This window comes from Microcoleus sp. B4-C1 (genome assembly GCF_036705285.1).
Taxonomy (GTDB): domain Bacteria; phylum Cyanobacteriota; class Cyanobacteriia; order Cyanobacteriales; family Microcoleaceae; genus Microcoleus.
On record NZ_JAUBUC010000041.1, the window covers coordinates 1 to 57,671 of the forward strand.

The following is a 57,671-nucleotide window of genomic DNA, read 5'->3' on the forward strand; positions in this document are numbered from 1 at the left end:
CGTCCAAAAAGGACGGGCGGGACGCCCATCCCACAATAACAATTAAAATTGTAAGTTATTTAATTCGCGTTCCTAAAGCCGTTCCAAGAAATTTCGCAATAATTGCTTTCCCGCAGTCGTCAAAATACTTTCCGGGTGAAACTGCACACCTTCAATGTGCGGATATTCCCGGTGTCGCACGCCCATAATAGTTCCGTCTTCAACCCAAGCGGTAATTTCCAAAACTTCTGGACAACTCTGCTTTTCAATTACTAAACTGTGATAGCGAGTTGCAATCATCGGCGATTCCACGCCCTGAAAAACTCCGACTCCTGCGTGTTCTACCTGAGAAGTTTTGCCGTGCATCAACACGGGTGCAGAAACAATTTTGCCACCGAATACTTGACCGATACTTTGATGTCCGAGGCACACGCCTAAAATTGGTAGAGTCGGCCCCAATTCTTTGATTAATTCCAGAGAAATTCCCGCATCTTCCGGCCGTCCCGGGCCGGGAGAAATCACCACTGCTGCCGGCTGCAATTGCCTAATTTCTGCTAAGGAAATTTGGTCGTTGCGGTAGACTTGCACTTCGCTGGCTACGGGCAACTGGGCACCGAGTTCTCCTAGATACTGTACCAAATTGTATGTAAAACTGTCGTAGTTATCGATTACTATAATCACGGGTTAAGTTGGATTTTAGGTTTTAGATTTTAGATTTTAGGTTAACTCGCTCCCTGAAAGCAAGGGTTTTAAGATTTTAGATAGATGCCCAAGATAAAAATAGTTGCAATATAGACGAATAAAACTAAAAACCTCCCATTGGTCATCTAAAACCTAAAATTTGCTGAGGCCAATAATTTACTGACGGCCGATCGCAATTTGAACGACTGCCCACAAAGGAGGCAGCAGAAGTGCAGTACCGACGATGATCGCAGCCATTGCCGATACCAGAACTGCTCCGGCACCGCAGTCTTTGGCAATTTTGGCTAGTTCGTGGTAAGATTGCCCGACTGTCAAGTCTACCACCGATTCGATCGCCGTATTCAACAGTTCCATTGCTAAAACTATGCCAATGGTGACGCCGATCACAGATATTTCTACAGGTTTCAGTTGCAAAAATAGGCCGAGTCCGATCGCCAAAGTGCCAATAACTGTGTGAATCCGAAAATTGCGCTGAGTTTCAAAAGCATAACTCAGACCCCCCCAAGCGTATCTAAAACTCGTAGCTAAGCTAGATGCGATTTTCCAGGACAGCTCTCGGTTGTATTTCAAGGCTTTTTTAGGCTCCTGGACTGTCTGGCTAGAAGAGTCTTGAGGCATGGGCAGAAACTGTGCGATTTGTGATGAAATTGAGGGTCTATCTAGTGTCATAAAGAACCAACTTTAATTTACAGAGATGAATGAAAGCTAAACTTTTGAAATTAACTTCATCAAGTCTAGGTAACTTTTCTAAGTTTTTACTAAAGTTTTGGTTTAATTTCAGAAAGTTATATTGGGCTTGACATACTTTGTTAAGTAACCATCAACTTCAGTTATGCTGTTTGGATCGCAAGACCGATCGCCCGCAGCAAAGTTTCTTGTCGATCGAGCATTTGAGTCAGACTTTCTTCATCCGGGTGATCCCAGCCCAAAAGATGCAGAAAACCGTGGGCTGCCAGCCAAGCTAGTTCGGTCTTCAGGGGATGTCCTTGCTGCTGGGCTTGTCGGTTAGCTGTATCGATCGAGATGACGATATCACCCAAGTATAGGGGTTCAGATGACTGCATTTCCTCTAGCTGAGGACAGTCTACCTCTAAAGCTGCGAAAGCTAGTACATCGGTCGGTCGATCGAGCTGGCGGTACTGGAGGTTGAGGGCTTGCATCTCCGTATCGGCGGTTAAACGCAGACTGACTTCGTAGCCTGGGGCCACTGGCACATCCGCCGCCTGGTTTTCCAGCCAAACGCTAAACCAATTTTCCCAGGTTTCGGCTGCAATCTCCCCGCTGGCTGCACTCTCAGGGAGGTTGGAAGCGTCGGCTGACTGCTGGGCGATCCCGTAACAGTCCTCGACGTTCACCTCTATTAACATTTTTTTGCTCTCCTGTCAAGGGATATATTCAATTTTTTACAAATTCCAATGGCGCGATCGAACGGCAGGGGATTTTGCTGTTGCTGGCAAGATACAGTAATCTGTTAGAGATTGCAACAGTCAGGCAGAACAATCAGCTTAACTCCAGATTAAGAAAGATCAAAAACATCAGCAGAAATTAGAGGCTGATTGTTGGAATCCTCGATTAAGAATTGAAATAGCGATCGAGAAATGCCAAACCCACGAGTACGCCCAAAAGTCCGGCGGCTGTCAAGGCAAAATGAAACAAAGAAGTCGCCCGCTTGCGAACCATGTTCCGCATCGCCAGCTTGACATAACTCGGTGGAGGTGCATTGTTTGTCGGCGCTGTTGGAGTTTCGGCGGACTCTTCTGAGGCTGGAATTGCTGAGGGAGGTTGACTCATAACGGTTAGTTTAGAAGGTTAATAGAGGGGCTGTTGAGGACAGGCTCGTCCCGATGTTAACAAATATGTAACGTTTTGTGTAGGTGTTTTTAGGTTTCAGATGACCGCAGACTGGTTTCGGACAACAAAGCATCCGCCCAAACAGCATCGGATTCTGAAAGCGCAGGGACTAACTCAGCCATATAATCGATCGTAAAATCATATCCGGCGCGATCGTACAATGTATTCAATAACCCCTGTAAATCGACCATTGGTTCAGCATCGTCTCCGCGCAAAGGCAAAGGAAAAGCCGGAATTGCATCCGGTAGATTAAACAAATACAAATCAGCCGTGGGGCGACAATCTGCCCGACTCACCAAAAGCCGATAAGTTCCGTCAATATCGTTACCCAAAACTGGCAGAGGTTCGTAAATTCGCAGCAGGTCAATTTCCACTAAGTGCGATCGACTTGCCAACACCTTATCCCGCTTTTCCTCATACATTGTCCGCCCTTGTCCCGGACGTTTATTAGCAGGTGAAAGCACCTCAATCACCGTCACAACTTCCTTACTTGCTATATCTATAATCTCCAAATACCCTTCTCTCACCTCCTCAAACATCGGTAATCCGACTTTCAAAGGCGTAGCAGTTCGTGTCGCGACAGCTACATTAGATGCACTGGAATTTCTGGGAGTAGGGGGGCGCACAATTGAAACATCGGGAATCCCAACTAAAAGAGATTGTTCTCCCTTAATTTCATAAATACGCTTTTCGATCGCAACTCGATATTTTGGCACCAGTTGAGGAACCAATGACTCCTGAAGGATACTAATCAGTAAATGATGAACTTCGGGCCAAAACTCAGGGCTTTCTAAATAAGGATTCATTCCCGGAAATGGATTAGGCATTGATTTAACTCCTGTTGATTTACCTGCTTAGGACTTATGCACGGGTGGCCAGAAACCGGGTTTTTGCTCCAAGACTTCGTTACAGCCCGCAAAAACCGCAACAAACCCGGTTTCTTTGGTTGAGATGCGTCCAAGATTACTACTCCCTAAGCAGAGAAGCAGCCCAAGCAGTATCGGCTTCTGAAAGCGCAGGTACGGGTACGGCGGTGTAATCTATTCTAAAGTCATAGGCGGCGCGATCGTAAACCCCATTTAATAACGCTTGTAAATCTACAGTTGGTTCCGCATCGCCCGCGCGCAAAGGCAGGGGAAACGGAGGAATCATATCGGGTAAATTGAAAAGGTACAAATCTGCCAAAGGCCTTTGATTTCCCCGACTCACTAAAATTCGATAACTTGCCTCAATATCGTTATCAAAAACTAACATGGGTTGGTAACTTCGCAGCAAGTCAATCTCAACCAGATGAGTTCGACTACCAAACACCTTTTCTCGCTTTGCTTCATACATTTCTCGCCCTTTGCCAGGGCGCTTATTGGCTGGTGACAGCACTTCAATCACTGTCACAACTTCCCTAGTTGCTGTATCTCGCACCTCTAAATATGCTTCCCTAAATTCCACAGGTACTGGCAGTCTGACTTTCAAAGCTGTCACAGGCGGTGCGGCAACTGCCACATTAGAAGAAGTAGGGCTGGTTGGACTAGGAGAACGCTGCACCGTGACATCAGGAATCCCCACTAATAGGGAATTGTCCCCACTAATCTCATAAACTCTTTTTTCAATATCGACGATATATCTTGGCAGCAACTGCGGCACTAATGATTCAAAAATGCTACTAATTAGCAAGTGATGTACTTGGGGCCAAAAGTCAGGACTTTCTAAATAGGGATTCATCCCCGGAAATGGATTAGGCATGGATGTACCTTCCGTTTACTACTATCATTTTAGCAGCTCAATTAGAAAAACGCAGACAATATCAAACTATCATCTGCGTTAGTTGTGGAATGGGCGTCTCGCCCGTTTTCAAAAATGTGGAATGGGCGTCTCGCCCGTTCTCAAATCAGTAATTAACTCCCCTAAAAATCGCCGTAACTACTAATCGCCGCCTGCAACCTCCCAATCACTTCATCAACCGAAATCGCCCCCAACTCCCCAGAAGCCCGCGTCCGAATATTCAAACTATTCGCCTCAACTTCCTTCGCACCCACAACACCCATCACCGGAATTTTATCCTTCTCAGCATTGCGAATCAACTTGCCCAAACGCTCGCTATCCTCATCAGCTTCTGCGCGAATATTTAGCGCCTTCATCTTCGCCGCCACTTCCTTTGCAAACGGCAAAAACTCCGCGCTGACAGGCAACAATCGCACCTGAATTGGCGCCAACCACAGCGGAAAATCCCCCGCATACTGCTCGATCAAAATCCCGATCAAACGTTCCAAAGAACCGAAAGGAGCGCGGTGAATCATCACCGGGCGCTTGCGAGTGCCGTCTTCAGCAACGTATTCCAAATCAAAACGTTCGGGCAAGTTGTAATCTACCTGAACAGTTCCTAATTGCCATTCTCTATCCAAAACATCTTGGAAAATGAAATCGAGTTTCGGCCCGTAAAAAGCCGCCTCCCCAATTCCCTCAAAATAATTCATTCCCAAAGTTTCCACCGCGCGGCGGATTGCACCTTGAGCCTTTTCCCAAGCTTCATCGGAACCGATATATTTCTCTAAATTGTTCGGATCGCGGAAACTCAAACGCGCCTTAAAGTTTTTCAGTTGCAGACTCTTGAATACTGACAGAATTAAATCCACTACATTCAAAAATTCAGCATCCAATTGTTCCGGCGTGACAAATAAGTGGGAATCATCCACCGTAAAGCCACGCACCCGCGTTAAACCGCCCAATTCTCCCGATTGTTCGTAGCGGTAAACTGTGCCGAATTCCGCTAAGCGCATCGGCAATTCGCGATAGGAACGCAATTCGCTTTTGTAAATTTGAATGTGAAAAGGGCAGTTCATCGGTTTCATGACAAAACCCTGTTCGTTTGCTGCCGCTTCTTCATCCTCCGCCATTAGCGGAAACATATCTTCTTTGTATTTCTGCCAATGTCCAGAAATTTTGAACAAATCGACTCTGGCAATGTGCGGAGTCACTACTTGCAAATAACCGCGCTTGATTTGTTCTTGTTTCAAGTAATCTTCTAAAATACTTCTCAAAACAGTGCCTTTCGGCGTCCACAAAGGCAAACCCGGCCCAACTGGATCGGCAAAGATAAACAAGCCTAATTCTTTGCCTAATTTGCGGTGATCGCGCCTTAATGCTTCTTCTTTGCGGTGTTTGTATGCTGCTAATTGTTCGGGAGATTCCCAAGCAGTGCCGTAAATTCGCTGTAACTGAGCTTTGGTTTCGTCGCCGCGCCAGTAAGCGCCTGCTAGGCTTTCTAGCTCGATCGCCTTTGGATTCAACTCACTGGTATTTTCTAAGTGAGGCCCGGCGCACAAATCCCACCATTCCTCACCCACATGGTAAAGAGTAATCGGTTCGATCAAACCTTCTAAAATTTCTAATTTGTAAGGTTCATTAATCTCCTTAATTCTGCGTTCCGCTTCCTCGCGGCTGACTTCTTCCCGAATTACAGGCAATTTGCGGTTGATGATTTTGATCATCTCTTTTTTAATGGCTTTTAAATCCTGTTCCGTAAAAGGTTCGGGAGTGTCAAAGTCATAATAGAAACCGTTTTCAATCCAAGGGCCAATGGTCACTTGCGCCTTGGGAAATAACTTCTGCACCGCCATCGCCATAACGTGGGAGGTGGTGTGGCGAATTTTTTTTAGTGCCTCCGACTCACTCGTGCGGGGCAACTCAATTTTAACGGACTCTTCTGGAGGGGACATGGATTGTGAGCTAGACATCGGCTGAATTAGCAATTAATTTAGTTGCAGTTGCTTCTATCTTACTCAGATTGGGGCAGTAAGCGCCGACTTCAGGTTGGGGGACACTCCGGGAAATTACAGCAACAGCCCTGATGGTGGCAACGTTTAGTGCGTCCCGCACTGCGACTCTCAGAAACCGGATTTTTTACTATTTTGGTGGGCTGTCACCCGTCTTGCTATGAAAAAACCTGTTTTCTCAGCAACCGTGAGCTCGCGAACTAAGGATCGCGAATTAAATAACTTCCGTAGGTTGGGTTGAGGAACGAAACCCAACAATTCCCGCGTAGCGTTGGGTTTCGTTCCTCAACCCAACCTACAAAAAATGCAAGTTATTTAATTCTCATTCCTAATTTGGCAGAATTTGGGGATTTCGACTCAAAAATCGCTGCTGGCATAGTTTAATTTATTCACACCCACCTGCTAATTGTTGTTAAATTATTGAATTTTTGTTAAAAATATGTTACAATTTGTAAAGACCGTCTAAGACTATAATAGATAAATAACCCAATTTTGATCCATGCTTAATTCCAACTTGCCCGAGCCAGAATTGCTCAAAGCGTTACTGGAACCGCTGTTAGAGGATTTCACTTACTGGTTCGACCGATCGGCAAAGCTCTTAGAAACTGAGGAAATTCCCTTTCTGGGCGACGAAGATCAATCTGACTTGCTGGCGCGAGTCAAACAGGCTCAGCAAGAAGTAGGCGCAGCTAAAGCTCTATTTCAAGCAACCGGAGGTCAAGTTGGGATTGAAACAGCAGCACTGATGCCGTGGCACAGACTGCTCGCCGAATGCTGGCAAGTATCGGCACGCTTTCGCTCATGGCAGTCAGCTCCCCCTGGAAAATAAGGAAGCGAGTTCAAGTTAAATTTGCAGTCAAATCCCCAACCTTGGGAAATGTGGCGGCCCACTTGACAACCTCCACCAGATTTCCAGTTAATAAGTTATCAGAAAATTGGGTTTAAAACCCCGTCCTTTTAGGAAGGCTTTATTTCCAAAAAGTTCTAAAAGTTTCCCAAATAGTACCCTATACTACAAAGAGATACAGGTAGAATAACCGCGAGCATCGAATGGATAACCAACCCCAAAATGACTGGCTAGGAAACAATAATGTCTCGTGGGTGGGGAAAACCACAAAAACATAGCTAGGGTAGCAATCGCGCACCCATACCAGAAAACTCAAAATCTTAGTAGTTTAGATGTACCGTAGGGCATACGGGAACAAAGGGAATAATCCCTTAACGCTTGGGGAGACAAGCCCTCTGGGACTATTCAAATTAGGCTGGAAGCTTCGTTCAATTGGACGGGTTTTTGGTTTAAATATTGCCGAAGGGATGAATAGTTTAAAGGTATGTCAGTGAACCAAGAATCCCCGCGTTTACGGCCGGGAGTGTCAATACTTGCTGAAACACTTTTGTAAATTGCTGTGTGGCTGTTTAGCCCGGAGGAGAAGATAATGTTGCACCTGCTTTATATTTTAGCTTTTACCGTTCTTGCCTTTCTGGCGGTCGGTAACTTAATCCGCAGTCTAGTCACCGTTGGTATGGAGTCCCAGCGCCCTCAACAGTTCAGGGCAAATAATCCCTACCCATCCTATCCTCGCTCTCAACCGGTACCGCATCCAGAACTTTTAGATGAATACGGAAACATAGTCAATGAGCCGCTTTTAGTGATGCGTTCGCTGACTGTCCAAGACGCCCGCGAACAATTAGATGCTCTCTACAAATCATCTCCGGGCGGCAGCGACGAAGGGGGCGAACTAGCCTGATACAACCACAGCCGCAGCATTTATACTTAGGCGCGATGCCTCAAAAAAATATAGGACTTACACGCTAGGTGTCCGAAGCCCGGTTTATTCATAGATGGTGGGTAAAAACCGGGTTTCTTGGGATCAGTCGTCAAAATAATTGGTCGTTAGTTTTTAACTAATGGCTAATTATTTGCGCTTTTTTAAAGTTTAATTACCGATTAACAAGATCGATCGCCAAAAAGCGATAATTATGGCACTGATATCCAAGAGAGCGAGGATAGTTTGACACTCAAGTACAGGGAAACTAGGAATCGGGGCGGGCACGGCGGAGCGAATTTGGGCGAACACCGGGGTACCCCAGGAGAGCGAAACCAATTTTTTTGTACTTTACTTACCAAGTGCTGTAAATCTATCAGATACTGAAGAAGGAGCGCTCTAAACCTCCTATCGATCCTGTTTTGTCATCGGCAAAAATGCACGTTTAAGGCTAGATGATCGTCCCTATTTCGCTACTGGCAGAACTTCTGCAAGCTTTGCCCCAACTGCGGGCACAAATTTATTTCAAATCTTCCATGACAGCCTTGTCTCACGCGATGGAAGACTTAGTTTTGGCGGGTTCCGACGACGAACCGCTAGTCATTGCCAGCTTTCAGCGAGAGCGCTTCTACCGCCAGGAAGCTCACCGCTACCGGCGAATTGCCTCACGCTCCTCTCAGGTATACGTGCTGGCTGCACCGGAAACTGACTTTAAAAATTCTTCGGAGTGTCACGAAACTGTGGCGTTTGAACCGGAGGACGGATTGAGTAAAGAGTGGCATTTAGTGGTACTGGGGCAACACTACTCAACTTGCCTGATTTGTCAAGAAAAAATTGTGCCGATCGACAACCAGGACGATCGCGGGCCACTGTTAATGGATCAAGCTCGCAGATTTGAAGGAATTTGGACGTTCGATCGCGAGGTAAGCTCCAAAGCGGCCGCATTGTTGCTCGATAGAATTGTCAAATATCGCCCGGAATTGGCAGAAAAGATCGATCGAGCGCGAACTACTTACAAGCTCAAAACACCGAAAAAAACGAGGAAATCCGCCACTTCCAAAGCCACCAAACCCGACATAAGTACGAGAAAAAACTCAAAAATTCCTAATCCAAAATTGAGCGATGCTTTTACCGAACGCTTAGTAACCTACTTGCAAGCAGGCCAGCACAAACTGCTTAAAGCATACGCCGCGATCGCCGCTCAGGAACGCAAAGAACGCCTGGTAAACTTAATTACCACGGCAATGCGACAGTCTCTCAACCCACAAGAAATCGTCGAAGTTGCAGTCCAAGAACTCGGCACTGCCCTGTCGGCAAGCCGATGTTTGATTTATCGGTGCAAGGCTGCAGATGTGGCGGTCAAAATCGATCGCGAGTTTTTGGGGCAGGGCGCTAGTTCCATGCTGGATCAGACTTGGCTGTTGCAGGAAAATCAAATATGGAGCGACGCGGTGGCGCGGCAAGAGCGAGTTTACATCCAAGACACAGCACAACACCCACTGATTGTCAATACAAAATTCCTGGAAAAAATTGTAAAAAATTGGCAAATTGTCTCTTGGTTAATGGTGCCAGTGCTTTATCAGGGGCGGGTTTTGGGCATGGTGGAAATGCACCAGTGCCGCTCGACTTTGGCTTGGGAAGAAGACGAAATTGCTTTAGTAGAGGCGATCGCCACCCAACTCGGAGCAGCCTTAATTCAAGCAGAAACCTACGCTCATTTAGAAGAACTCAACCAACAATTAGAAGCATTAGACCGCACTCGCAGCAATCTAATTGCCATCACCGGACACGAACTCCGCACCCCTCTTTCTACGATTCAAGTGTGTTTGGAAAGTTTGAACTCCGAACCAGATATGCCTGCCCAATTGCGGCAAATCATGTTAGAAACAGCCCTCGGTGATGCCGATAGAATGCGGAAACTCGTGCAGGATTTCTTAACTCTTTCTCACTTAGAAAGCGGGCGAGTCCAATGGAATGTAGAATCGCTGACGCTGCAAGAATGCGTTGATTTGGCCCTTAGCAGCGTGCGATCAGGGGGCGGACTCGATCGACAGTTACCGGAAATTATCGCCGAGGTGTCGGCAGAATTGCCTTTAGTGCAAGCAGACGGAGAGTGGTTGGTGGAGGTGCTCTCCAAACTGCTAGACAACGCTTGCAAATTCACCACACCTCAAGGAAGCGTCACCATAAGAGCGAAATGCAACGGTTCTCAGATGGTGGAAGTGCTCGTAGCCGATACGGGGAGGGGAATCGAGGCGAACAGTTTAAAAGTAGTGTTCGATCGATTTTATCAAGAAGAAGGAGCTTTGCGCCGCAGCGCCGGCGGTACCGGTTTGGGATTGGCAATTTGCAAACAGATTGTTGCCGGCTGGGGCGGTAAAATTTGGGTAGATTCCGCAGGAAAAGACCGAGGAAGTGAATTTCACTTTACTATTCCGATTGTTTAGACTAAATTGATACAGCGTATTCAAGGTTTATGAGGTATACCCCAGAAACCGGGTTTCTTTACAGTTCTCGCATGATTACTGATTCTGTTGCTCGAAACCCGGTTTCTCCGTACTAAATTTACATGGAATATACTGTAAAAAACCGGGTTGGTGGGCGTCTGAGCGCGCAAGTAGCGATCGAGTGATATCAAATCCGGCTGCGCTGGCATGATATCAAATCTGCTGCTAACAAATTTGATATGAGGGGCTATTTACGCCGGACTTGATATCAAATACTAATCTACAGTCGTCTTGAGACGACTTGAGCTATGAGGCTCTTGTTTCAACACCTGTCGGACTTAACGACTAATATTAATGCCGATGGCATCGGAAGGATTTAACCACAGAGAACGCAGAGCTCGCAGAGAAAGAGAAGAGAGAGATGAATAATTCTGATGCAAAGGTCAAGGAGATCGGCCTCAATCCTCACCCTGTGAGATCAGCCTTAAAGGAGATGTGGCCACGCGGTGTTCACCTTTAATATCGAAAGTATCAAAACAGATTCAGGATGCGCTTGCCGTCTTAAACCCGGTTTGGCGACGGAATACCTAGGGATGCTGCCCAAAATTAATACCAGTTTACAATAAGAATCAAACTGTAGGTAAGCTGCAAACCCCCATAGTAATCAGTCATGCCAAATCTAAAATCTAAAATCTAAAATCTAAAATGGTATAACTCTCCTGTTCACAAGTCGCGAGATGGTAAAAGTCGCTCGAATCTGTTGAGGCACTGCCGACGCCAGTGTTGATTCGTGAAAAGTTTTGAATGCAAATGTTTCGCCCGGAAAAAGTTTTTTTCCATAAGAATACTCAAACCTAGAGGTTAGAAAAATCGATTATGTCACCTACAATCCAGATGAAATCTACTCAACCTATGGCCAAAAAGCCACAGCTACAATTAGGTTCTCAAGGTAAAGCGGTATTGGAACTCGAACAACTGCTAACCAAGTTGCAACTTTATCGGCATCCTGCTAAAGGAATTTTTAACAAAGCAGTTGAGTTTTCTGTGAAACTGTTTCAGTTTCGGGTTTTCTTGTCGCCGGACGGCATTGTCGGGCCGCTGACTTGGCAGGCGCTTTATACTGGAGCTCCAGTTAATATGCCGATACTCAAATTCGGCAGTTATGGGGAAGCAGTCGCTACTGTTCAGGAAGTTCTCAAAACTTCCCAGCATTATGGCGGTAAAGTTGACGGCGACTTTGCTACTTTGACGGACAAAGCTGTTCGCGCATTTCAAAAAAGCTTTGGGATTGAGGCCGACGGGATTGTCGATCGAGAAACTTGGACTGCTTTGAGCCAAATCCCGCGTGGCTATGACCCTAATTGGTTCTTGACTTAGGGTTGACGCGGTAAATTGTTCGATCGTGTGTGGGGATAAATTGGGAGAATATGCGATTATTCTGGTGCCCCACAAGCACCAGAATAATTGCTATTTTTTTTTGATGGTTTTTTCGGAATTCGTGCTGCCTAATTTTGTTTTATAACTTGGGTGGAAATTACCAATTATCAATTATTAATTACTAATTATCAATTATCAGAAGAGATCGATCGGCAAAAAACTGTTAACTTTCCTTACAATTTCGACAGCGGTGTCGCCTCATGATGATACGATGCCGTAAAAATCCTTTGGATATGTTTATGGCAGAAGAACTCACTGGACAACCCCCTCTTTTCGGCGGCAGCACCGGCGGCTTGCTGACCAAGGCGCTAGTTGAAGAGAAGTACGCGATCACTTGGACTAGCCCCAAGGAACAGGTGTTTGAAATGCCTACAGGCGGCGCTGCAATCATGCGTCAAGGCGACAACCTGCTGTATCTGCCCCGGAAGGAGCAGTGCATCGCTTTGGGCGGCCAGCAACTGCGGGCTAAATTCAAAATCTCGAACTACAAAATTTACCGCGTGTTTCCCGACGGTTCTACTGAGTACCTGCATCCCAAAGATGGCGTGTTCCCTGAGAAGGTGAACGAAGGTCGTCCCTACAACGGTAAGATTGACCGCAATATTGGCAGCAATCCCAATCCGATTAAGGTCAAGTTCACTGGTAAAAAAACCTACGAAGTTTAGGTTTTGAGCGAATTGCTGAGCTATTTTCGGGTAGTATGTCCTGAAAAGCTCAGCTTGCATTTTATAGTTTGTAGTAGCGCTTGGACGGCAGAAGCTTTTTCTTTATCGCCCAATCGCCACTGCAAACTTCAAATGCGATTAAAATTTAATAAAAATTAATAATTACATTAACCATGAATCTGGTAATCAGGCGAGCAACTCATCAGGATATCGATGTTTGCGCCCGCATTAATTATGAAGCTTTTAAATGTATTTCCGATCGCCATCAATTCCCTACAGATTTTCCGACGCTGGAGTTTTCAACTGAAATTATTGGTCTTCGGATCGAAAGTCCGTTGTTTTTTGGCATAGTAGCCGAGAGTGAGGGTGCGGTTGTCGGCTGCGGGTTTATGGACGAACGCAACCCGATTCGCGGTATCGGGCCCGTCAGTGTCGATCGAACTTTTCAAGGCCGCGGCGCGGGACGGGAAATCATGAAAGCTTTGCTGGAACGGGGACAGGACGCTGTGGGTATCCGTTTGGTTCAGGAATCTTTTAATATGGCGTCGCTGTCGCTGTACGCTTCTTTGGGTTTTGAGGTAAAGGAACCTTTCGTGTTAATGGAAGGGAAGTTTCGCAGCCAGCCTCCGCATGGATTTGAGGTGCGACCGCTGGCTAGTGAGGATGTTGGTGAATGTGCGGCTTTGTGCAAGAAATTATACAGGTGCGATCGAACTTCGGAGATTGAATACGCCCTGAATGACTTTTCTCCCTTCGTTGCTTGTCAACAAGGTCGGATTGTGGCTTATACTTGTGCGGTGTCGGCTTTGGGGCACAGCGTCGCGGAAACTGAGGCGGATATGCAGGCTTTGCTGTTGGGGGCGGTTGCGTACAGTTCCGAAGCACAGGTTTCTTTCCACTTGCCGATGCGTTACGCAAGTTTGTTTCGCTGGTGCTTGCAAGAGGGGCTGCGCGCCCTCAAGCCGATGGCGGTGATGGCGGTTGGCGAGTATCAGTCGCCGGAGGGATGTTGCTTTCCGTCTTTTGTTTATTGATTGTATAGCGAAGTTAGTATATGATATTCCCCGATTTCTCACAATTTTCGGAACTGGCGAAACAAGGCAATTTTGTACCCGTGTATCAAGAATGGGTTGCTGATTTGGATACGCCGGTGTCTGCGTGGTATCGGGTTTGTGCGGGTCAACCTTACAGTTTTCTGCTGGAGTCGGTGGAAGGTGGGGAAAAACTTGGGCGTTATAGTTTCTTAGGGTGCGATCCGTTGTGGATTTTGGAGGCAAAGGGATCTCGCACAACTCAAGTTTACCGTGACGGTTCCGAAAAAGTATTTACGGGCGATCCGTTTGTAGCTTTAACTGAATGTTTGGAGTCTTATCAACCGGTCAAATTGCCACAGTTACCGCCGGGAATTGGCGGGTTATTCGGTTTTTGGGGTTACGAGTTAATTAAGTGGATAGAACCGCGAGTTCCCGTGCATCCAGCCAGCGAGAATGATTTGCCGGATGGATTGTGGATGCAGGTTGATAATTTGCTGATTTTCGACCAGGTGAAGCGGAAAATTTGGGTCGTCGCCTATGCGGATTTGCGGGAGGTTGGGGTTGATTTGGCCGATGCTTATCAGCAAGCGTGCGATCGCGTTGGTAAGTTAGTTCAGAAGCTGCAATCGCCGCTTTCCCGGCAATCTACTCTGATAGAATGGACACCTCCCAATAACGGGCAAGATGCCCGTTCCACAACCGGAAATACAGAATTGGCTTACACTAGCAATATTACCCGTGAAAAGTATTGTGCCAATGTCTTAAAGGCTAAGGACTATATAAAAGCCGGAGATATTTTTCAAGTAGTTATTTCGCAGCGACTAGAGGCTGAATACAGTGGCGATTCTTTTGCACTTTACCGCTCTTTGCGTCTGATTAATCCTTCTCCGTACATGGCTTATTTTCATTTCGGAGATTGGCAGATTATCGGTTCGAGTCCCGAAATCATGGTGAAGGCAGAAAACACTGCTGATGGCAAAAAAATAGCAACTTTGCGACCAATCGCCGGCACTCGCCGCCGGGGTAAAACTCCTCAAGAAGATGATGCTTTGGCTGCTGAATTGCTGCAAGATCCGAAGGAAATTGCGGAACACGTCATGTTAGTTGATTTGGGCAGGAACGATTTAGGAAGAGTTTGCCGAAACGGTACTGTAAAAGTTGACGAATTAATGGAAATTGAGCGTTATTCTCACGTCATGCACATTGTGAGCAATGTGGTGGGAGAATTGGCCCAGGATAAGACAGCTTGGGATTTGTTGAAAGCTGGTTTTCCTGCGGGTACGGTTAGCGGTGCTCCGAAGATTCGGGCGATGGAGATTGTGCACGAGTTGGAAGGTTGTCGCCGGGGGCCGTATTCTGGGGTTTACGGGTATTATGATTTTGAGGGGCAATTGAATAGTGCGATCGCGATTCGGACTATGGTTGTTCGTTCTTTAGGTGGTGACAAACATTCGGTTTCTGTGCAAGCAGGTGCTGGTTTGGTAGCCGATTCTAACCCGGATATGGAGTACGAAGAAACGCTCAATAAAGCCAGGGGAATGTTGGAAGCAATTCGCTGTTTGAAATAGTGAGGCGGAGCCTCTGGATCTGTGTTACCAGGCAGAGCCTGGTAACAAGAAAATCCGGTTTCTTTGCGTAAGTCCTATTTACCTAAGCCCCTAATATTCGAGCGACCGAAACTGCAACATCAGGAAATGCCAGCGGATTAATATTACCCTGAGTCAGAGTTTCTCTCGATTGATATCCTTCATTGGTAGGCTCTCGAAATACTATTAATTCCCTAGTTCGCAAATTGACAACCCAATACTCAGAAATGCCGGCTTCCGCATAAATCTTGCTCTTGATTCCCAAGTCTTTGCTCAGAGTATGATCCGAGTATTCTATCAGCCAAAAGATGTTTTCTGGATAGGGATGATGTTCTCGGTAATCTTGTCCCAAACGTTGAATTACAGCGATATCGGGTTGTGGCTCGGAGTTGCTTGGCGGCAAGATAATCGGTTTACCTTGGCGGATTTTAGCCCGATCACCCAGCAAATAAATGAGGTACTCTCCAGCCTCATCGCTAGAGTAAGCATGAGATTCTCCTTCGGGAGCCATTTCGATTATTTCTCCACCTATTAATTCAACGTTTCGCCCTTCCAGAATGCCGGCTGCAATGATGCGGTGGTAGTCTGCAACCGTCCATTTTACAGTCGTGACGCTCACGGCGATTACTCCTATGTTTTTATTGTTATTTTAACGGCTGTCTTGCCCTGGATGTAAAATATCAGTTATCGACTTTTACCAAAGGCATAATTATGAATTTTTATATAGTTGACGTGTTTGCGGAGTCAAAATATGCTGGCAATCAACTAGCTGTATTTTGCGGTGCAGGAGTTGCTGAACTATCTGAGGCCCAAATGCTGCTGATAGCGAGGGAAATCAATTATTCAGAAACTACGTTTATTCGATCGCCCGATCCGCGAGATGGCGGCTATGACGTGCGGATATTCACGCCCAAGAAGGAATTGCCCTTTGCCGGTCATCCGACTTTGGGCACTGCGTTTGTGTTGCAGCAAGAGATTATTCGCGAAAAGGTCGATCGAGTAATTCTCAATCTAGCCGTCGGTCAAATTCCAGTTACTTTTAATTATCACAATGAATCGGCAGCTATTTTGTGGATGCGACAAAACCCGCCTAGTTTTGGTCAAGTTTTATCAGCCGAAAGTCTGGCAAATGTCTTGAATTTAGAACCCGATGAAATTGATTCCAACTTCCCAATTCAAGAAGTTTCGACCGGAGTGCCGTTTATAATTGTCCCATTAAAAACTCTCGCTTCGCTCAAAAAAGCTCAGGTCAACTTAGATAAATATTTTGAGCTAGTTGATACAAGGTCAGCGAAAGAAATTTTGATATTTTGCCCAGAAACTTACAGCGACGTTAATGATTTAAACGTGCGAGTTTTTGCCCATTCATTAGGAATTCCAGAAGATCCGGCGACTGGCAGCGCTAACGGCTGTTTGGCTGGATATTTGGTAGAATACGCTTATTATGGGTCAGCAAAGATTGATGTCAGAGTTGAGCAGGGTTATGAAATCGATCGACCTTCTTTGCTGTTGTTACAAGCAGCCCAAAATGAAGGGGAAATAGCAGTTTTGGTTGGTGGTAAGGTGGTGATGGTTGCTAAGGGAGAATTTGTGTAGAATATTTAAGAGAGAATTATTAACCGCAGATGCAGGCAGCTAGATTTAGATGCTTGTTTGGCGATCGAGATGTTACAATTTTGCTAATAGCGATCGCAGCACTTTGTCTGCTTCTCGCCGTCGCAGCGCGGGAAAATCAGCCATCTGCGGCCTGAAGCCATTCTGTCTGAGTTTAAACAAAGCGCTTTTTTCGGAAAACTTGCAATTGAGTGCGATCGATCTCAACGACTACTGGCCGTCGCTTGTTGAGGACGATCGCATTGTGTCTGTTTAGCAAAAGCAACTGAGCCAATATTGCCACAATCGCGCGTCTTTTGAGAAACTTGCCTTCAAAACGCGCCATTCGGACGATCGCCTCTTCGATTTTATAACAACAGTTGTTGCCTTTCGGGGAAATCACAAAAATCGTTCCCGGTATGTAATCACCTTCATTTGCCCAGAAAGCATACCTTTCGCCTAAAGTAAAGTAGTGAAAAACATTGTTAGCGGTGGAAGTTTTAGCTAACTTTTCCGAAACGCCCAAAGAATTAAAAACTACAGTGGATCTAATATAATCCGGGTATTTTGCTGCTATTTGCTGAGCAACTTTGCCCCCCAAACTTTCTCCGATGACATCTGGCGGATTTCCCCTGTAAAATTGCTGCTTGATCCAATCAATCGCACCCACTGTTTGCGCCGATTTTAACTGGCGTTCTAGTTTTGCCATAAATACATCGGGCGAATCTTCCAAAACGCGATCGAAAGGATACCAAGAACCGTATCCGCGAATCACTAAAACAGGTGGATGATTGCCAGAAATGGGGAAGCGACTTTCAGCATAAAAACCAGTGCGAGAGTCTTCAAACACTTTTTCTATGATATAATTTCCATCAATAACTTGCCCTTCTTCGTGCCGAATGTAAATTGAAGGATTATTGGGTTTAAAAGTATCGTGCAGTTGGGGTTTGGCAAACTTTTCATACAGGGAATCTAGCAAATGCCTTCCCGTTTGGCGATCGACAAAATCTGATTTTGTTATTTTCATCCCAAATCTCATTTCTAACTGATTGTGGGGGGAAAACCCGGTATTTTTGCAAAATACCTTTACCCAGATTTGGTAGGGGCGGGTTCACCAACCATATCTAGCGATTACGGACAATCTAGATAAACCCGCCCGCCACCACCGATAACCTACGTCAACCCGAAATTTGCATTGCATAGGAAAATGTACATGATGGTTTATGGTTCGGTTCGGGCGGGTTTTCGAGATTGTTTATTTCAGGCAATTATTGTTTGTGAACCCGCCCCTACAAGCACCCGGTAGATTCTGATTTACCGTTGGGCGAGGGCGGGTTTTAGAGATTGTCAATTATTGGCAAATATTGTAGGTAAAACCCGCCCCTACCAAATCACTTTTACAAAACTCGCAACGTGCTAGCAATACTATCGACTGCTTCCATCGCGCGAATTTCATCGAGTGCTTGTTGAAAATTACCTTCCGTAACATCGTGAGTCACGACGACAATTTCTGCTAAATCGCCGTGAATTCCCGTCTGCACAACTGATTCCAAACTAACTTTGTGGTTGCCGAAACAAGTGCCGAGTTTGCCAATTACCCCCGGAGTATCGCGCGTCAGAAAACGGGCGTAAAAGCGAGTAACAAGTTCCTGCATCGGAGCAATTTTGCAGTAGTGTTGGTGACTGCAACTCAGCAAAGGATGGGGAATCGGAACAGTTTCGGTTTTCAGGATGGCCGCGACATTCATGATGTCGGATACTACGGCGCTAGCTGTTGGGCCTGCACCGGCGCCACGCCCGTACAGCATCAATTGCCCGATCGGCTCTCCTTCGACTAAAATGGCATTGTAAACCCCGTTAACACTCGCCAGCGGATGAGTTTTCGGCACAAAACTCGGATGCACTCGAATGGACAGCAGTTCGCTTTCTCCCTCAGCTTGCTTGCCATTGTAGCGGGAGGTTTCTTGAGCAATAGCCAACAATTTAATCACAAATCCCAGCTTGTCGGCGTAGTCAATATCAGCCGCACTAACTTTTCTGATACCTTCGCAGTGAACATCTGCTAATTTGATGCGTCCGCCAAAAGCTAGCGAGGCTAAAATAGCAATTTTATCGGCCGCATCTAATCCATCTACATCTGCTGTGGGGTCAGCTTCAGCATAACCTAATTGCTGAGCGTCGGCGAGCACTTCGGCAAAGTCTGCGCCTTCTGTTTGCATCCGCGTCAGGATGTAATTAGTTGTGCCGTTGACGATGCCGGTGACAGTTTGAATGCGGTTTGCACCTAAAGATTGTTTGAGGCTTTGAATGACCGGAATGCCGCCGCCGACAGCAGCTTCTAGCATTACGTAAACGCCTTTTTTGTTGGCGGCCTCGAAGATTTCATTACCGTAGCGGGCGATAACTGCTTTGTTGGCAGTGACGACGTGCTTGCCGCTGGCAATAGCCTGTAAAATGAGCGATCGCGCCGGTTCCAATCCGCCAATCAGTTCTACTACAATATCAATTTCCGGGTCAGTTGCGATCGCTTCTAGGTCAGTTGTCAGCACATTTTCTGGCAATTGTAAAGACCGAGTTCGAGAAATATCGCGCACTCCCACCCGATAAATTTCCAATTCCTGCAACAGCGGATGGCGGCCATCTGGGGAGAGCAAAATCTCTGCTGTTCCCGCGCCAACTGTACCCAAACCTAACAAACCAATTTTGAAAGCCACGACTTTGACCCGTTGAAACTCACTTCATCTAGAATCATTGTATGATAACCGCGGCTTCACTGAATACCCAGAGACCCGACTTCTTAAAAAAGTCCGGGATCTACATGACTAATTAATCCAGATTTTACATGGCAATTTAAAGTTCTGTATCCATCTCTATCCCCATTTCTCGCAGCCGCTGCGCCAATCTTTCGGCCCGCTGGCGTTCTGCATTAACTTGCTGTTCTAGCTGCCGATTTTGCTGTTCTAGCTGCTGTCGCTGCGCTTGTTCTTCTCGAATTAAATCTTCTACTAGGGGCGGACATAGCACTTGATTCACCGATAAAATAAATTCAGCGAACTGTACAGACTGAACTTGCTGTTCCGGCAAAAATTCCTGGTGAGAGTAACTGCCTTCATTTTCTGGACGGCTACACACTCGTATTTTTAGTAAATTGGGGTCTACAATCCAATATTCAGGGATATCAATTAAGTCATATTCTGCGCGTTTACGGATGTAGTCGTCCCGCCAATTTTGACTGGTAACTTCTATAACTAACAGCGGTTTTTCTTCAAAGTCCAAGACTGCGGAACCAGGTTGTGCACAGACTTGTTCCCAAAGACTCTGAGTGCAAATCACAACATCAGGAACGCGTGCAGAGTTTTCCTCGGTGCGGACTGCGGTAGTGACAACTGCAACTAGCGGGAGGTTGTGTGCTGCAAAGAAGCGCCGGAACTGATAAACTAAAAATTCACAAATTTTGATATGTATAGCTGTCGGTGTTGGCATTTCAATGATATGTCCCCGATATAATTCATAACAAACACCTGATTCTCCCTGGTAGTCCAGATACTCTTTAAAGGTCAGTTTTTGGGTAGAAATTAGGGTCATGTCAGCGATCTCCCTTTCTCGGTGAGCTTATTTCATATTTTACACTACTGTTTAAAACAACTGTTTAAAAAAATGTAGGGCGAGCCAAGCCCACCCTACAAATCAGATTAAATCAGGTAACACATTAATAAGTTTCAACGTGCCAACGGTGCTCTTTCTTCAACTGTTTCTGATAGGCAGCCCAGTCAACGTCGTACTTACCAGCCGCAGCCGACATTCCCTCATCAATTCCACCTTCCATACCCTTCAAGCCGCAGATATAAGTGTGAGTATTCGGCTTTTGAACCAATTCCCACAATTGGTCTGCGTTCTCTTGAATCCGGTTTTGAATGTACATCTTGCCGCCGTCAACATTCTTTTGCTCGCGGCTGATGGCATAAGTCAAGCGGAAATTATCGGGGAACTCGCGCTGCAATTGCTCCAACTCTTCCTTATAAAGAATGTTGGGAGTGTAAGCAACTCCAAAGAACAACCAAGCTAAACCTCTGAATTTGTAATCGGGATTGTTTTCTTTAAACATCCGCCACAAATAAGCCCGGAAAGGAGCAATACCCGTACCGGTACCCATCATAATAATGGTGGCTTCCTCGTCGTCGGGCAACAGCATTTCCTTGCCTACGGGGCCGGTGATTTTGACATCATCCCCAGGTTGCAAACCGGTGAGAAAAGTCGAACAAACACCAAAGACTTGTTCACCGGTCTCTGGGCTTTTGTACTCTAGGCGGCGCACGCACAGCGAGACTGTTTTGTCGTCGAGGTTGTCGCCGTGACGGGTGGAGGCGATCGAGTAAAGCCGAATTTTGTGAGGTTTGCCGTTTTTATCCGTGCCATCGGGAATAATCCCGATACTTTGACCTTCGAGATAGTGCAAATTGCCTCCAGAAATGTCGAAGGTGACGTGGCGGACTGTGCCGTCGCCGCCTTCTCTGACTAATTCTTCTGTAGAAATGCACTTACCAATATAGGGATTGGCCGGCTTGTAGAGGTTAACAGGAACCTGAACTTTTTCCTTGGCTTGAGTCATGGGCTTAGTTTCTTCTCCAGATTTCTGACTCTGTAGCCCTGCTTCTGGTGCGACTTTGCCATTTGTTTCGGGAGCGCTGTTTGAGGGGCGGATGCTGACAATTCTTCCACCCATGCGAGCAATCCGGCGCATTTCCTGATTCATGCGATCGTAGGGCACGGAGATAAATACGCTACCACTACGGCGAATCGGGTTACTTATTTGGTCAGTTGCTTGGCTCTGACGCATACCCTCCACTTCGTAAACAAAGATGCGGCTGCCTGATTCTGAGTTGGCCGCCACACCAGATATGCTTGGGCTGTACATTGGTTGATTTTCCTTCACGATACAGAGTTATAAAGAAAGAGAATGTGACGTTAGACTCAATTTACTTTTTTCTTAAGGCCATCGGGACTAATTGGCCTCGCCAATTTTTGGGCCCCGCCACGTCGGCGGGAAGGTTGAAGTTGCGATCGCTCGCGTATCAAATCCCTACTAGCCGAACGCCGCGCTCACCGAGCCCGCTTTGCGTTCGGCTTTTGACCTATAGCTATTGTTGTCTGCGTACTGCCAATATTTTACCCGATCGGGGGATCTGCCCCGATAAGTCGTTTTGATTGCCGATCGGTGATGGAGTGTGGCATCGGGCAACAAATAGCTCCTATTGACCGAAAGCAGCCAGGTACAAGATCCTGGATTTATGACTCCCAGGCTGACTGACGGGTCAATTCTACAATCTAAAATCTAAAATCTAAAATCTAAAATCTATCGACGTTGAGCTTGTAGTGGGCGATCGCATTCTGGTAAGATCAACTACTAAAGTTAGTGTTAATAGATATTAGGATCTTATGCCCCAAGCAATCCCAAATGCCTTGTGCGATGGGATAGGGAGCTGCGTAGTTCAGCCCAGGCGGGTCAATCCGCTCGAAGTAAAAAAGAAAGGGGAGGGATTCACGCCTCCCATGTCATACATAAATGACTATACTTTTACAAGCTATTAATTACTTGCCTTGAAGATTGCTTGGGTCTTCCCGGGCAGGCAATCAACTCACTGCTGTATGCTGGTGAGAACTCGATGCTATCGCGGTAGCACAGCAGCACAAAGCCTGCTTGCCGCTACCTGCGGGCTGAAATTTTGTGGAATCTAGACTTGAGTTAGTTAGTAAACAGTGATTTTGTTAGAGGGAAACTATGACAAGTAAGCCGGATCGCGTGGTTTTAATTGGCGTTGCCGGAGATTCCGGATGCGGAAAATCTACTTTTTTACGCCGATTGACAGATTTGTTCGGGGAAGATTTCGTGACTGTAATCTGCCTCGACGACTATCACAGTCTCGATCGCAAGCAGCGCAAGGAAACAGGGATTACAGCCCTTGACCCCAGAGCGAACAATTTTGACCTGATGGCCGAGCAAATGAAGGCGCTCAAAGAAGGTCATGCGATCGACAAGCCGATCTACAACCACGAAACCGGTATGATCGACCCGCCCGAAAGGGTAGAGCCGAATCACGTGATTGTGATTGAGGGGCTGCATCCCCTGTACGACGAGCGAGTTCGATCGCTCCTCGACTTCAGCGTCTACCTCGACATCAGCGACGAGGTAAAAATTGCTTGGAAAATCCAGCGCGACATGGCGGAACGGGGCCACCGTTACGAAGACGTGCTGTTTGCGATCAATGCTCGCAAACCGGATTTTACCGCCTACATCGACCCGCAAAAGCAATATGCTGATGTGGTAATTCAAGTGTTGCCGACCAACTTGATCAAAGATGACAAAGAGCGGAAGGTTCTGCGCGTGCAGATGATCCAGCGCGAAGGCATCGCCAATTTTGAGCCTGCGTATTTGTTTGACGAAGGTTCAACAATTAACTGGGTTCCTTGCGGCCGCAAGCTGACTTGTTCCTATCCCGGAATTAAGATGTACTACGGGCCTGACGCTTTCTACGGTCACGAAGTCTCGATTTTGGAAGTAGATGGTCAATTCGAGAATCTCGAAGAAGTTATTTACATCGAAAGCCATTTGAGCAAGACTTCGGCGAAGTATGAAGGCGAGTTAACTCACCTGTTACTTCAGCACCGCGAATATCCTGGTTCTAACAATGGAACTGGTTTGTTCCAAGTGTTAGTCGGATTGAAGATGCGGGCGACTTACGAGAAGTTGACTGCAAAAGAAGCGAAAGTGGCTATGAGTGTTTAGAACACAGACATGAAAGATTTGGGAGGCGCAATTGCGCCTCTTTTTTTGTGGAGAAATGAACCGCAGAGGGCGCAGAGGGCGCAGAGTAGAGTTAGGGGAGGGTGTTTAGAAGTAGAGAGTGTAAGAAGGTTTTTCCGGCTTCATGGAGGTCGCTATCTAGGGAAAAAGTTAGACTGCGAACTCGGATATCGTCATTTTTTATATCTAGTGGCTGTTTGAGGTTTTGCGGGTAGACGAGAATTGCATTTTGGCACTTTAACGCATTTGCGTAAGCAACTATTTGATGAATGTCATTATTGGCTACTTTATCGGGAGCTTTGTATTTTGTATCGAGGACGTATTGGACTTTTTTTGTTGCAATATCGCACAGCAGTAAGTCAATCCGATCGAAATAGTTTTGGTCATGGGTGACTCGGTGTTGTTGTTTGACAAAAAAGCCTTTTGGTGTATTTGCTTTGAGCCATTCAGCGACAAATTGTTCATATAAATTAGCCATGTCTATGAGAAAAGGGAGCATTTCGCGATCGCCAGTTTCGTGACTCGGCCCAGTGTTATCTAAAAAGAATCGACATAAGGCGTGTAAAAGTTGATAATCTTCATTCAAACGGTGATAATTTCTCTCAATACAAGCTTCTGATTTAAAATGTTTTAATGTAACAAATCCTTGGAGTGCGTGAAAGGCTTTTCGTACAGTGGATGAAACAGATTCACGGCACAAACCGCTGCGGCCAATGATGAAGAGTGTCCAAGCGAGTATTTGATTATCTTCGATGTCGCCTGTTTGTTCGCTATAGTGGCATTTTAGTTTAACATCCCAAGGTTTTTGCAGGGCTGACCGCAAATCGACGCGGCCGCGAATGTAGGCGAGTCTTTCTGTTTTGGGTAAGTAATCGCGATATAATCCTTTGCGACAGCGTTCTAGAATTTTTTGGGCAAGAATGTTAGCTAATTCCTCGTAAATTTCTTCTAAAGATTGGCACTGAATCGATCCTTGAAGAAATTTTATCTGGTAGCCATAGTCAAGCATTCCGAAGAGGTTGTTTATGGGAACCTTTGGGCGGATGGCGATGTGAAATTCTGGAGTGATGGGAATGTTGCCAACTTTGCCTTTAGATTTTAAGCGCCATTTATATTTAGTTTTAGGGTTGGGAAATTCTATATCTATTTGCTTGGCATAAGTCTGGTGTATTTTTTCTCCTACTAATTCGGGTATTGAGTCTTGTTCAAAAGTTGCTAATTGATATTCTGTAAGTTCGATAATTCGGCGGGATTCTGGTTTCATAGATGCTGTAACGCCGTGTTTTCGGTAATGAGTGTAGCGTTAGATTATCAATTGCTCAATTTATCTTTAATTTTATCCCACATAAAATCATCCATTTTTTTCTGATTATCAAAGAAGTATTCTTCGAGGTATGGCTCAATTTCCCTTTGCCAAATATCTTGGATGTCTTCAGCTAAGGTTTTTGTCAAAAAGAAGGAGATGCCTAATTCATAGTGTTTGTTGTTAATTTCTTTATTTACTTTCCTAAGAATACTAATTAATTTATCAACGGCAAAACCTGTTGCCTCTCTCTTATGATAGTTTTGCAGCAGTTCATAGTTAGGATAAAGGGGGATGAATGCGAAGCGGCGGCGGAGGGCTTGATCGACTAAGGCAATAGAACGGTCTGCGGTGTTCATTGTGCCGATAATGCGGACATTTGTAGGGACTCTAAACTTTTGACCGCTGGCTAGTGTAATAAAGCGTTTTGTGTCCTGTCGGTCATCTAGGAGATACATTAACTCGCCAAAGACTTGAGATAAATTTGCGCGATTAATTTCATCAAGAATGAGAACACAAGTGTCTTCACAGACTTCGGCTTTTTCGCAGAATTCTAGGAACCTACCGGGAACTATTGGATAAGTTAATTGCCCATCTTGACTTTGGGGACGGATGCCTTGAATAAAGTCTTCATAAGTATAAGCTGGATGAAATTGGATAATGTCTGAGAAACCGTCACCGCCACCGACTAAGTGTTGGGCGAGTTTTTCTGCTATGAAGGTTTTTCCGGTTCCGGGTGGGCCTTGGATTATGGCTTGGCCTTTGCGGTTAATGGTGTGTATCCATTGGGTTAGTTGGGTTGTTTGAAAACCAGTAATTTGAGAAATTGCTTCTAGTTGGTACACGGGATTAAATTCCTTTTCATATACTGAAAAATATTGACTTATAAGAGCAAGGGAATCATCATTATTATCCTCGCCATAAGATATTAACAATAATGGAAATAGTTTTTTAAAGGTTTGTGCTATTTTGTGAATTAACTGTTTAGCAGAATATCCTAATAAATCTTCGGATTTATTAAGTGATAGGGCTACGAGAATATTATCATAAGAAACCATTCCAGATTCAATAGAATCGATAGTAATCTCTTTCAAGATACTTTCTAATAGTTCATAAATAGATTTCTCAGGTTTCATTGTGCGCTCAAACTCCTCCCAACCATTATAATAATAAGCTTCCCCGCCATATTTTAAACGACACTGATGCCTATTGGGAAGGTTATAACGTTTAAAATAATTGAGGAAATCAACATCACTTTTATAAGTATGGTAATTTTCTACCACACTAGCAAAATATTTATCTGCTGCCCAAAAGCCAAAAATTAATCGGGATTCTTGAAGTAGTAATATTAACTTAGAACTGTTATCGCTATCGTTGAAACACAAAGTTAAACCGTAAGCTGGTGCTATCTCATATTTTGTTTCAATGTCAAAAGCCCATATCTCATCCTTGATATTTAGATGTTTTGTCATACAATCAGGCAACTGCTCTTCTACCTGGCTTAAAATATACTTTAATGGCTCTTCTACATATTTTAAGCAATCTTTTTTGTGTGCCATGTAAAAATCTGGGACTTGGCCTGCATAAAATTGTGCCAATAGGTTAAATGTGTTCTCTGAAAAAGGACATTCAGGATGTACAAAAACTTTTTCCATTTTTTCTGTATGTTTAAGGTGACTCAATTGTTGTTCTTAAATTATTGTAGCCGATCGCCCTTCCCGACACCAGATATCTGAGATGCGATCGCACCCCCCATCCTTACCCACATCAATAGCCCTCCCAAACCAGTAACACAGGCAAAACCGCTAACAACACTTCCCGGAAAATTTAAACTTGCGCCGAGTGACTCAGATTTACCAAATTGTGTCTATACTAGATAATTGAATCCGGCGATCGCGACTAATAACGGGTACATTAAGATACAAAGCAGTAGCAGCAATAATGCGATCTGGTAAATCGGGAATTTGCGATCGGTCAACTTGCCTTAAAGTCAAAGCTATATTGCGATCGAAAGGAATTTCAACCAATAAGGCATCATCGCTCTCAACTTCTCTCAATAATAGATCGAGAGTAGTTGAATTAATCCGCCCTCTCTCGCTCAGATAGACAATTTCTGCTAATGTAATTGATGAAAAAGCCACCTGATTTCCCTCGGCAGCTATCTCTTCTATTGTCGTTCTAGCAGTCACCGAAAGTCGCGAATCGGCAAAGATATACCAGATCACAGCATGAGTATCAGCTACCGCACGCAGCATTAGAAATCCTCCCTTGGGAAATTCGCCCATTCTTCGCTGCGAACTTCATCTATATCAGCGACAGAGGGTGCAATTCCCAAGTCAGCACATAAACCCCACAATGATTTGCGGGGAGCGGGCCGAACAACTAATTCTCGTTCTATTTCAGGAACTATCCACTTAATCAATCGTAACTTTTCGGCTAGAGACAAGTGCTTAACAAGATTTAAAACCGCCTCAAAAGTCATGTTTTTTATGTTTAAATTGGTGATTGATGTAATTGTAGCATTTGGGCTGCCAAGGACAGCATCAGCAGGTTTGGGTTGAGAAGATTCGTTTACCACGGTTCCCGGAAAATTTAAACTTGTGTCGAAACTATCTAAACGTGCTATATTCAACTCCGTAAACCCTGAACTGCGCTTTCAGGTAATGCAAATTTACAAACGAGTCAACTGAATGCTCCCTACTTTCAAGAAATTAGCTTCAATTGCAATCATCTTTGCCGCCCTAAAACTTTTACTGAACTATCCGCCTTTCAGAGAAATAGAAAATTATATAGCAAATAGAGACCCAGCAAGTGCTACATTAGACGCTGGAACTCTACAGCAAAAACCCAGCACCCCGCCTCCGGTAGTTCCCAAAAAATCACCGGAGCAAAAGTTTGATGTAGTAGTATATGGTGATGAAGTACCGGGGATATGTGCGGCGATATGGGCTAAGAAAACTTTAGGCGCAAAGGGCAAAGTTGCGATCGTGCGATCGAACTACGGAAGAGCTCCTTTGGGCGGCTTACTCACCCGCGGCGGTTTAGCTTACATCGATTTAGATAAAATCCCCAATTGGCGCCGCCAACCCTACGCCCAATGTTTTAAAGAATTCTTAGATAAAGCGAATGCGCGGGAATCTTGCTTAGACCCAAAAAGGGCAGATCAAGCTCTCAGACAAATGCTTTCAGCAGCAAAAGTCAGAGTTATTTCCAACTCAACTCTTACTCCCCACGTCGTAGATAAAAAAATCGAATATGCCGAAGTAAAAGGCAGCACCTTAAGAATTAAAGCCAACTCTTTTATTGACGTAACTCAAGACGCGGAATTAGCCAGAAAAGCCGGATTATCTTATTATACAGGATATCAATCTCAAAATATAAAATCCAAAAATGAAACTTTAGCAGTCTCTGTAGTTCCGACAATTACAGGTATAACGATGTCGGAATTCAGAAAAATAGAAGATGAAATTCTCTACAACAAACCTTTGGTAAAAAAAATCAAAGAAAGCATTACAAAATCTAAAGATCCGGCTAGTACAAAATTCTGGATGAGGAATTTCTGGAGTACGATTTATCAGCCATATACAGACGGCTACGACATCAGAAGTGTAGCCATAGGAGCAGCGTATCACATAGATAGAAATCTGCCCTTTAGTCAAAATAAAGGATTCTTTTTTGATAAAGGCAATGTCTGCGTTTATAACAAAAATGTGCTGTCCTGGAACGGGTTTCTGTTTAAATACCAAGTTGACGAAATCATGAAGATGGAAGCTAACGGCAGAAAACCGACTCCTGAGATGATTAAAGAAATGTCACATCTCCAACACTGGCTACAAAAGAAGTCTGGTAAAGATGTCAGAGTATTTATTCCAGACGAGATTTATATCAGGCAAAGTTTGAACGTTCGCGATGTGGTAGATCCGCTGACGGGGCAGGAGATTATCAAAGGGGGAACAGCAGCGTCCAAGTCGATCGGCAGTTTTTCCTACGATTTCGATATGCGGGGCGGAGTCAAGCATTTATCTACGAGAATTCCGCTGCTGCCAGTGTATAATTTCGGCATAGAAAGCGCTTTGGCTAGCAAAGTAAATAATTTAGCCATTGTCGGGCGATCGTCCGGTTATGTCGGTATGGCTGTATCCGTCGGGCGAATCGCGACGGTGAATATTTATCAAGGACAAGGTGTGGGCGTGGCGGCTGGTTTGGCTAGCAAGTTCGGCGTGCCGCTGAATTCGATTACTTCGGCTGAAACGAAAAAAACTCTGGAAACTTTAACGGGGAAAAAGACGTATTTGTCGGGGAGAGATACGAGTTATGGGGTGGATTATAAGGAGGTGAAATAATCGAGATATAGCTGTCGCCCGTGTTGCTATACGATGTTAAACCCGCCTACAAACTATAAACTTTTGTTTGAGTTGGAAAACAAAAAACGCAATTCCTGGAGTTTGATAGCTGTTATTCATTGCGATCCTTAATTATTGCAATTTGTTTTACCAGTAGGACTAAGGCAGAAAGAAAACCGGTTTCTCTGCAAAATCGTGGCTTTCTCAGAGAAAAGGCGGGTTGTGGAGTAGGGATTTCTGTCCAATAAGATATTAAAAGGATTTTACCACTGAAGATGTCGAAACCTCTTCAATTCCTTCCCACATTTGAGCAACCGAAATGGTTTGCCCAGTCATGGCTTCGTGCCAAGCTTGCCGAAAATCTTGTAGAAGCGCTGCTTTAGATTGGCCCTCTCCGTCAATTTCTGAGGGTTCTGGAATACTAAAAGAATTAGCAGGAGGCATCTCTTGGATTTCTGCTGAGAAAACCTCTGGCAGATTATTTTGCGAAATGATTACCCCCTGACGTTGCTTTTGGCTTAGAAACTCTATAAAACTCGCAACTAATGCCAGATGTTCTGGAGAGAGTCGATCGAGCCATCGATCGATTTGATGTCGAAGTGCTGCTACATTCATAATGCCATCAAACCTTTTAATTTTACCTTCATTTTAACTTGACACTCCCCGCCTTGAATATCGCTCTTCCCTCTGCCTCTGACGCGGATGCGGTTCAAACCTCTTCTCTTCCCCCCGCTGTGGCACAATCTTATATATAAAACCTGCACCCTCTCGCCAATGACCGCAAACCTACCACCCCAATACGACCCCCAAGCCACCGAAGCCAAATGGCAAAAATACTGGGAAGACAACCAAACCTTCAAAGCTGACCCCGAAGCCGGCGGCGAACCTTACTGCGTCGTCATCCCGCCGCCCAACGTCACCGGCAGTCTCCACATGGGACACGCTTTTGAAGAGACGCTGATTGATGTCCTCGTCCGCTATCACCGCATGACTGGACGCAATACCCTGTGGTTGCCGGGAACGGATCATGCTAGCATCGCAGTTCAAACTATTCTCGAAAAGCAACTCAAAGCAGAAGGCAAAACTCGCCACGATTTAGGCCGAGAAAAATTCTTGGAACGGGCCTGGGAGTGGAAAGCGGAATCGGGCAATACTATTACTAATCAATTACGCAGTTTGGGCGTGTCTGTTGATTGGTCGCGTGAACGCTTTACGATGGATGAAGGCTTATCCGCTGCGGTTTTAGAAGCGTTTGTCCGTCTGTACGATGAGGGGCTGATTTATCGCGGCAATTACTTGGTGAATTGGTGTCCGGCGAGTCAGTCTGCTGTGTCGGATTTGGAGGTAGACCAGCAGGAACTTGAAGGCCATTTGTGGCATTTCCGCTATCCTTTGACGGACGGTTCTGGTTATTTGGAGGTGGCGACGACTCGGCCGGAAACGATGTTGGGCGATACTGGGGTGGCGGTGAATCCACAGGACGATCGCTACAAGCATCTTATCGGTAAAACTGTCACTTTGCCGATCGCACATCGCGAAATCCCGATCGTTGCTGATGAGTTTGTCGATCCGACTTTTGGAACTGGTTGTGTCAAGGTGACTCCCGCCCACGACCCGAATGACTTCGAGATGGGTAAACGTCACAATTTGCCGTTTATTAACATCATGAATAAGGACGGCAGTTTAAATGAAAATGCCGGAGAGTTCCAAGGACAAGACCGATTTGTTGCCCGGAAAAATGTGGTGCAGCGGTTAGAAACTGACGGGGTTTTGGTTAAAATAGAAGATTATAAGCATACTGTTCCCTACAGCGAACGCGGCAAAGTTGCGGTCGAACCTTTGATATCTACGCAATGGTTTGTGAAGATAGATCCTCTTTCTCAACGCGCTTTAGAAGCATTAGACCAAAATAACTCACCAGTCTTTGTTCCTGAAAGATGGACAAAGGTTTATCGCGATTGGTTGGTGAAGCTAAAGGATTGGTGTATCTCCCGACAATTGTGGTGGGGACACCAAATCCCGGCGTGGTATGCTGTTAGCGAAACCCAAGGAGAAATTACTGATACAACACCTTTTATAGTTGCGAAAACTGAAGCTGAAGCTAAGGAAAAAGCTACGGCTAAATTTGGTAATGACGTGCAGCTAGCAAGAGATCCAGATGTATTGGATACTTGGTTTTCGTCTGGGTTGTGGCCTTTCTCAACTTTGGGATGGCCGGACGAAACTAAAGATTTGGAGTTTTACTATCCCACAACTACTTTGGTTACGGGTTTTGATATCATCTTTTTCTGGGTGGCTAGAATGACGATGATGGCCGGACATTTTACTGAAAAGATGCCTTTTGATACTGTTTACATTCACGGTTTGGTGTTGGATGAAAACGGTCAGAAAATGTCTAAGAGTAAAAATAACGGTATCGACCCGCTGCTGTTGATTGGTAAGTACGGTACTGATGCTTTGCGCTACACTTTGGTTAAGGAAGTGGTAGGGGCCGGTCAAAATATTCGCATGGAGTACGATCGCAAAACTGATGAATCGAAATCGGTGGAAGCTTCCCGGAATTTCACGAATAAGTTGTGGAATGCGGCCAGGTTTGTGATGATGAATTTGGAGGGACAGACTCCGCAGCAGTTGGGAATTCCTCACCCCCCCCAACCCCCCCTTACTAAGGGGGGGAGAGAAGAAGATTCCCTTGTTGAGGGGGGGAGAGAAGAAGATTCCCTTGTTGAGGGGAAGAGAGAAGAAGGGTTGGAATTGTGCGATCGCTGGATTCTTTCTCGCTACAATCAAGTTGTGCAGCAAAGCCGCAATTGTTTGGAAAATTACGGTTTGGGGGAAGCAGCGAAGGGACTTTATGAGTTTATTTGGGGCGATTTCTGTGACTGGTATATTGAGTTGGTCAAGTCTCGCTTGCAACAGGATGCTGAACCAAATTCTAAGAAAGTGGCACAGCAAACTTTTGCTTTTGTGTTGGAAGGGATTTTGAAACTACTACATCCTTTTATGCCGCACATTACTGAGGAGATTTGGCACACTCTGACTCAAACAGGTGACGATCAATGTTTGGCTTTGCAAGCTTATCCAGAAGCTGATATCTCGCTAATAGATGCTGATTTGGAACAGCAGTTTGAGTTGTTGTTCGGTACAATTCGCACTATTCGCAATTTGCGGGCCGATGCTGATATCAAACCCAGTGTGAAGGTGACGGCGATTTTGCAAAGCGAAAGCGAGAAAGAACGCCAAATCATCTCAGATGGAGGCGTTTACATTCAAGATTTGGCAAAAGTCGAAAATCTGACAGTTACTGCTAGTTTGGATGCAGAACCCCCCCTTAATCCCCCCCTTGGTAAGGGGGGGCAAGGGGGGTCAATTGCTGGTGTTGTTGGTACTGTGCAAGTATTGATTCCTCTGGCTGGGGTGGTGGATTTGGCGGCTTTGCGTGCTAAATTAGAGAAGAAGTTGAGCAAGGTGGAAGCTGAAATTAAGCATACTGCGGCGCGCTTGACTAATCAGAAGTTTGTGGATAAGGCTACTCCTGATGTTGTTCAGGGGGCGAGGGATGCTTTGGCGGAAGCGGAAAAACAAGCGGAGATTTTGCGCGATCGGCTAAAGGTGTTTTAATAGTTGACAGTTGACAGTTGACAGTAGTCGCGCATTCGGTGAGAAACCGGGTTTCTCTGAAATTTTGTGTTTAGTCACGAGAAATCTCGAAAGAAACCCGGTTGATGAGGTTATTACCATTCTTGTTTATGGTGAAGCCTTGCTTCATCAAAAACCTCCCAAAATCCTGTAGGGGCGGGTTCACCAACATCTATGAAATTCACAAAAAATATCATAAACCCGCCCCATCACCGCCATTATTTATATCAACATTTTACCAATAAATTCATCGTACATTTGTATTGTTGGTGGGTGGGGGCGGGTTTATAACATTATTCATTTTTACCGTAAATGGTTGGCGAACCCGCCCCTACAAATTTGGTTTCAATAATATAACAACTTGTCCTAATATTACCAATTACGAATCCGCAACTATCAATTACCAATCACTAATTACCCTAATGTTATATTTAGCCAAAGTACAAAATCAGGAAATTATAGGCGAGATAAGTCTGCAATTGCTGGCTTGTCAAAATGCTGATGGTACTTGGGCGATTATTGGTGAACAAAATGTGTTGACATTAGCGACAGATTTTGTTAACAACCCAAATAACTCCGCCGCAAATTTCTTAAATGAAGGTGTTTTAGTATTAGCAGACATTGGCGAAAATAGCCAGATTTTGGATATTCAAGCAGCTACAAACTGGGTACTACAATTAGTAGAGAAATATTTAACAACAGGCTTTACTCCCGATTTTTTGCATGAAGAAGCCCAGAAAGCAGAAGATTGGCGGCAATCTCTCACTTTGCAGAGTCAAGAATTGTCTCGCCGCTTGATTGAAGTTGAAGCCCGCCGGGAACAAATTCAAAATTTAGAAGCAAAACTCCAGCAGGAAAAGCAATTGCTTGAAAGTTCGATCGCCCAATTGAAAATTCCGCCCGCTACTCCACTAATTTGACTTAGAATTTGACTTAAATTAACACACCAAACGTAGGGACACGCCACTACCGCGTCCCCACAAACCTAATATGCAATTTGCTGGACATCCTAATAATTTGTAACTTGACACATACCCGTTACCCGTTGCCGAATCGCCAGCAATACGGCCCGCGGCTAAAGCACTTTTGACTTCAGCCAAGCGGCGGGGAGACACCGCAGTTTCTGAGAATTGCTAACATAAGCCCGCTTCTGAAACACATCATATTGATTGCGTTCGATCGCATTTAAGATTCTGCTGTAGAGCATTGTAGCAGCCCAAACTGTCCAGCGGATATCGGGACTGAGCACTTTAATTCCCGGTTCGGCGCTGGCGTATAATTTGCGAGCTCGCTGAATTTGAAACCGCATCAATTCCCGCCAGCGGTTGTCAATTACACCGTTGAATAAATCTTCTTCCGTGTAGTTAAACAAGGCTAAGTCTTCTAAGGGAATGTAAATGCGGCCGCGGCGGGCGTCTTCTCCGACATCGCGCAGAATATTAGTCAACTGCTTGGCAATACCGAGGGAGATGGCTTCTTCTTTGGGAATTTTATTCCCCCAGTGCCAATTCCAGTTAGCAGCGGAGCTCGATTCGCCTACACCCATGACAGACATCGACATCAGCCCTACAGTACCCGCTACTCGATAACAGTAAAGATTGAGCTCTTCAAAAGTTTCGTAGCGGCTGCGGTACAAGTCCATTTGCTGGCCCGCAATCATCTCTCGAAACGGCCCAATGTCGATCGGGAAACGAGACAGCGTATCCACCAACGCTACGTCGTAGTCGTCGTGAGGATGGCCGGCAAACACCGATTCTAGGCGTTTTTCCCACAGATTGAGGGTTTCAGGGGTCGTTGCATCAGAACCCGGCCCGTCTACGAGTTCGTCGGTGCGGCGGCACCAGACGTAAATCGCCCAAATCGCCCGACGCTTCGCTTCGGGCATGAGTTGAGTGCCTAAATAAAAATTTTTGGCATAACTCGCCGTGACTTGGCGGCACAGTTCGTAAGAGTCATCCACAGAGGCCAGAGTTCTCATGCACTGGAGTTTTGACAGTTGCAGCATCCGAGAATAAGAAATTTAAAGATTAGAATTGACATTCCCCCGTTTAGAAAACGGGAGATTTTTTACGTCTTTATGAAAAATTCTTAATTTTTCATTTGTTATTGGCCGTTGAAATAGCCTGCGCTGTCAGCTTACCAGAAAGCACGGCACCTTCCATACTCGCAAGATAACGCTGCATCGTATAATCCCCCGTTAGATAGAAATTGCTAATGGGAGTTGTTTGTGTGGGACGGCACTGCTGGCGTCCGGGGGTGGCTTTGTAGACGGAACGAGGGGTTTTGACTACGTGATATTTGAGCAGTTTGGCGGGTTCTGGGATTTGATCGGGAAAGAGTTTTTCTAACTCGACCATTGTGGCTGCGACGATATCTTCGTCTGATTTGCCTATCCAGTCTTTGGCCGGTGCTAAAACCAGTTCCAGCATTGATTTGTCTGGGTTGGCATATTCGCGGCAGGTGTTGCTCATGTCGGCGTAGACGCTCAGCAGGGGCGATCGCGAGAACAGCAAATGGTCGATGTCAGTTAATTTGCGATCGAACCACAAGTGTACATTAATGACGGGTACTCCCTCCAAACCTTCGAGCTGTTTGAAATAATCCATTTCGCCCCAAGGTTTCGGCATCATCAGCTTTAGCGGGTCAACCGGCATCGCGGAAACGTAAATATCGGCCGTCAGAATTTCTGACTCTGCCCCTTTTATGCCCCGAATCTGGAAGCCGCGCACCGTGTTGTCATCGTTGAGCAAAAACTCGCCGATGGGTGCATTCAGCCGGACTTCACCGCCGCGCTCAGTTATGTAGTCTACCATCGGCTGACACAACCTTTCTGTGGGGGAACCGTCTAAAAAGGCCATTTTCGAGCCATTTTTCTCTTGCAGGAAGCGGTTGAGGGCTGTCAGCAGTATGGTTGCAGATATTTCGTGGGGGTCAATGAAATTGAGCGCCTTGGACATGGCGATAAATACTTCTTTTTCGACTCTGGGGGGGACGTTTTGCTTTTTCAGCCAGTCGGAAAACGAGTATTTGTCCATTGCTTCGACATAGTTTTGGCCCTGAAGCATCGCCGGAATCAAACCGATGCCAAAGCGGATTTTTTCGGGCCAGGTGAGCATATCGTTGTTGCTCAAGATGGCTGCGACGCCGTTGAAGGGGGCGGGAAGGTCGGGAAAGTCAAAGCGGGAATAGGTTCCGGGGGTTTCCGGCTGATTGAAAATCATGCTGTGCTGTTTCCATTGCAGCCGGTCTTCAATGTCAAGTTCTTTGAAGAGTTGGAGCATATTCGGGTATGCACCGAAAAAGATGTGGAGGCCGGTTTCGTACCAGTCGCCATCTGCATCTTTCCAGGCGGCTACTTTGCCGCCGAGTACGTCCCGACTTTCTAGGAGGATGGGGGTGTGGCCCGCGTCGGTAAGATATTTAGCGCAGGAAAGTCCTGCTAAGCCTGCTCCGGCGATCGCAACTCGCATTTGATACTACTTGGCCTCTGTGTTCGCTTCGGTTTAATTATACTTTACAACTCGTTACATTTTTTTGGGAATTGGGGAAGGTGGATGCGGCGATCCCTCTCTCAGTCCCACAGTCCGCCAGGGAATGAATTCCCTGTCTCATAGCGCAAGTCCTCTGAAAGAGGACTGAAGAATACATTAGTCCTCTTTCAGAGGACTTTTGCTTTGAGGCAGGGGTTTAAACCCTTGCCGGACTTGCCGGACTGCGGGTCTGACCTTAAGTGCCCTAGTGCCCTATGCCCTAGGAAACGCAATTAACAGAAATTTAGCAATAATTGCTATCATCAATTATGAGGCAAATTTCAATAAATTAGTTAAATTTATGGTACAAACAATTCAAGCTAGAAATGTCGCACTGAACGACTTGGAAACCCAATTCAAAATTGAGTGGATTGAGGATGATGACCAATTCTTTCGCGAGTGGCAAGATGATTTGCCAGAAATCACTGATTATGAAAAACAGCGATTAGACAGAGTGAAAGCAAGTTACAGGAATTTGCTTGCTCGTCCACCAATGCTAGAAAATACAGTCAAAATGGTAGTGCTGTCTCCGCTGTTGGATTTAGCTGACTTTTATCTTGCTCCTTTTCACGTTACTTCCGAAAAGTCTGTAGAAATTATTGACGAAGATGAAGGAATGATTGTCAGGGGACAGTTGGATGTGTTGGCTTTGTTTCAGGAGTTTTGGGTAGTAGTTATCGAGTCCAAGCAAGCGGCGTTTTCTTTGGAAGTAGGGATTCCGCAGTTGCTGGCTTATATGTTAGCTAATGTGACGGGCGATCGACCTACTTACGGACTGTTAATGAATGGGGCAGATTTTCTATTTGTCAAGTTAGTTAAGCGGGAAACAGCACAGTATGCTTTTTCTCGGAAGTTTTACCTTTTCAATCCGGGAAACGATTTGTACAGTGTGCTGAGTATTTTGAAGCGCCTTGGTCAGTTGAATGTTGGCAATACAGTTTAGCAAGCGATCGCGCTCTTCTGTGAGGGCTATCGCTCATAGACGCGGTTGTACTTCGTTTAAATAAAAAATGAACAATCAAACTAATTAGAAGAGGGAACAGGCGCTGGCGGTAATTTTTTGTTAGGTACAGGTGCGGTAGAAGGAACAGGCGCTGGCGGTAATTTTTTGTTAGGTACAGGTGAGGTTGAGGGAACAGGTGCTGGCGGTAATTTTTGGCTTGGTACAGGTATGGAAGTTGGTTGGGGTTGGGGCTGAGGCAAACCGGGAACACGGATATATCTCCAATTACCAGTAAATAATAGGTACATAACACCCGCAAGCACGACACCACTAACAACAGCAGCAGTAATTTTCCAAACACTGTAGGGACGTTCGCCTTGAACTTCAGCGGTGCGAGCATTAACCATTACTTGATATCGTTGGTTTTGATAGCGATAGGCGCACAGCCACACAGGTAGCAAAATATGCTTAAAAGTGATAGCATTGTAATCAGTAGAAATGCTGTGAACCCGCTGCTCGTCGCCACCAATATTCCTACAAACATCCGAGTGAATAGTACCGGCCATGACATTTTTAGCAGATTCAAATCCTTGAGTGAGAGAAACTTGCGATCGCTGCGCTTCAAACCCAGCTAAATAAGATGAATTGTAAGGGCGCAGCGACTCCTTGAGATGCCAAGGTTCTAACGCATCTAGGCGGGGGCGATCGATCGAAGTTGTAGCAGGAATCAGAATATCATCAAAAGAGCGATCGACTCTGCCAGAAGCTGGCCACCACCTGGTATGTTGCACTTGGCGAGTTTTAGTTTCAGTTTCACCCTGCGAGTTTGTTTCTGTATAAGTTTCAGTCACATAGTAGTGTTCTCCGCGAGAACCCTGATAGTAACTAACGGTATAAGTGTCGTAAGTCCAAAACGGCAAATAAACCCCTTGAATTTTCTCCTGTTGCGCTAGGGATTTCAAAGCAGAAGGAGCAAACCAGCGGTTGCTTAGCCACTTTTGAATGCTTTCTCTAGCCTGTTTATCAGTAACTTCAAAAGGAACAATTCCCTCTGGATGCACGCTAGGGCTAGCCTTTGCAGGTTGCGTCACAATTGGAGAAGCACAAAATGGGCATTGGCCCGCTACTTTTGGCGGTTCAAAAGTAACACTTGCTCCGCAATCATTGCATTTTACTTCTAAGGCTGTTGTTGATAAAGTTGTCAGCGTCGTGCGATCGACTTGGAGATATTGTTCGTAAGAGTTCTCCTTTACCTCTTGGGCCGTTTGGGGAATTGCATCTTCCCAGCCGCAGTAAGCACACTTGAGTTTTCCTGCTTGGGGGTTGAACTCTAAATAAGCCCCGCAGCTAGGACAGGGAAAACGTTTAACAGCAGGTTCAGAAGTATTCATAATGGTTAATTGGTGATGTAATTGGTAATCGGTAATCTGGAAAGCATCCCAATTACCAATTACCAATTAACTAAATATGCAAACAAAAATTTAGGCTGCTGCTGGCGGGGGAGGCGGCGGTACTGTCGCCAACAAAGATGCTAATTCCGGCACTTGCGATGCTAACTTCCAGCCGTCAAAACCCGCACGCCACACCATTACCTGATGTGTCAAACCATTTTGCAGAAGTTGATGCAATTCAAAAGGGCCTAATTGTTGACCGTTGTGGGCAATATACCACTGAGTTTGTGTTGGTGGGGGAGGTGGCGGCGGAGTCTGCGATGCTGGCGGCTGCATCATATTTGTCATTTGTTGACCTAGTGCCATTCCCATGCCAAATTCTAATGCTTGATTGCCGCCGCTGGGGTTATTTGCTGATGCTTCTATGGCGTTAGCAGCTTGATATTGGGTATATTGCTGCATATTTCCCAGAAGTCCGATCGAGGCTCGTTTGTCGAGTGCTGCTTCAACTTCTGGAGGCATCGAGATATTTTCAATTAATAGCTGAGTTAACTCTAACCCAAATTGCTGGATACTTGGCTCTATGGCAACTCGCACCTGTTCGCCCATGTGGGTGTAGTTGGCTGCAAAGTCTAGCAGGGGAACGCGGGAATTCCCAACCCAATTGGCAAAGGCACTGACTATTGTATTGCGTAGTTGTTCGCTGATTTCATCTACTTGAAATAGTCCGTCAGTGCTGATTAGTTGTTTTAAGAGTTTTTCGGGATGGGAAACTTTAATGTTGTATGTGCCAAAAGCCCGCATTCTCACTGGGCCGAGTTCTGGATCGCGGATAATTACAGGGTTAGAGGTACCCCATCTCAGGTTGGTAAATATTTTGGTGTTAAAAAAGTAGACTTCTGCTTTGAAGGGAGAGTTGAAACCGTAGGGCCAACCTTTTAAAGTGCTGAGAATGGGTAAGTTGCGGGTGTAAAGTTCGTACATTCCCGGATCGAAGACATCGGCCACTTGGCCTTCGCTGACAAAGACTGCTATTTGTCCTGGTCGTACAGTTAGTTTAGCACCTTGTTTAATTTCGTTTTGGTGGCGCTCGAATCGATAGGCAATGGTGTCGCTGGTATTGTCCAACCATTCGATGATATCGACAAATTCGCCGCGAATCTTGTCAAAGAGTCCCATAGATTTATTTTGGGTTGTTGTTTGATTTTAGCTTCAAGAGGAGCGATCGGTGTTCCCGATCGCCATTGTAAAGTTTTTACGTGCGATCGCGATCGCTGGGGATGGGGGCGATCGCCCTTGCAGAAAATTCACAATTCCGGTTCAATTCCAGCCGATCGCAATTGAGCGCGCAATTGCTCTAATTGGTCTTCGGCGCGATCGGCTCTTTCAGCCCCGGTTAACAACAGATTCCCTTGACTATCCCACCAGCGCAGCCAAGGTAATTCCACATTTTGATACACTCCTTGCCAAATTCCCAATTCCACTCCTAACGGTGCAATCGGATAATGACCGCGCTCATTGGCAGCAACTAATTGATACCTATCTTCGATCAGGTGATAGACTTCAACACTAGCCTTGGTTACTTCATAAATTCCGTAAAATGCCGGATGGATGACATTTTCATAAATCCAGAATTTACCCGGCTTAGTTTCCTGTTGACCCGATCGCAACAAAGGCGTTCTGTCCCGTTCTTCTGCACCATTGCCCGATACAAACTCTAACACAATTAACGGTGCTACAAATTCTTGCCACATCACATACGATCGGCGCAATTGACCGTCAATTGTTGGCGGGACATTGGGAACGTAAAACCAGTCCGGTGCTTCTGCGCCCTTTTCTAGCGGATCTGTCAATCGCCAATAAATGCCACTGTCTTGACCGATACAATAGTTATCATCTGGATGAATGCTTTGGAAGACGGGAGTAATTGAATCTGTTAGCAGGATGCTTTGGGGATGTTCTTGGAAATTCTTCACAAAAGTGCCGTCGGATTCTGGTAATTGAGTGTGATCCGGCCAGCCTGTGGGGTTGTTTTCTACATCGAGGGTGAATTTCATGATTTTATTTTGATTGCAGGCATTATAGGAGCGAGATTGTGATTGTAGGCGAACTCGATACATCTAATACCAAATTCATAAAATAGCGCTACATATCTACCCCCCCCAACCCCCCCTTATTAAGGGGGGGAGTAAAACTTTCTATGTAGCATAACTTTATGAAATTGGTATAACTCATGCCTCTATCTCCCAATCTTCCAGATGCAAACCCTCAACACGGCTGAACTCGCGGGTATTGTGAGTTACAAGAATTAGGTTGTTGGCGAGAGCAATAGAGGAAATCAAAAGGTCATTAGGGCCAATGGGTGTTCCAGATGCAGCTAATTGAGCGCGAATTTGACCGTAAATTAGGGCAGACTGGTCATCAAAAGGAAAACTTACAAACTCATTGAAAAAACGTTCTAGTCGAGCTAGATTGCTATCTTGACGAGAACTTTTAAAAGCACCCCAGTAAAGTTCTGCTTTAACTACAGAGCATATTGCTACATCACCTGACCGCATCATTGCTAGTCGGCGAGATACCGATGAGTTGCGGTCGGGATTTAACAAACGGATGCAAGTATTGGTGTCTAAAAGATAAATCACAGCAATTCTTCCCGAATTTCATATTCCAACTGCTCAGGACGAACAAGCGGTTCTCCTTCCCAACTTCCTATTACTGTCTCAAAAAAACCGGGAGACCAGCCTAAATCTTCCGGTTTTTTAGCCTCAGTTGCTGGTGTTATGGGCTGGAAAACTACAATAACTTCCAAATCTGTATCTTTGATACCACCGGGGATTTGCAAATGCAACATTCCGTCGGAACCAACGCGCGATCGCACTTTAATACTTTGCATAACTCTGGGCTCCTTAAGTTTGTACTGAAATTTAATCTTGTTCAGGCGTCCGCTTTGTAATAATCACTCCAACTCCGCCAACAGATCAAGCACATCTTCATAATCATAAGGCGGACGCTTCCTGATAGCTAAGACAGCGATTTGTTTAAATTCATCATCAACAGCGTAAAGGATTCTCCACAAATCAACTCTAATTCGCCTGGGTTCCCAACTTGCGTTTGTAGAAAAGCGAAGCATAATGCTGTTGTCAGGACGTGCTTCTTCACCCAGCGCCTCAATTATTTTCTTAATTCGCTGGCGAATGACTCCTGGTAAGTTTCGCCTCTCATCGTGAGCAGATGCCAATAGCCGAATTCGATACATTTAATAACCTCAATCTTCATCCCATTCATCTTTAACGGCTTCCCAATCAAGCCAACCCGCTTTTTCGGGACTGCCACCGCATTTTTGCAATTGGGCCATCGCCGTTTTGAAAATCTGTTCGTCTTCCCGATCTTCGATCCAGTCGATCAAAGCTTCCCAAGCCGATATGCTCAACTGTGCGGCTTTCTTTTTACCGTTAGCATCAACCACAAATTGAACGGATTTTAATATTTCTTTGATACTGGTCATTATAATTAATTCCTTAAGTTGTTATCTATTCTAATCAATTTGCTTCTCAGTTGCTGCGCCAAACCCTATCGAAAAAAGGTCGATCGCACCCAGCCAACCCCAGCAACCTGAACCGCAGGTGAGGCAATCCCCCTGCAGCCCCCGCTTCTCGACGCGGTACAATAAGTGCAATCATACTTAACGCTTATATTGAAAAAGTTACACACAACGCCACAGGAGACAACAGACGCATGGGTAAAGTAGTTGGCATTGACCTCGGAACAACAAACTCAGTAGTAGCCGTCATGGAAGGCGGCAAACCGGTTGTGATTGCCAATGCAGAAGGGATGCGGACAACTCCCTCGGTAGTCGCTTTCACAAAGGAAGGAGAACGCCTTGTCGGACAGATGGCCCGACGCCAGACTGTTCTCAACCCGCAAAACACCTTTTACGCCGTCAAGCGGTACATCGGACGCAAATATACCGAACTGACTCCAGAATCAAAGCGCGTCCCTTACACAACTCGCCGCGACGAAAACGGGAACATCAAAATCAAGTGTCCCCGCCTGAAAAAAGATTTTGCCCCAGAGGAAATTTCGGCGATGGTTTTGCGGAAACTGGCCGATGAAGCCAGCCGCTATCTGGGACAAGAGGTGACGGGGGCTGTAATTACTGTTCCCGCTTATTTCAACGACTCGCAGCGACAGGCGACGCGGGATGCGGGACGAATTGCCGGACTTGAAGTCAAACGGATTTTAAATGAGCCGACGGCGGCTTCTTTGGCTTACGGTTTGGAGAGGCGAGAAAGTCAAACTATTTTAGTGTTTGATTTGGGCGGCGGTACTTTTGATGTATCTATCTTAGACGTGGGAGACGGAGTATTTGAAGTTAAAGCAACTAGCGGCGATACTCAATTGGGCGGCAATGATTTTGACTCCAAAATTGTTGACTGGTTGGCAGAACAATTCTTAGAAAAAGAAGGAATTGATTTGCGACGCAACCGCCAAGCTTTGCAGCGCCTGATCGAAGCGGCAGAAAAAGCCAAGATTGAGCTGTCGGGAGTCGGTGTCACCGAGATTAATTTGCCGTTTATCGATGCGAACGAAGACGGGCCTTTGCATCTGGAAACGCGACTAACTCGCGGTCAATTTGAGGGGCTGTGCACAGATTTGGTGCAGCGGTTGCGGCGGCCGGTCAAACAAGCTTTGGCTGATGCAAGTTTGAGTCCTTCTCGCATTGATGAAGTTGTGCTAGTCGGCGGTTCGACTCGCATTCCTTTGGTGCAGGAAGTTGTTCGCAACTTGATTGATAAAGAACCCAATCAAAATGTGAATCCCGATGAAGTTGTGGCGGTGGGTGCGGCAATTCAGGCGGGGATTTTGGGTGGCGATGTCCGCGATGTGCTGCTGTTGGATGTGACGCCGCTGTCGCTGGGTTTGGAAACGATCGGCGGGGTGATGAAAAAACTGATTCCTCGGAATACTACTATTCCCGTCAGGCGATCGGACATTTTTTCGACTGCTGAAAATAACCAAACTGTGGTAGAAATTCACGTCATCCAAGGGGAACGGGAATTAGGCAGAGATAATAAGTCTTTGGGACGGTTTAAACTAACTGGAATTCCGCCGGCACCGCGAGGGATTCCGCAGGTGCAAGTAGCTTTTGATATTGATGCTAACGGGATGCTGTTGGTAACTGCTTTGGACAAAACTACGGGCAGGGAACAAAGCATTACTGTGCAAGGTGCTTCCACGCTGAGTCAGCAGGAAGTGAATCAAATGATTCGCGATGCGGAACAGTTTGCTCAAGCTGATAAGTTGCAGCGGGAAAGGGTAGAAAAACGCAATCGCGCTGAAGCTTTAGCTTATCAAGCTGAGCGGCAGTTGCGAGAGGTGGCGCTCGATCGCGGAATGCAGTTTGCTCAAAGAAGTCGCCAGCGAATTGAAACTTTAATTCGGGAATTGCGAGACAGTTTGGAACGCAATGATGAGCGGGGAGTTGACCAAGTTGGTTCGGATTTGCAGGATGCTCTTTACGATTTGAGCCGGGAAGTTTCGGCGTTTGCGATGGATGACGATGATGATGATTTCTTTGAGTCTGTGAAGCGGACTTTTACGGGCGACGGTACCAAGCGGCGCAGCGATGATAACAGCTATTATACCAATGCTAAACCGTACAGGCGATCGACTGTCGATCCAATTCCCGATCGCCCCTACGATCGCACCGGCGATCGTATGAACGATCGCATGGGCGATCGTATGGGCGATCGTATGGGCGATCGTAGAAGCAGTGCTAATCGCCCCACTCGCCCTTATCAAAATCAAAGCGACGATTGGGATGATGACGACGATTGGCTCTAATTAGTGGTTAGTCATTAGTCCCTAGTCATTAATCCCTAGTTTGAAGCAGGGAAGGAGGATGACTAATGACTAATGACTAATAATTAATAACTCATGACTAATAACTAATGACTAATGACTAACTATGCAGAATTTTCGCAATTACTATCTAATTTTGGGAGTGCCCAAAGATGCCACGGCTGATGAGATAAAAAAAGCCTATCGACGGCTAGCCAGACAGTTGCACCCTGACGTAAATCCAGGGGATCAATCTGCTGAAGATAAGTTTAAGGATATTAATGAAGCTTATGATATTCTTTCCGATATCGAGAAGCGCGCTCAATACGATCAGTTTAGTAAATTCTGGAAACAAAAGGGATTTCAAGGAAAGCAAGGGGTGCGACTTCCCAATTTCAAAACTTGGGGAAACACTAAAACTACCCGGAAAAAACCGACCGAAGATGTCGATTTTAGTGATTACTCGGATTTTAATAAATTTCTCGACCAAGTGCTCGGAAGACGCCGGGAAGTGAGGATGGCGACAGCGAATGATACACAGGGAGTAGCCTCCTCTGAACCGTGGAGTACGGCTTCTAAGAAAACGAGTTATGTTGCTAATTCTCGCCCACCTAGAAGGGATTTTGACGATCGCGAAATGCGACGAGAAACAGTCGATCGCGAAATGCGACGAGAAACAGTCGATCGCGAAATGCGACGGGAAGCAGTCGATCGCGAAATGCGACGGGATGTGGACGATCGGGAAATTCGACGGGAAGCAGTCGATCGCGAACCCAGAAGAGACATTGAGGCCAGACTAACTCTGCCTTTGGAAAGGGCTTATTCGGGCGGTACCGAGCGAATTCGTTTGGAAGATGGGCGAGCGATCGAGGTGAATCTGCCTGCTGCTATGGTATCAGGCCAGCGGATTCGCTTGCGAAATCAAGGTATGGGCGGGGGAGATTTATATTTAAAAATCACGGTTTCTCCCCATCCCTTTTTTCGCTTGGAAATGTCGGATATTTGCTGCGAATTGCCACTGACTCCCAGCGAAGCGGTGTTGGGTGGAGATATTGAAGTACCGACGCTAGACGGCTTGGTAAAGATGAAATTGCCGCCGGGAGTAACATCTGGAAAGCGGTTGCGGCTGGCTAACAAAGGCTATCCGACTGGAAATGGCGATCGGGGCGATCAATTGGTAGAAATTCAGGTGTTAATTCCCAAAGAAATTAGTGAAGAGGAACGAGAATTGTACGAGAAGTTGCGACAGGTTGAGTCTTTAAAACCCCGTCAAGATTTGTCAGTATAAATTTTTAGGGTGCGCGATTCACACCGGAGACCTTGTTGGTATAATGTAATAGGGTGAGCTTCCGGCACCTGAAGCCTTAACTATTACAAATTTACCATTACCAATATGTTCACATTCATCAATCCTAAAACTGATTTTGCTTTCAAAAAAATATTCGGTTCTGAAAATAGCAAAGACATTCTCAAGAGTTTTTTGAATGCCTTGCTGTATGACAGTCAGCCCACCATCGAAAGTTTGCAAATCCTCGATCCTCATTCACTACCGCTAATTCGAGGTCTTAAGGATACTTACGTCGATATTAGAGCTCAGTTAAATGACGGCACAAATGTAATTATCGAGATGCAGGTTTTGAACGTAGAGGCTTTTGAAAAGCGGATTTTGTACAATGCAGCCAAAGCTTATTCAACGCAATTAGAAACAGCAGAACAATATGTAATGTTGAATCCAGTGATTGCCTTGACCATCACTGATTTTGAGATGTTTGAGGATTTTAGGAAAGTAATTTCGCGGTTTGTCCTGAAAGAAAGAGAGTTCTTGAGCGATTATCCTATTTTCGATTTTGAATTGGTTTTTGTTGAGTTACCCAAGTTCCAAAAAAGTTTGAACGAGTTAGAAACATTAACCGATAAGTGGATTTATTTTCTCAAAACTGCTAGGGACTTAAACGCAGTACCTGCAACAATGGAAGAGGTGCCAGAGATTAGTCAAGCATTTGCAATAGCGACTAAAGCTAATTTGAGCTATGACGAATTAAGCGAGTTGCAAAAACAGGAAATTTACATCCAAGACCGTCGGGGAGCAATCACTAAAGCCGTCAGCATAGCAACAGAAAAAGGCAGACAAGAAGGAATTAAGGAAGGACAAATAGCACTGATTGTTCGTCTGTTGGAACGCCGTGTAGGTGCTGTCACTCCCGAAGTTCAAAGTCTAATTGGGGAATTGTCGATCGACCAATTGGAAAACTTAGGAGAAGCCTTGTTAAATTTTAACGAAATATCAGATTTAACAGCTTGGCTGCAAACACAAGATTTACCTGCAGAATAGCCGTTAGCGCAGCCCTCGAAGAGGATCGCACTTTCAGCAATCGTCGCTCACATAAGTAAAATTACTGTTGTGATTATTCCTGAACTAGCAGAGAATTAACAATAAGGTAATTTTCCCACAATCAGGAGCAGTCTGCCGCCATGACTCAAATGCCCCCTCAATGCACCAGTCTGCAAGAGCAAGTTGATTCTTTAGTGCAACTGCTGCGTCAGGAATCGTCTTTGCGACAACAAGATATCACGGCGGTACAAGCTTCTCTGAAAAAGGCAATTTCTCCTGAGTTTGAAATTGTGTTTGCTGGCGCTTTCAGTGCGGGAAAATCTATGTTAATTAATGCTTTGCTGGAGCGGGAATTGCTCTACAGTGCAGAAGGACACGCGACAGGTACGGAATGTTATATCGCCTTTGCTGAGCCGGAAAAAGAGCGCGTTGTTCTCACTTTTTTGAGCGAGTTTGAGATTAGCCAGCAAGCTTCTGTGCTGTGCCATCAGTTAGGTTTAGCTACTGAACTTAATATTAATCAAACAGATGTAGTGTCCCTGTTGTCTCAGGGATGTAACATAATTATTGAAACGGAAGGCGGCGAAAATAAATCCGAGGTAGCCAAAAAAGCTAAGGCTTTGATGCTGCTGTTAGAAGGGTTTGAGGCAAATCGCGATCGCATCCAAACTCTCGAAAACGCTACCTACTCGATGGAACAGTTTAACTTTTCCAATCTGAAGGAAGCTGCTAGTTATGCCCGTCGCGGTAGTAACAGTGCTGTACTCAAGCGAGTTGAATATTACTGTTATCATCCGCTGCTGCAAGATGGCAATATTATTATCGATACGCCGGGAATTGATGCACCGGTGCAACGGGATGCAGAATTGACTTATGATAAGATTGAAAGCCCCGATACTTCGGCGGTTGTCTGCGTTTTGAAAGCGGCTTCGTCTGGGGAAATGACGACGGAGGAAACCGAGTTGATGGAAAAAACACGGGGAAATCCGGGAATTCGCGATCGACTGTTTTACATTTTCAACCGCATCGACGAAACTTGGTACAACACGCAACTGCGACAGCGCTTAGAAAATTTGATTAATTCTGACTTTCGCGATACTGCGAGAGTTTACAAAACTAGCGGATTGTTGGGATTTTACGGGAGTTTGATTCGAGGGACAACAGGGCGCGATCGATTTGGTTTAAATACAATCTTTGCCACCAGTCAACCGCGAGTTTCTGTAGATGATAAATTAGATTCAGAATTTATCGGTATTAGTGAAGAAACTCCGCAATTTGTTAGTGAATTTAATCGCTACTGTGCGAATTCCGGCAAACTGTCTCCCAGCAAATTTCGCATTTCAGTGAACAGCTACGAAACACCCAATGAAAACTACGTGCGGATTCTTGCAGAACAAGGACAACCATTAATTGGTCAATTAATTCAAGATAGCGGCATCGAAGATTTTCGCACAGCCATCACCCGCTACCTCACCGAAGAAAAACGCCCGCAACTGTTCAAAAATTTAGCTGACGATTTAGAAGATTTGTGCATTCAACTGCGGAAACATTACCAAACAATTCAGCGGAATTTGGACAGCCAGCCCCGCGAAATTGAGGCGATGAAAGCACAGGAACTTTTGCGGTTAAATCAAGAATTGCAGCAAGTTGGGGAGGAATTTCGCGAACATATCGCCGAAGAAGTCAATGACATGATTATGAACAGATGCGATATTTTCGATATAGACTTTCGGCAATTGCAATCTCGGATGATCCGGCGCTTGGATGAGTTGTTAGATGGATTTTCTGTTGAGGCGGCTTACGGACGCACTTTGCGGAATCATCCCCGCAATGCTACAGCACCTTTAATTGCTGTTTTAGTTGAAGCACTTTATTATTTAGCGAATCAGTTGGAAGATATTTTAGTAGAGGCTACTAAGTCACTGGTTGATAATTATTTCCAGTATTTGAAAGATAGCGTTCGCAAGTCTGAATACTATCGATTACTTTATCGGTTGTTGGGGAACGACGGGGGAATTGAACAGCAGTTAGAGGAGTTATCAAAGCGGGTTTCGGATGCTTTGGTAAATGCGGCGGGCGTTGAGTGCGATCGCTACGTGCGAGAAAGTCCCCGTTTTTACGACGAAGGCACATTTTCGATTTATCAATTCCGGGAAACATTGCAGCAAACTTCTCAAGGTTTCGACTGCGAAAACATGGTAGACGCGCAACCAGCAATTCGGCAATTATTGCGGCTGGATTTTGAGCCTAAAGTATCTAGAACTATTCGGCAAACTTTCCGCCAAACTGTCAACCAAACCCTGAAAGAGCATTTGTTGCCGCTGGCCCAAAAGCAAGCTGATGATATTTTGCAGAAATACAGTCAAGCCCGCGATTATTTGGAGCAAACTTTGGCACAGGAGGCGGAGGAAAAGATTGCTGGGAATCTGCGGCGGCAAGCTGAAAACGAGCAGAAAATTCAAGAGTACGATCGGGCAGTTTCTGGGATTAATAGTTGTTTGCAGGCGATGAAGTTGCACGAGCATTTGTTGCCTGTAATTGGACAAAATGATGGTGTTTCGGTGGAATATGAGGCGAAAGATATTGATTGAAATTACGGCGATTGGAAATCGCGCCTACACAGACAAAACCCGCCTACGCGGGTTGAAAACATTCTTAGTCCGCGCAGGCGGACATTGTTTGTGTAGACGCGAATTCTATTCGCCGGGGCTATTGTCAAAAGAGAGATGCTACTCTAAAATAGTTAGGATGACAGTTAAAAAAACTTAGAGATTAATATGGAAGATAAATTTGATTTTCACAACTGCGGTAATGAGGACGCTTTATCTTTCGGTAACGCAATGCTTAAAGTAGAAAAACTCAAGGAAACAGTAAATGGAGTTTTGCCTGAATATGGGTTAGGAGAGAAACTCACTCAGTTGTTGAATCAACAAAAACTATACATTTATGTAGGTTTAAATACTGACCAACAACCTAATGCTTATGAGAACTGGTTTGGTCAAGGTATAGATTGTGAAATTCTCAGAGTGGGTGCTCAGGGCTGGAAGAAAGGAAAGATGAAGCTCAAACTCAATGTCACCATAGAGTTTTGCCCAGACGAACCAGAATTTGAAGAAACACCAGAAAACAACGAGTCAGAAACTAGCAAACCAGAATCCCCCCTCGATGATTTGCGTCGCCAACTTCTCAATCAAGAAAACTCACCCAGCTAATCCATCAAACATCCGCGTTAATTCGCCTTCATCTGCGGTTAAAAATCATCATGTCTAAAACCCCAAGAATTCCCATTCCCCCAGAAGTCAGAAAATACGTATTTACTCGCAATAAATACCAATGCCAAAGCTGCGGCCAAACCAAACTAGAAACCCAACTGACGATCGATCATATCATCCCCCTAGCGCGCGGCGGCAGCAACGACATCAGCAACTTGCAAACCCTCTGCGGCACCTGCAACCAAAAGAAAACCGACAAACTAGACCCGCGCTTCAGGCGACACTTTGACCTGTGATATTTAACAGTATAATAAAATCAGCAATTTAAGGTTGAAATTGCTAACCTCTGTTCGATCGCACTTTTAATCCCTAGCTTGGATAACTGCAATGGTGACAAATTGCACCATTGTCAAGAACAGGCAAGATGCCTGTTCCACAAGAAAATTTATCTCTTGTGGAACAGGCATCTTGCCTGTTCCTAAGCAAGTAATTGAGAATGGTGGAACATCTCAGTTACATCCGTTACATCCGCTACAAAATCCGCTGCCGAACTTCCTACCATCGATAATACCGATAAGGATCGTCCCCCTTCTCAAAATCCGTTCTGTAATCCCAGTGATAAAACTCCCCACTCGAACCGTTAAACACAGATCCATCCGCCTTAAAACTAGCCCCTAAATTAGCCAAAATCTGAGCATTTGCCCTGGTTTGCCGCCAGCGAGTAAAACGCAAATAAGTCTTAGTATCAGCATTCAAACTGTCAGGTTCAATCTGAGAAAAAATCGCCACACCCTTGCCAACTTTTACCCGACTTAACAAACCGTCCGCACCAATTTGTCCCCCAGACTTAATCAACCAAGTATCATAAAAAGAGCGCGATCGCAAATCTGAAGCGCTAACCCCCTTCACCTCATCCCAACTCGGAACCGCCAGCGAACCTCCGAAATCCTGCGCTTGCTGCAAACCCACGCCCAAACCCGCAGCAGGCACTTGACGCGGCAAGAAAAACGCCTTCCCGCCAGCATTCAAATAACCGCGCAAATCTGCATCTTTCAGATTCGCTTCTCTCCCCACAATCGCCAAACCAACATCATTAGAAAGCGAACTAGCGCGCTGATAAATTACCCCCAAACTGTCCAACTTTTGGGCATCTCCATCTCCCCCAATTAAAACCACTTGATCCGGCTTTCCAACCACCGGAGAATTCATCCCGTAACTCACAATTTGTTGCACTAACTGCGCCGCCCCAGCATCTACAGAATAATGGTCTTCCAAATCCAACTCGTTTAAAATCAGCCGCCCTTTTCCGTAATCCAATTCCATCAGCGGCGAATAAGCTAAATCAAACTCAGATTCCAAAATGGGGCGCCAACCGCTGCGGTGCGGTTTCTCAATAGAAGCGCTACTGACACCGCCGCGATTTCCCCAACGCCAGCCGTACCAAGGTTTATTTGCCGGACTCAAATTAGGGCCAGTTTGAATCGTATCTGGATAAGCTTCCAGCAGCGTGCTTTCCCCCGCCCAATCCCGCAAATCTTCACTGTCTAAACCGCTAATTGCGGGATGGTTGCTGTCAACTGGATAAGCGCGGCGGCTGACGTGGGCAGCAACTCGGAAACCTGTATTTTCCAGCCATTCCCTGCGTTGAGGAAACACAATTGCTTTGCCGCCGTTTCGCACAAAACTTTCTAAACTTCCCGGCCAATTTTCCCCGCTAGAAAATGCTTCCCTACCGATAATTAATAACGATGAAACTTGCGAACCATTCCACGGTACAAGCTGATGACCTAACTGTTTTAACATGGCCGATGTTTTGCCTGCTGGGTCGAAGATTGTCAGCGTATCCTTGCTTTTGGCTTGCTTGGGAAAAACGCGGAAAGCAAATGTATCAGAATGCGATCGATCGCCCACTCGCGCAGTCAAGCGAATTTCGCCGTCAGCCTTGCTAGAAATGGTATTTGGCAATTTTACGTCAATTGGGAAAAACAGCGTTCCTGCCTGCTCAATCGTCCCTTTTTGCTCGCCTTTTTTTACTTCTTTCCCCCCCACCAAAACCCGCCAATTAAACGAAAATTCTTGCGCCGTCCGCGTATCGTTAATTAACACTACTTGCTTGGCCAGTTTTCCGCCCACAAACAAATTGTGATCTTTCGCAGTAAAAACCGGGCTAGCACCAGCAATCCAAGCCAAAGTCGAGCTATTATTATTCATAATTGCCTCGCCCCCAGGATGAACAGTGAAAGCTTCGGGCTGGTAATAATTCAAAAGATTATTCGATACTTGCTTCAAATAAACTCCCCGGCGACCAGGTTTAAATGCCCCAATATCCACCTTTTTTCTGCCAGCTTCGGAAAGTTCCCAACCATGTCCGTCATTCCAAGGAATCATCCCCCCAGACATTCCAAAAGTCCGCCAACTCCGCCAAGTATTTGTACTGAATAACTGCTGCAACTTTTGAAAAGCGGGTGCAAAATCCAACTCTTTTTTAATATGCCAGTTTTGATACTCCTGACCATTGATAAACTGCTCGCGAATTTTAGATTTATAAGCGGCAGTTTCCAACTCGTAAGCCTGCTTGCCAAAATAAATTGCCGCAAACTCAGTCATCCAAGGTTCGCTGACAATTGCCTGACCAAAACCTTTGCGGGCCCGCATCATCGTTGCGTGCAGAGGAGTCCCAAACTCGACTGCCATGTAGGGCCTTTCCCCGGTTTTGCTCCACTCAGAAATCCACTCTTCTCGTTCTTGCAAGGGAATCAGATTTAAATAAGAATTCAGCGCATAAACATCGCCGAAGTGTGCGCCTTGGTGTACCATCACAGGTCTGGTTCGGTCGGCAGATTTAATCGTCGCTAAAGCGTCATTTCCTAGGGGAGTGTTGACCCGCAAACGCTGGTTTTCCGAGGGACTGAGAGTTCCTTCTACTTTGCTTTTGCCGATGCGACGGGGATTTAAATCGTCAGCGTTGCCGAAAAAATTAGGACTTGTCGCCCACATTAATACTGATGGATGATTGCGGTAACGGCGCATTTCAGTCACCATTCGGTCTTTCCAGCGGTTTTTCCACAGGGGGTTCTTCCACTTGCCGTTCCAAGCGATAGGACTAATGTCTAAAGCGGGAGCCATAATGGGAAAACCTTTGAGGTCTGCTCTTTCGGAAAATAACTCTCGGAAGTGCCATCTACCCCGTTCGTCGTGATTCCAAGGCCACATTTCTGTTATGTTAAAACCTGCTTTTACGTAGCCATCAATTAGGCTGTCAGCAACTTCTACTGTCCCGCCTTGCCAAGTATCGGAGTGCAAGTTTGGTCGCAGCCGAAATTCAGTTCCGTTTAAGAAAAATTTGCGCCCTTCTATCCAAAATTCGCGGAAGCCAAAAGGTTGGTCGTATTGCGTGTCAATGCCGCTGCCTTTTACTTCTAATTGTAGGGTGTAAAGGTTTGGTTCCCCGACATCCCAAAGACGGGGATTTTGCCAATTCCACTGAACTTGTAGGGTTTGAATAGGTTTAGCTTTAACGTTGGCAGTGCCTGTAAATTTTTGTTCTACTTTGCCTTTTTCGTCGAGCATTTGCGCTATTATTTCTACTTGACCGCTTTGGGCAACGTCTTTGAGTTCAATATCTAATTTAACTTGCTTTTTTCGGGTGGAAGTTTGGACGAATACGTCCCTAATTAGCGGGCCTGGGGGAAGGCTCAGAAGCCGTACCTCGCCGATGATTCCCCGCGATTGCAACTGGGATTTTTCTGTGTAGATTTCTGTGGGGCCCATGATGACGGCTTTTTCCTTTTCATCGGATACTGCCACGACTAAAATAGATAGGGTGTTTTGACCTGGTTTTGCTGCTTTGGTAATTTCAATAGTGCCGTAGGGCCAGGGGATTTGACCGCAGTTAATGCCGTTGACAAAGATGACTGCATCGGTGCTAACTCTGGCTAAGTCGAGAAAAATTCGGCGGTTTGTCCAGTCGCCGGGAATGTCTATTTTTCTCTGATACCAAGCTTTTGATAGTTGTTTACTGTTGAAGTTTTCCCAATCTTTGCCGCTGCCGCGAGTGATGATTCCGGGTACGGATTCGTTGTTTTCTTTTTGCCAGTCTCCGGGTACTTGGATGGAGCCCCAATTTGGCGAGACGGGGGGGTTTTGGGGGTTGCCAACTGCGGGGACAAATTGCCAATTTCCGTTGAGATAGATTTGGGATCGTTTGTTGTCGATCGCCCCGACGGCCGCGGTGGTAAGATTGGGGAAGCCGATCGATATCGCTGAGCTGCTGGCGAAGTTGGGATTTTGCAGCGCATAACCGACAAATCCAAAGAGGGTGGCGGCTGCGAAAAATAATCCGATAATTTTGGCCAGCTTGTGATTCACTCGCTTATTGCTCCCAGAAATTAGATAATCTCATTTGTCCCTTGATCTATGATAGCAGTTGCTTCAGCAGCAATCCCGCAGCCAATCTGTCTCTGGGAAGATGGCAAAGAGCCGACAAATGTGGTTTTGTATAGAAAAAATAAATACTTAGTTTTAACTAAGTTTTAACTAAGTTGTTTCATCGACATCAGCAATAGTGCTATCGCGCCATCGCTACAGGTCAACCAAAATGAGTCGGTTTCAGGTCTTGCCCTTACCCATTAAATCTTACAGTATTGCTACATTTAGTGCCGGCACGGCTTTACTGCTGACAACTCTGTTACTTTTTTTATTCGAGGAAGTTCCTGCAATCTTACTTTTTGCCGCTGCGGTTATCGCTTGGTATGCTGGCTTAAAGTTCGCAGAACCAGAACTAGAAATTGAACGTAATATTATTTCCAAAGTAATTGACACGACGGCTTGCTTAATTGTAGTCCTAGACAACCAAGGACGGATTGTGCGCTTTAACCAAGCTTGCGAAAAAATTACAGGCTACTCGACAGCAGAAGTGCTCAATAAATGTGTTTGGGATGTGTTCTTAATCTCCGAAGAAGTAGAGCCAGTTAAAACTGTTTTTACCAAGCTCAATGTCGAAAACTTTAACAGCGAGTATCAAAATTATTGGCGCACTAAAAATGGGGACAAGCGCTTAATTTCTTGGTCGAATACTGTGACCATAGATGGCGATGGTTTGGTAGAATATGTGATAGGAACTGGTATTGATATTACCGATCGCAAAGAAGCAGAAATAGCCCTAGCATTATCCTACACTAACCTAGAAACTCGCGTCAAAGAACGCACAGCAGAACTGACAGTAGCTAAAGAAGCGCTGCAAGCTCAAGAAGAACGATTTCGCTGTTTAAGTTCCTGTTCGCCTGTCGGCATTTTTATGGCCGATTCCCAGGGGCGCTACACCTATGCAAACCCACGCTGTCAGGCTATTTGCGGCTTGAGTTTGACAGAACTTTTAGGAGACGGTTGGGAGAAGTGCATTCACCCGGAAGACAGCGATCGCGTATTGAGCCGATGGCTGGATTATACTCGGCAAGGTGGGGAATATGCGATCGAGTATCGCCTGCAAACACCAGAGGGGATTGTGCGCTGGATTAACGTTTGTTCCTCGCCGATGTTTTCCGACTCCGGCGAACTCATCGGATACGTGGGTACGGTGAGAGATGTCACGGAAAGACAACAAGCGCAAGCAGCTTTGGCAAATAGCGAACAGCAACTGAGAACACTGCTAGAAAATACGCCAGATATAATTATCCGCACGGACAAAGAGCTGCGTTATATTTATGTCAATCAAGCCGTTGAAAGAAGCCAAGGAAAACCAATTTCATTCTTCCTTGGTAAAACCAGTCAAGAAATAGGAATACCGCCGGAACAGTGCCAGATGTGGGATGAAACCCTGCACAAAGTGTTAGAAACAGGTAGAGAAGAAATTGTCGAGTTTCAGGCTTTCTCAATCAACGGCATCCGAAGTTATCAATCCCGCGTAGTTCCAGAATTTGACAAAAATGGCGTACCAGAATCAGCCTTAATTGTCGCCCGCGATATCACAGAAATAAAACTTGCAGAAACTCAAAGATTGCAGTTAACAATTGAGCAAACAGCAAGGGAAAAAGCGGAAATAGAACAGCAGCGCTCGGCATTTTTAGCAGAAGTCAGCAAAATGCTGGCTGATGCGTTTGACGGGGAAACGGTGCTGCAAAAGGTAGCCGAATTAGCAATAAATTCGATCGCGGATGGGTGCTGCATTCATTTGACCGAAACGGGGTCAAAAGTGCGTCTAGTCGCTGTGGCTCACGCAGAACCCTCCACAGTTGAGACTATTAATAACTTCAGCATCCGCAGTTCGATCGCCGAAAATGCTGTTAACGGCTATCCGCTGGTAATCCGCTGCGGCAAATCCGAACTAATTGCCGAAGTGGATGAGGAGATTTTAGCAGCAGGAGCCGAAAATGCAGCAGAATTGGAAATACTTCGATCGCTCAATATCGGATCTCACGCTTGCGTACCGCTGAGAGCTCGCGGGCGGGTAATGGGTTCCATCACTTGCTTTACCTCAAAGTTTGGCCGCCGCTACAATGCAGAAGACATGGCAATGCTAGAAGACCTAGCATACCGCGTGGCGATCGCCCTAGACAACGCCAGACTTTACGCAGAAGCGCAACAAGCACTATCTCAAACATCGCAATCCTTTGCCTTAATTGACGCGCTGTTAGAAGCATCTCCCCTAGCCATTTGCTTTCTGGATCGCGAAATGCGCTTCATCCGTATCAATAAAGTCTTAGCAGAACTCCACGGTTTGCCCGCCGAACAGCATATCGGCCAAGATTTCCGGCAATTGTTGCCAGAATCCGCCGCCAAATTTGCCCCGATTATTCAGCAAGTTTTAGACACCGGTCAGCCTGTTTTAAACATAGAATTTAGCGGCGAACCTGATGGAAAACCAGGATATTTCGGCTACTGGGTAGCCAACTACTACCCAGTGAAAAATGAAAGGGGAGAAATAATCGGAGTTGGCCTAATTATCACAGATATTACCGCAGCAAAACAAACAGAATTAGCTTTGCGGGAAAGCGAAATGCGCTTCCGCAGTGTGGTAGAATCTAACATGATAGGCATCGGTTTCTGGGATGGCAACGGGGAAGTTACTGACGCTAACGACGCCTTGCTGGAAATGATTGGATATACGAGGGAAGACTTAGTTTCGGGACAGATTCACTGGAGGGAACTCACGGCGCCGGAATATATAGAACTCGATCGCATCGCCCTCGCGCAAGTCGAAGCATCAGGAAGTTGCGCGCCTTTTGAAAAAGAATACATCCGCAAAGACGGCACGCGGTTCCCAGTTTTAGTCGGCGGCGGAAACTTCCAAGGATGCACAGACAAAGGAGCATTCTTCGTACTAGATATCACCGATCGCAAACAAGCCCAAAATCAACTTCGAGAAAACGAAATACGCATTCGCCGCCAACTAGCAGAACTCGACTTAGTTTACAAAACCACACCAGTCGGGCTGTGCTTTGTCGATACAAATTTGCGCTACATCCGCCTGAACGAATGCCTCGCTGCGATCAACGGGCGATCGATCC

The 57,671-nt window shown here is 45.6% G+C and carries 50 protein-coding genes (1 of these 50 running past the window's edge); 21 read left to right on the forward strand and 29 right to left on the reverse strand.

Features of this window, described 5'->3' with window-relative positions:
- Positions 1 to 72: 72 nt before the first annotated feature.
- From QUB26_RS17320 to QUB26_RS17355, 8 genes are all read right to left on the reverse strand, one after another.
- Positions 73 to 660, reverse strand: a complete 588-nt coding sequence (locus tag QUB26_RS17320) for an aminodeoxychorismate/anthranilate synthase component II (protein WP_333241849.1) — start codon at positions 658 to 660, stop codon at positions 73 to 75.
- Between the two features lie 177 nt (positions 661 to 837).
- Positions 838 to 1,350 (reverse strand): diacylglycerol kinase family protein, encoded by a 513-nt coding sequence (locus tag QUB26_RS17325; RefSeq protein WP_333241851.1) that lies wholly within the window; start codon positions 1,348 to 1,350, stop codon positions 838 to 840.
- Positions 1,351 to 1,511: 161 nt separating this feature from the next.
- Positions 1,512 to 2,048, reverse strand: coding sequence for an rRNA maturation RNase YbeY (gene ybeY, locus QUB26_RS17330; RefSeq protein WP_333241854.1), 537 nt, complete (start codon positions 2,046 to 2,048; stop codon positions 1,512 to 1,514).
- 205 nt (positions 2,049 to 2,253) lie between these two features.
- Positions 2,254 to 2,472 carry a DUF3285 domain-containing protein gene (locus QUB26_RS17335; protein ID WP_190662634.1) on the reverse strand — a complete coding sequence of 73 codons (219 nt, stop codon included), beginning with the start codon at positions 2,470 to 2,472 and terminating at the stop codon, positions 2,254 to 2,256.
- Positions 2,473 to 2,561: 89 nt separating this feature from the next.
- The gene (locus QUB26_RS17340; RefSeq protein WP_333241856.1) at positions 2,562 to 3,359 is read right to left on the reverse strand and encodes a DUF4058 family protein; all 798 of its coding nucleotides are present in this window, start codon (positions 3,357 to 3,359) and stop codon (positions 2,562 to 2,564) included.
- 139 nt (positions 3,360 to 3,498) lie between these two features.
- On the reverse strand, positions 3,499 to 4,272 hold the full coding sequence (locus QUB26_RS17345) for a DUF4058 family protein (protein ID WP_333241858.1): 774 nt from the start codon (positions 4,270 to 4,272) through the stop codon (positions 3,499 to 3,501).
- 161 nt (positions 4,273 to 4,433) lie between these two features.
- On the reverse strand, positions 4,434 to 6,263 hold the full coding sequence (thrS, locus tag QUB26_RS17350) for a threonine--tRNA ligase (RefSeq protein WP_333318984.1): 1,830 nt from the start codon (positions 6,261 to 6,263) through the stop codon (positions 4,434 to 4,436).
- Positions 6,256 to 6,405 carry a hypothetical protein gene (locus QUB26_RS17355; RefSeq protein WP_333241861.1) on the reverse strand — a complete coding sequence of 50 codons (150 nt, stop codon included), beginning with the start codon at positions 6,403 to 6,405 and terminating at the stop codon, positions 6,256 to 6,258. Before QUB26_RS17355 ends, thrS begins: the two co-directional genes overlap by 8 nt.
- Positions 6,406 to 6,801: 396 nt before the next feature.
- Between QUB26_RS17355 and QUB26_RS17360 the strand changes: the two genes are divergently transcribed.
- The 7 genes from QUB26_RS17360 (at position 6,802) to trpE (ending at position 15,219) form a co-directional block, all read left to right on the forward strand.
- Positions 6,802 to 7,131, forward strand: a complete 330-nt coding sequence (locus tag QUB26_RS17360; protein ID WP_333202884.1) for a DUF2605 domain-containing protein — start codon at positions 6,802 to 6,804, stop codon at positions 7,129 to 7,131.
- 607 nt (positions 7,132 to 7,738) lie between these two features.
- Positions 7,739 to 8,050 carry a DUF2973 domain-containing protein gene (locus QUB26_RS17365; protein ID WP_333054700.1) on the forward strand — a complete coding sequence of 104 codons (312 nt, stop codon included), beginning with the start codon at positions 7,739 to 7,741 and terminating at the stop codon, positions 8,048 to 8,050.
- 473 nt (positions 8,051 to 8,523) lie between these two features.
- Positions 8,524 to 10,515 carry a DICT sensory domain-containing protein gene (locus tag QUB26_RS17370; protein WP_333241865.1) on the forward strand — a complete coding sequence of 664 codons (1,992 nt, stop codon included), beginning with the start codon at positions 8,524 to 8,526 and terminating at the stop codon, positions 10,513 to 10,515.
- 876 nt (positions 10,516 to 11,391) lie between these two features.
- Positions 11,392 to 11,892 (forward strand): peptidoglycan-binding protein, encoded by a 501-nt coding sequence (locus QUB26_RS17375; protein WP_333241867.1) that lies wholly within the window; start codon positions 11,392 to 11,394, stop codon positions 11,890 to 11,892.
- 299 nt (positions 11,893 to 12,191) lie between these two features.
- On the forward strand, positions 12,192 to 12,617 hold the full coding sequence (locus QUB26_RS17380) for a photosystem I reaction center subunit II PsaD (RefSeq protein WP_333054697.1): 426 nt from the start codon (positions 12,192 to 12,194) through the stop codon (positions 12,615 to 12,617).
- A gap of 173 nt (positions 12,618 to 12,790) precedes the next feature.
- On the forward strand, positions 12,791 to 13,651 hold the full coding sequence (locus QUB26_RS17385) for a GNAT family N-acetyltransferase (RefSeq protein WP_333241869.1): 861 nt from the start codon (positions 12,791 to 12,793) through the stop codon (positions 13,649 to 13,651).
- 20 nt (positions 13,652 to 13,671) lie between these two features.
- Complete coding sequence (gene trpE / locus QUB26_RS17390; protein ID WP_333241871.1) at positions 13,672 to 15,219, forward strand: anthranilate synthase component I; 1,548 nt, start codon at positions 13,672 to 13,674, stop codon at positions 15,217 to 15,219.
- An 82-nt stretch (positions 15,220 to 15,301) separates the two neighbouring features.
- Here trpE and QUB26_RS17395 read toward each other — a convergent pair whose 3' ends face one another.
- Positions 15,302 to 15,856, reverse strand: coding sequence for a Uma2 family endonuclease (locus tag QUB26_RS17395; protein ID WP_333241873.1), 555 nt, complete (start codon positions 15,854 to 15,856; stop codon positions 15,302 to 15,304).
- Positions 15,857 to 15,948: 92 nt separating this feature from the next.
- Between QUB26_RS17395 and QUB26_RS17400 the strand changes: the two genes are divergently transcribed.
- Both QUB26_RS17400 and QUB26_RS17405 read left to right on the forward strand, forming a co-directional pair.
- The gene (locus tag QUB26_RS17400) at positions 15,949 to 16,833 is read left to right on the forward strand and encodes a PhzF family phenazine biosynthesis protein (protein WP_333241874.1); all 885 of its coding nucleotides are present in this window, start codon (positions 15,949 to 15,951) and stop codon (positions 16,831 to 16,833) included.
- A 29-nt stretch (positions 16,834 to 16,862) separates the two neighbouring features.
- On the forward strand, positions 16,863 to 16,988 hold the full coding sequence (locus QUB26_RS17405) for a hypothetical protein (protein WP_333241876.1): 126 nt from the start codon (positions 16,863 to 16,865) through the stop codon (positions 16,986 to 16,988).
- Positions 16,989 to 17,005: 17 nt separating this feature from the next.
- Here QUB26_RS17405 and QUB26_RS17410 read toward each other — a convergent pair whose 3' ends face one another.
- The 4 genes from QUB26_RS17410 to petH all read right to left on the reverse strand — a co-directional run bounded on the left by QUB26_RS17410 (position 17,006) and on the right by petH (position 21,745).
- Complete coding sequence (locus QUB26_RS17410) at positions 17,006 to 17,857, reverse strand: hypothetical protein (protein ID WP_333318986.1); 852 nt, start codon at positions 17,855 to 17,857, stop codon at positions 17,006 to 17,008.
- Between the two features lie 370 nt (positions 17,858 to 18,227).
- Positions 18,228 to 19,544 (reverse strand): homoserine dehydrogenase, encoded by a 1,317-nt coding sequence (locus QUB26_RS17415; RefSeq protein WP_333318988.1) that lies wholly within the window; start codon positions 19,542 to 19,544, stop codon positions 18,228 to 18,230.
- Positions 19,545 to 19,680: 136 nt separating this feature from the next.
- Positions 19,681 to 20,415, reverse strand: coding sequence for a Uma2 family endonuclease (locus tag QUB26_RS17420; RefSeq protein ID WP_333318990.1), 735 nt, complete (start codon positions 20,413 to 20,415; stop codon positions 19,681 to 19,683).
- Positions 20,416 to 20,539: 124 nt separating this feature from the next.
- A complete protein-coding gene (petH, locus tag QUB26_RS17425; RefSeq protein ID WP_333241884.1) occupies positions 20,540 to 21,745 on the reverse strand; it encodes a ferredoxin--NADP reductase in 1,206 nt (401 codons plus the stop codon).
- A gap of 864 nt (positions 21,746 to 22,609) precedes the next feature.
- Here petH and QUB26_RS17430 point away from each other — a divergent pair.
- The gene (locus tag QUB26_RS17430) at positions 22,610 to 23,614 is read left to right on the forward strand and encodes a phosphoribulokinase (RefSeq protein WP_333056675.1); all 1,005 of its coding nucleotides are present in this window, start codon (positions 22,610 to 22,612) and stop codon (positions 23,612 to 23,614) included.
- Positions 23,615 to 23,705: 91 nt separating this feature from the next.
- Here QUB26_RS17430 and QUB26_RS17435 read toward each other — a convergent pair whose 3' ends face one another.
- The 4 genes from QUB26_RS17435 to QUB26_RS17450 all read right to left on the reverse strand — a co-directional run bounded on the left by QUB26_RS17435 (position 23,706) and on the right by QUB26_RS17450 (position 27,567).
- A complete protein-coding gene (locus QUB26_RS17435; protein WP_333318993.1) occupies positions 23,706 to 24,896 on the reverse strand; it encodes a 5-methylcytosine restriction system specificity protein McrC in 1,191 nt (396 codons plus the stop codon).
- 47 nt (positions 24,897 to 24,943) lie between these two features.
- On the reverse strand, positions 24,944 to 26,590 hold the full coding sequence (locus QUB26_RS17440; RefSeq protein ID WP_333318995.1) for an AAA family ATPase: 1,647 nt from the start codon (positions 26,588 to 26,590) through the stop codon (positions 24,944 to 24,946).
- 198 nt (positions 26,591 to 26,788) lie between these two features.
- Positions 26,789 to 27,190, reverse strand: coding sequence for a type II toxin-antitoxin system VapC family toxin (locus QUB26_RS17445; protein ID WP_265233520.1), 402 nt, complete (start codon positions 27,188 to 27,190; stop codon positions 26,789 to 26,791).
- Complete coding sequence (locus tag QUB26_RS17450; protein WP_333318997.1) at positions 27,190 to 27,567, reverse strand: hypothetical protein; 378 nt, start codon at positions 27,565 to 27,567, stop codon at positions 27,190 to 27,192. Before QUB26_RS17450 ends, QUB26_RS17445 begins: the two co-directional genes overlap by 1 nt.
- 58 nt (positions 27,568 to 27,625) lie before the next feature.
- Between QUB26_RS17450 and QUB26_RS17455 the strand changes: the two genes are divergently transcribed.
- A complete protein-coding gene (locus tag QUB26_RS17455) occupies positions 27,626 to 29,278 on the forward strand; it encodes an FAD-dependent oxidoreductase (RefSeq protein ID WP_333318999.1) in 1,653 nt (550 codons plus the stop codon).
- A gap of 252 nt (positions 29,279 to 29,530) precedes the next feature.
- On the opposite strand, the gene QUB26_RS17460 is transcribed toward QUB26_RS17455, so the two are convergent.
- Entirely contained in the window at positions 29,531 to 29,893 is a 363-nt protein-coding gene (locus QUB26_RS17460) for a hypothetical protein (RefSeq protein ID WP_333068154.1), read from the reverse strand.
- Positions 29,894 to 30,052: 159 nt separating this feature from the next.
- Between QUB26_RS17460 and QUB26_RS17465 the strand changes: the two genes are divergently transcribed.
- Positions 30,053 to 32,899 carry a valine--tRNA ligase gene (locus tag QUB26_RS17465; RefSeq protein WP_333319001.1) on the forward strand — a complete coding sequence of 949 codons (2,847 nt, stop codon included), beginning with the start codon at positions 30,053 to 30,055 and terminating at the stop codon, positions 32,897 to 32,899.
- 440 nt (positions 32,900 to 33,339) lie between these two features.
- Positions 33,340 to 33,837, forward strand: a complete 498-nt coding sequence (locus QUB26_RS17470; RefSeq protein ID WP_333241902.1) for a hypothetical protein — start codon at positions 33,340 to 33,342, stop codon at positions 33,835 to 33,837.
- A gap of 155 nt (positions 33,838 to 33,992) precedes the next feature.
- Here QUB26_RS17470 and crtB read toward each other — a convergent pair whose 3' ends face one another.
- The gene (gene crtB, locus QUB26_RS17475; protein ID WP_333319003.1) at positions 33,993 to 34,922 is read right to left on the reverse strand and encodes a 15-cis-phytoene synthase CrtB; all 930 of its coding nucleotides are present in this window, start codon (positions 34,920 to 34,922) and stop codon (positions 33,993 to 33,995) included.
- A gap of 91 nt (positions 34,923 to 35,013) precedes the next feature.
- Positions 35,014 to 36,387, reverse strand: coding sequence for a 15-cis-phytoene desaturase (gene pds / locus QUB26_RS17480; protein ID WP_333319005.1), 1,374 nt, complete (start codon positions 36,385 to 36,387; stop codon positions 35,014 to 35,016).
- 361 nt (positions 36,388 to 36,748) lie between these two features.
- Between pds and QUB26_RS17485 the strand changes: the two genes are divergently transcribed.
- The gene (locus tag QUB26_RS17485) at positions 36,749 to 37,390 is read left to right on the forward strand and encodes a restriction endonuclease subunit R (RefSeq protein ID WP_333319007.1); all 642 of its coding nucleotides are present in this window, start codon (positions 36,749 to 36,751) and stop codon (positions 37,388 to 37,390) included.
- An 80-nt stretch (positions 37,391 to 37,470) separates the two neighbouring features.
- On the opposite strand, the gene QUB26_RS17490 is transcribed toward QUB26_RS17485, so the two are convergent.
- From QUB26_RS17490 to QUB26_RS17525, 8 genes are all read right to left on the reverse strand, one after another.
- Positions 37,471 to 38,781 carry a hypothetical protein gene (locus QUB26_RS17490; protein ID WP_333319010.1) on the reverse strand — a complete coding sequence of 437 codons (1,311 nt, stop codon included), beginning with the start codon at positions 38,779 to 38,781 and terminating at the stop codon, positions 37,471 to 37,473.
- A 90-nt stretch (positions 38,782 to 38,871) separates the two neighbouring features.
- Positions 38,872 to 39,960, reverse strand: coding sequence for an SPFH domain-containing protein (locus QUB26_RS17495; RefSeq protein ID WP_333241914.1), 1,089 nt, complete (start codon positions 39,958 to 39,960; stop codon positions 38,872 to 38,874).
- A 128-nt stretch (positions 39,961 to 40,088) separates the two neighbouring features.
- A complete protein-coding gene (locus tag QUB26_RS17500; RefSeq protein WP_333241916.1) occupies positions 40,089 to 40,838 on the reverse strand; it encodes a Uma2 family endonuclease in 750 nt (249 codons plus the stop codon).
- 174 nt (positions 40,839 to 41,012) lie between these two features.
- Complete coding sequence (vapC, locus tag QUB26_RS17505; RefSeq protein WP_333241918.1) at positions 41,013 to 41,423, reverse strand: type II toxin-antitoxin system tRNA(fMet)-specific endonuclease VapC; 411 nt, start codon at positions 41,421 to 41,423, stop codon at positions 41,013 to 41,015.
- Positions 41,420 to 41,674, reverse strand: a complete 255-nt coding sequence (locus QUB26_RS17510; protein ID WP_333241920.1) for a hypothetical protein — start codon at positions 41,672 to 41,674, stop codon at positions 41,420 to 41,422. Before QUB26_RS17510 ends, vapC begins: the two co-directional genes overlap by 4 nt.
- 63 nt (positions 41,675 to 41,737) lie before the next feature.
- Positions 41,738 to 42,037 carry a plasmid stabilization system gene (locus QUB26_RS17515; protein WP_333241922.1) on the reverse strand — a complete coding sequence of 100 codons (300 nt, stop codon included), beginning with the start codon at positions 42,035 to 42,037 and terminating at the stop codon, positions 41,738 to 41,740.
- A gap of 9 nt (positions 42,038 to 42,046) precedes the next feature.
- On the reverse strand, positions 42,047 to 42,286 hold the full coding sequence (locus QUB26_RS17520; RefSeq protein WP_333241924.1) for a hypothetical protein: 240 nt from the start codon (positions 42,284 to 42,286) through the stop codon (positions 42,047 to 42,049).
- A gap of 46 nt (positions 42,287 to 42,332) precedes the next feature.
- On the reverse strand, positions 42,333 to 42,461 hold the full coding sequence (locus tag QUB26_RS17525; protein ID WP_333241926.1) for a hypothetical protein: 129 nt from the start codon (positions 42,459 to 42,461) through the stop codon (positions 42,333 to 42,335).
- A 55-nt stretch (positions 42,462 to 42,516) separates the two neighbouring features.
- On the opposite strand from QUB26_RS17525, the gene dnaK reads away from it, so the two are divergent.
- The 6 genes from dnaK (at position 42,517) to QUB26_RS17555 (ending at position 50,462) form a co-directional block, all read left to right on the forward strand.
- Positions 42,517 to 44,625, forward strand: a complete 2,109-nt coding sequence (gene dnaK / locus QUB26_RS17530; RefSeq protein ID WP_333241928.1) for a molecular chaperone DnaK — start codon at positions 42,517 to 42,519, stop codon at positions 44,623 to 44,625.
- Between the two features lie 124 nt (positions 44,626 to 44,749).
- Positions 44,750 to 45,910, forward strand: coding sequence for a J domain-containing protein (locus QUB26_RS17535; protein ID WP_333241930.1), 1,161 nt, complete (start codon positions 44,750 to 44,752; stop codon positions 45,908 to 45,910).
- Between the two features lie 105 nt (positions 45,911 to 46,015).
- The gene (locus QUB26_RS17540; protein ID WP_333241932.1) at positions 46,016 to 46,954 is read left to right on the forward strand and encodes an Rpn family recombination-promoting nuclease/putative transposase; all 939 of its coding nucleotides are present in this window, start codon (positions 46,016 to 46,018) and stop codon (positions 46,952 to 46,954) included.
- Positions 46,955 to 47,094: 140 nt separating this feature from the next.
- Positions 47,095 to 49,545, forward strand: a complete 2,451-nt coding sequence (locus QUB26_RS17545) for a dynamin family protein (RefSeq protein ID WP_333319012.1) — start codon at positions 47,095 to 47,097, stop codon at positions 49,543 to 49,545.
- Between the two features lie 186 nt (positions 49,546 to 49,731).
- Positions 49,732 to 50,166 (forward strand): KGK domain-containing protein, encoded by a 435-nt coding sequence (locus QUB26_RS17550; protein WP_333319014.1) that lies wholly within the window; start codon positions 49,732 to 49,734, stop codon positions 50,164 to 50,166.
- A gap of 50 nt (positions 50,167 to 50,216) precedes the next feature.
- Positions 50,217 to 50,462 carry an HNH endonuclease gene (locus QUB26_RS17555; RefSeq protein ID WP_015179287.1) on the forward strand — a complete coding sequence of 82 codons (246 nt, stop codon included), beginning with the start codon at positions 50,217 to 50,219 and terminating at the stop codon, positions 50,460 to 50,462.
- A gap of 259 nt (positions 50,463 to 50,721) precedes the next feature.
- On the opposite strand, the gene QUB26_RS17560 is transcribed toward QUB26_RS17555, so the two are convergent.
- On the reverse strand, positions 50,722 to 54,534 hold the full coding sequence (locus tag QUB26_RS17560; protein ID WP_333319016.1) for a sugar-binding domain-containing protein: 3,813 nt from the start codon (positions 54,532 to 54,534) through the stop codon (positions 50,722 to 50,724).
- Positions 54,535 to 54,763: 229 nt separating this feature from the next.
- Here QUB26_RS17560 and QUB26_RS17565 point away from each other — a divergent pair, with 229 nt between their 5' ends.
- Positions 54,764 to 57,671: the 5' portion of a PAS domain S-box protein gene (locus QUB26_RS17565; protein WP_333319018.1), read on the forward strand. It continues 2,210 nt past the right edge of the window; the window shows 2,908 of its 5,118 coding nt (coding positions 1–2,908); the start codon lies at positions 54,764 to 54,766; its stop codon lies beyond the right edge, outside the window.

Excerpts from the sequence above, each read along its gene's own strand:
- QUB26_RS17325 (WP_333241851.1), bottom strand. The coding sequence starts at position 1,350 with ATGACACTAGATAGACCCTCAATTTCATCACAAATCGCACAGTTTCTG.
- ybeY (WP_333241854.1), bottom strand. The coding sequence starts at position 2,048 with ATGTTAATAGAGGTGAACGTCGAGGACTGTTACGGGATCGCCCAGCAG.
- QUB26_RS17335 (WP_190662634.1), bottom strand. The coding sequence starts at position 2,472 with ATGAGTCAACCTCCCTCAGCAATTCCAGCCTCAGAAGAGTCCGCCGAA.
- QUB26_RS17340 (WP_333241856.1), bottom strand. The coding sequence starts at position 3,359 with ATGCCTAATCCATTTCCGGGAATGAATCCTTATTTAGAAAGCCCTGAG.
- QUB26_RS17345 (WP_333241858.1), bottom strand. The coding sequence starts at position 4,272 with ATGCCTAATCCATTTCCGGGGATGAATCCCTATTTAGAAAGTCCTGAC.
- thrS (WP_333318984.1), bottom strand. The coding sequence starts at position 6,263 with ATGTCTAGCTCACAATCCATGTCCCCTCCAGAAGAGTCCGTTAAAATT.
- QUB26_RS17360 (WP_333202884.1), top strand. The coding sequence starts at position 6,802 with ATGCTTAATTCCAACTTGCCCGAGCCAGAATTGCTCAAAGCGTTACTG.
- QUB26_RS17365 (WP_333054700.1), top strand. The coding sequence starts at position 7,739 with ATGTTGCACCTGCTTTATATTTTAGCTTTTACCGTTCTTGCCTTTCTG.
- QUB26_RS17370 (WP_333241865.1), top strand. The coding sequence starts at position 8,524 with ATGATCGTCCCTATTTCGCTACTGGCAGAACTTCTGCAAGCTTTGCCC.
- QUB26_RS17375 (WP_333241867.1), top strand. The coding sequence starts at position 11,392 with ATGTCACCTACAATCCAGATGAAATCTACTCAACCTATGGCCAAAAAG.
- QUB26_RS17380 (WP_333054697.1), top strand. The coding sequence starts at position 12,192 with ATGGCAGAAGAACTCACTGGACAACCCCCTCTTTTCGGCGGCAGCACC.
- QUB26_RS17385 (WP_333241869.1), top strand. The coding sequence starts at position 12,791 with ATGAATCTGGTAATCAGGCGAGCAACTCATCAGGATATCGATGTTTGC.
- trpE (WP_333241871.1), top strand. The coding sequence starts at position 13,672 with ATGATATTCCCCGATTTCTCACAATTTTCGGAACTGGCGAAACAAGGC.
- QUB26_RS17400 (WP_333241874.1), top strand. The coding sequence starts at position 15,949 with ATGAATTTTTATATAGTTGACGTGTTTGCGGAGTCAAAATATGCTGGC.
- QUB26_RS17405 (WP_333241876.1), top strand. The coding sequence starts at position 16,863 with ATGCAGGCAGCTAGATTTAGATGCTTGTTTGGCGATCGAGATGTTACA.
- QUB26_RS17410 (WP_333318986.1), bottom strand. The coding sequence starts at position 17,857 with ATGAAAATAACAAAATCAGATTTTGTCGATCGCCAAACGGGAAGGCAT.
- QUB26_RS17420 (WP_333318990.1), bottom strand. The coding sequence starts at position 20,415 with ATGACCCTAATTTCTACCCAAAAACTGACCTTTAAAGAGTATCTGGAC.
- petH (WP_333241884.1), bottom strand. The coding sequence starts at position 21,745 with ATGTACAGCCCAAGCATATCTGGTGTGGCGGCCAACTCAGAATCAGGC.
- QUB26_RS17430 (WP_333056675.1), top strand. The coding sequence starts at position 22,610 with ATGACAAGTAAGCCGGATCGCGTGGTTTTAATTGGCGTTGCCGGAGAT.
- QUB26_RS17435 (WP_333318993.1), bottom strand. The coding sequence starts at position 24,896 with ATGAAACCAGAATCCCGCCGAATTATCGAACTTACAGAATATCAATTA.
- QUB26_RS17440 (WP_333318995.1), bottom strand. The coding sequence starts at position 26,590 with ATGGAAAAAGTTTTTGTACATCCTGAATGTCCTTTTTCAGAGAACACA.
- QUB26_RS17445 (WP_265233520.1), bottom strand. The coding sequence starts at position 27,190 with ATGCTGCGTGCGGTAGCTGATACTCATGCTGTGATCTGGTATATCTTT.
- QUB26_RS17455 (WP_333318999.1), top strand. The coding sequence starts at position 27,626 with ATGCTCCCTACTTTCAAGAAATTAGCTTCAATTGCAATCATCTTTGCC.
- QUB26_RS17460 (WP_333068154.1), bottom strand. The coding sequence starts at position 29,893 with ATGAATGTAGCAGCACTTCGACATCAAATCGATCGATGGCTCGATCGA.
- QUB26_RS17465 (WP_333319001.1), top strand. The coding sequence starts at position 30,053 with ATGACCGCAAACCTACCACCCCAATACGACCCCCAAGCCACCGAAGCC.
- QUB26_RS17470 (WP_333241902.1), top strand. The coding sequence starts at position 33,340 with ATGTTATATTTAGCCAAAGTACAAAATCAGGAAATTATAGGCGAGATA.
- crtB (WP_333319003.1), bottom strand. The coding sequence starts at position 34,922 with ATGCTGCAACTGTCAAAACTCCAGTGCATGAGAACTCTGGCCTCTGTG.
- pds (WP_333319005.1), bottom strand. The coding sequence starts at position 36,387 with ATGCGAGTTGCGATCGCCGGAGCAGGCTTAGCAGGACTTTCCTGCGCT.
- QUB26_RS17485 (WP_333319007.1), top strand. The coding sequence starts at position 36,749 with ATGGTACAAACAATTCAAGCTAGAAATGTCGCACTGAACGACTTGGAA.
- QUB26_RS17490 (WP_333319010.1), bottom strand. The coding sequence starts at position 38,781 with ATGAATACTTCTGAACCTGCTGTTAAACGTTTTCCCTGTCCTAGCTGC.
- QUB26_RS17495 (WP_333241914.1), bottom strand. The coding sequence starts at position 39,960 with ATGGGACTCTTTGACAAGATTCGCGGCGAATTTGTCGATATCATCGAA.
- QUB26_RS17500 (WP_333241916.1), bottom strand. The coding sequence starts at position 40,838 with ATGAAATTCACCCTCGATGTAGAAAACAACCCCACAGGCTGGCCGGAT.
- QUB26_RS17510 (WP_333241920.1), bottom strand. The coding sequence starts at position 41,674 with ATGCAAAGTATTAAAGTGCGATCGCGCGTTGGTTCCGACGGAATGTTG.
- QUB26_RS17515 (WP_333241922.1), bottom strand. The coding sequence starts at position 42,037 with ATGTATCGAATTCGGCTATTGGCATCTGCTCACGATGAGAGGCGAAAC.
- QUB26_RS17520 (WP_333241924.1), bottom strand. The coding sequence starts at position 42,286 with ATGACCAGTATCAAAGAAATATTAAAATCCGTTCAATTTGTGGTTGAT.
- QUB26_RS17525 (WP_333241926.1), bottom strand. The coding sequence starts at position 42,461 with ATGATTGCACTTATTGTACCGCGTCGAGAAGCGGGGGCTGCAGGGGGA.
- dnaK (WP_333241928.1), top strand. The coding sequence starts at position 42,517 with ATGGGTAAAGTAGTTGGCATTGACCTCGGAACAACAAACTCAGTAGTA.
- QUB26_RS17535 (WP_333241930.1), top strand. The coding sequence starts at position 44,750 with ATGCAGAATTTTCGCAATTACTATCTAATTTTGGGAGTGCCCAAAGAT.
- QUB26_RS17540 (WP_333241932.1), top strand. The coding sequence starts at position 46,016 with ATGTTCACATTCATCAATCCTAAAACTGATTTTGCTTTCAAAAAAATA.
- QUB26_RS17545 (WP_333319012.1), top strand. The coding sequence starts at position 47,095 with ATGACTCAAATGCCCCCTCAATGCACCAGTCTGCAAGAGCAAGTTGAT.
- QUB26_RS17550 (WP_333319014.1), top strand. The coding sequence starts at position 49,732 with ATGGAAGATAAATTTGATTTTCACAACTGCGGTAATGAGGACGCTTTA.
- QUB26_RS17555 (WP_015179287.1), top strand. The coding sequence starts at position 50,217 with ATGTCTAAAACCCCAAGAATTCCCATTCCCCCAGAAGTCAGAAAATAC.